General features: G+C 61.3%; 47 protein-coding genes, 2 tRNA genes and 3 pseudogenes (1 of these 52 cut by a window edge). 19 read left to right on the top strand and 33 right to left on the bottom strand.

What is annotated here, in order from left to right:
* On the top strand, positions 1-618 hold the 3' portion of the coding sequence (locus NKJ73_RS19810; RefSeq protein WP_352570754.1) for an MBL fold metallo-hydrolase. It extends 291 nt beyond the left edge of the window; 618 of the gene's 909 nt are visible here — the last part of the coding sequence; its start codon lies off the left edge, out of view; the stop codon is at positions 616-618.
* A 13-nt stretch (positions 619-631) separates the two neighbouring features.
* On the opposite strand, the gene NKJ73_RS19805 is transcribed toward NKJ73_RS19810, so the two are convergent.
* The gene (locus tag NKJ73_RS19805) at positions 632-1,417 is read right to left on the bottom strand and encodes a DUF1499 domain-containing protein (RefSeq protein WP_352570753.1); all 786 of its coding nucleotides are present in this window, start codon (positions 1,415-1,417) and stop codon (positions 632-634) included.
* Positions 1,418-1,500: 83 nt separating this feature from the next.
* A complete protein-coding gene (locus tag NKJ73_RS19800; protein ID WP_352570752.1) occupies positions 1,501-3,129 on the bottom strand; it encodes a fatty-acid--CoA ligase in 1,629 nt (542 codons plus the stop codon).
* A 174-nt stretch (positions 3,130-3,303) separates the two neighbouring features.
* Here NKJ73_RS19800 and NKJ73_RS19795 point away from each other — a divergent pair, with 174 nt between their 5' ends.
* Positions 3,304-3,690, top strand: a complete 387-nt coding sequence (locus tag NKJ73_RS19795) for a hypothetical protein (RefSeq protein WP_352570751.1) — start codon at positions 3,304-3,306, stop codon at positions 3,688-3,690.
* A gap of 124 nt (positions 3,691-3,814) precedes the next feature.
* Positions 3,815-4,204: a DUF427 domain-containing protein gene (locus tag NKJ73_RS19790; RefSeq protein WP_352570750.1), complete on the top strand. Its 390-nt coding sequence runs from the start codon at positions 3,815-3,817 to the stop codon at positions 4,202-4,204.
* Here the strand turns inward: NKJ73_RS19790 and NKJ73_RS19785 are convergent, their stop codons facing one another.
* The 4 genes from NKJ73_RS19785 to ppdK all read right to left on the bottom strand — a co-directional run bounded on the left by NKJ73_RS19785 (position 4,205) and on the right by ppdK (position 8,998).
* On the bottom strand, positions 4,205-4,942 hold the full coding sequence (locus NKJ73_RS19785) for a polysaccharide deacetylase family protein (protein ID WP_352570749.1): 738 nt from the start codon (positions 4,940-4,942) through the stop codon (positions 4,205-4,207). It lies immediately after the preceding gene.
* A gap of 55 nt (positions 4,943-4,997) precedes the next feature.
* Positions 4,998-5,699 carry a glycosyltransferase family 9 protein gene (locus tag NKJ73_RS19780; protein ID WP_352570748.1) on the bottom strand — a complete coding sequence of 234 codons (702 nt, stop codon included), beginning with the start codon at positions 5,697-5,699 and terminating at the stop codon, positions 4,998-5,000.
* A 68-nt stretch (positions 5,700-5,767) separates the two neighbouring features.
* The gene (locus tag NKJ73_RS19775) at positions 5,768-6,184 is read right to left on the bottom strand and encodes a glycosyltransferase family 9 protein (RefSeq protein WP_352570747.1); all 417 of its coding nucleotides are present in this window, start codon (positions 6,182-6,184) and stop codon (positions 5,768-5,770) included.
* A gap of 135 nt (positions 6,185-6,319) precedes the next feature.
* Positions 6,320-8,998, bottom strand: coding sequence for a pyruvate, phosphate dikinase (gene ppdK, locus NKJ73_RS19770; RefSeq protein WP_352570746.1), 2,679 nt, complete (start codon positions 8,996-8,998; stop codon positions 6,320-6,322).
* Positions 8,999-9,184: 186 nt separating this feature from the next.
* On the opposite strand from ppdK, the gene NKJ73_RS19765 reads away from it, so the two are divergent.
* From NKJ73_RS19765 to NKJ73_RS19750, 4 genes are all read left to right on the top strand, one after another.
* Positions 9,185-9,529, top strand: coding sequence for a VOC family protein (locus tag NKJ73_RS19765; RefSeq protein WP_352570745.1), 345 nt, complete (start codon positions 9,185-9,187; stop codon positions 9,527-9,529).
* Between the two features lie 114 nt (positions 9,530-9,643).
* Positions 9,644-9,718, top strand: a tRNA-Gln gene (locus NKJ73_RS19760).
* A 637-nt stretch (positions 9,719-10,355) separates the two neighbouring features.
* Positions 10,356-12,545 carry a calcium-binding protein gene (locus tag NKJ73_RS19755; RefSeq protein ID WP_352570743.1) on the top strand — a complete coding sequence of 730 codons (2,190 nt, stop codon included), beginning with the start codon at positions 10,356-10,358 and terminating at the stop codon, positions 12,543-12,545.
* A gap of 510 nt (positions 12,546-13,055) precedes the next feature.
* Positions 13,056-15,002 (top strand): acyltransferase family protein, encoded by a 1,947-nt coding sequence (locus NKJ73_RS19750; RefSeq protein WP_352570741.1) that lies wholly within the window; start codon positions 13,056-13,058, stop codon positions 15,000-15,002.
* A 30-nt stretch (positions 15,003-15,032) separates the two neighbouring features.
* Here the strand turns inward: NKJ73_RS19750 and NKJ73_RS19745 are convergent, their stop codons facing one another.
* Positions 15,033-15,407 (bottom strand): hypothetical protein, encoded by a 375-nt coding sequence (locus NKJ73_RS19745; RefSeq protein WP_352570739.1) that lies wholly within the window; start codon positions 15,405-15,407, stop codon positions 15,033-15,035.
* A 977-nt stretch (positions 15,408-16,384) separates the two neighbouring features.
* Here NKJ73_RS19745 and NKJ73_RS19740 point away from each other — a divergent pair.
* Positions 16,385-17,272: a LysR family transcriptional regulator gene (locus NKJ73_RS19740; protein ID WP_352570737.1), complete on the top strand. Its 888-nt coding sequence runs from the start codon at positions 16,385-16,387 to the stop codon at positions 17,270-17,272.
* Between the two features lie 154 nt (positions 17,273-17,426).
* On the opposite strand, the gene NKJ73_RS34295 is transcribed toward NKJ73_RS19740, so the two are convergent.
* Both NKJ73_RS34295 and NKJ73_RS19730 read right to left on the bottom strand, forming a co-directional pair.
* On the bottom strand, positions 17,427-17,528 hold the full coding sequence (locus NKJ73_RS34295) for a DUF2274 domain-containing protein (protein WP_502905392.1): 102 nt from the start codon (positions 17,526-17,528) through the stop codon (positions 17,427-17,429).
* Positions 17,494-18,201, bottom strand: a complete 708-nt coding sequence (locus tag NKJ73_RS19730) for a hypothetical protein (protein ID WP_352570735.1) — start codon at positions 18,199-18,201, stop codon at positions 17,494-17,496. The genes NKJ73_RS34295 and NKJ73_RS19730 overlap by 35 nt, the downstream gene beginning before the upstream one ends.
* A 140-nt stretch (positions 18,202-18,341) precedes the next feature.
* Here NKJ73_RS19730 and NKJ73_RS19725 point away from each other — a divergent pair, with 140 nt between their 5' ends.
* Positions 18,342-18,596, top strand: a complete 255-nt coding sequence (locus NKJ73_RS19725; RefSeq protein ID WP_352456073.1) for a helix-turn-helix domain-containing protein — start codon at positions 18,342-18,344, stop codon at positions 18,594-18,596.
* Positions 18,597-18,821: 225 nt separating this feature from the next.
* Here the strand turns inward: NKJ73_RS19725 and NKJ73_RS19720 are convergent.
* A pseudogene (locus NKJ73_RS19720) lies at positions 18,822-19,710 on the bottom strand (TIM barrel protein); the annotation flags it as partial.
* Between the two features lie 689 nt (positions 19,711-20,399).
* Here NKJ73_RS19720 and NKJ73_RS19715 point away from each other — a divergent pair.
* From NKJ73_RS19715 to NKJ73_RS19700, 4 genes are all read left to right on the top strand, one after another.
* The gene (locus NKJ73_RS19715) at positions 20,400-21,587 is read left to right on the top strand and encodes a magnesium transporter (RefSeq protein ID WP_352570733.1); all 1,188 of its coding nucleotides are present in this window, start codon (positions 20,400-20,402) and stop codon (positions 21,585-21,587) included.
* Positions 21,588-22,076: 489 nt separating this feature from the next.
* A complete protein-coding gene (locus NKJ73_RS19710) occupies positions 22,077-23,351 on the top strand; it encodes a tetratricopeptide repeat protein (RefSeq protein WP_352570731.1) in 1,275 nt (424 codons plus the stop codon).
* A complete protein-coding gene (locus tag NKJ73_RS19705) occupies positions 23,348-24,172 on the top strand; it encodes a FecR family protein (protein ID WP_023678725.1) in 825 nt (274 codons plus the stop codon). The genes NKJ73_RS19710 and NKJ73_RS19705 overlap by 4 nt, the downstream gene beginning before the upstream one ends.
* 90 nt (positions 24,173-24,262) lie before the next feature.
* Positions 24,263-26,233: a CHASE2 domain-containing protein gene (locus NKJ73_RS19700; RefSeq protein ID WP_352570728.1), complete on the top strand. Its 1,971-nt coding sequence runs from the start codon at positions 24,263-24,265 to the stop codon at positions 26,231-26,233.
* Positions 26,234-26,325: 92 nt separating this feature from the next.
* Here NKJ73_RS19700 and NKJ73_RS19695 read toward each other — a convergent pair whose 3' ends face one another.
* The 3 genes from NKJ73_RS19695 to NKJ73_RS19685 are packed head-to-tail and all read right to left on the bottom strand — an operon-like array spanning position 26,326 to position 28,797.
* Complete coding sequence (locus NKJ73_RS19695; RefSeq protein ID WP_352570726.1) at positions 26,326-27,117, bottom strand: sugar isomerase domain-containing protein; 792 nt, start codon at positions 27,115-27,117, stop codon at positions 26,326-26,328.
* 37 nt (positions 27,118-27,154) lie between these two features.
* Positions 27,155-27,925: a GntR family transcriptional regulator gene (locus NKJ73_RS19690; RefSeq protein ID WP_352570724.1), complete on the bottom strand. Its 771-nt coding sequence runs from the start codon at positions 27,923-27,925 to the stop codon at positions 27,155-27,157.
* Entirely contained in the window at positions 27,922-28,797 is an 876-nt protein-coding gene (locus NKJ73_RS19685) for an ROK family protein (protein WP_352570722.1), read from the bottom strand. The genes NKJ73_RS19690 and NKJ73_RS19685 overlap by 4 nt, the downstream gene beginning before the upstream one ends.
* A 446-nt stretch (positions 28,798-29,243) precedes the next feature.
* Between NKJ73_RS19685 and NKJ73_RS19680 the strand changes: the two genes are divergently transcribed.
* Genes NKJ73_RS19680 through NKJ73_RS19670 form a run of 3 tightly spaced genes read left to right on the top strand, consistent with a single transcriptional unit; the run spans position 29,244 to position 32,339 of the window.
* Entirely contained in the window at positions 29,244-30,536 is a 1,293-nt protein-coding gene (locus NKJ73_RS19680; protein WP_352570720.1) for an ABC transporter substrate-binding protein, read from the top strand.
* Between the two features lie 43 nt (positions 30,537-30,579).
* Positions 30,580-31,470 carry a carbohydrate ABC transporter permease gene (locus NKJ73_RS19675; protein ID WP_352570718.1) on the top strand — a complete coding sequence of 297 codons (891 nt, stop codon included), beginning with the start codon at positions 30,580-30,582 and terminating at the stop codon, positions 31,468-31,470.
* The gene (locus NKJ73_RS19670; protein WP_352570716.1) at positions 31,467-32,339 is read left to right on the top strand and encodes a carbohydrate ABC transporter permease; all 873 of its coding nucleotides are present in this window, start codon (positions 31,467-31,469) and stop codon (positions 32,337-32,339) included. The genes NKJ73_RS19675 and NKJ73_RS19670 overlap by 4 nt, the downstream gene beginning before the upstream one ends.
* A gap of 63 nt (positions 32,340-32,402) precedes the next feature.
* On the opposite strand, the gene NKJ73_RS19665 is transcribed toward NKJ73_RS19670, so the two are convergent.
* Positions 32,403-32,723, bottom strand: coding sequence for a hypothetical protein (locus tag NKJ73_RS19665; RefSeq protein ID WP_352570714.1), 321 nt, complete (start codon positions 32,721-32,723; stop codon positions 32,403-32,405).
* Between the two features lie 312 nt (positions 32,724-33,035).
* Complete coding sequence (locus NKJ73_RS19660; RefSeq protein ID WP_352570836.1) at positions 33,036-33,938, bottom strand: LysR family transcriptional regulator; 903 nt, start codon at positions 33,936-33,938, stop codon at positions 33,036-33,038.
* A gap of 98 nt (positions 33,939-34,036) precedes the next feature.
* Here NKJ73_RS19660 and NKJ73_RS19655 point away from each other — a divergent pair, with 98 nt between their 5' ends.
* Positions 34,037-34,885, top strand: coding sequence for an SDR family oxidoreductase (locus NKJ73_RS19655; RefSeq protein ID WP_352570712.1), 849 nt, complete (start codon positions 34,037-34,039; stop codon positions 34,883-34,885).
* Positions 34,886-34,944: 59 nt separating this feature from the next.
* Positions 34,945-35,367, top strand: a complete 423-nt coding sequence (locus NKJ73_RS19650) for a RidA family protein (protein ID WP_352570834.1) — start codon at positions 34,945-34,947, stop codon at positions 35,365-35,367.
* A 186-nt stretch (positions 35,368-35,553) separates the two neighbouring features.
* On the opposite strand, the gene NKJ73_RS34290 is transcribed toward NKJ73_RS19650, so the two are convergent.
* From NKJ73_RS34290 to fdnG, 18 genes and pseudogenes are all read right to left on the bottom strand, one after another.
* Positions 35,554-35,754 carry a hypothetical protein gene (locus tag NKJ73_RS34290; RefSeq protein WP_502905391.1) on the bottom strand — a complete coding sequence of 67 codons (201 nt, stop codon included), beginning with the start codon at positions 35,752-35,754 and terminating at the stop codon, positions 35,554-35,556.
* A gap of 84 nt (positions 35,755-35,838) precedes the next feature.
* Positions 35,839-36,296 (bottom strand): annotated as a pseudogene (locus tag NKJ73_RS34285) (aspartate/glutamate racemase family protein).
* A 134-nt stretch (positions 36,297-36,430) separates the two neighbouring features.
* Positions 36,431-37,663 (bottom strand): MalY/PatB family protein, encoded by a 1,233-nt coding sequence (locus NKJ73_RS19640; RefSeq protein ID WP_352570710.1) that lies wholly within the window; start codon positions 37,661-37,663, stop codon positions 36,431-36,433.
* 61 nt (positions 37,664-37,724) lie between these two features.
* Positions 37,725-38,453: an amino acid ABC transporter ATP-binding protein gene (locus NKJ73_RS19635; RefSeq protein ID WP_502905393.1), complete on the bottom strand. Its 729-nt coding sequence runs from the start codon at positions 38,451-38,453 to the stop codon at positions 37,725-37,727.
* A gap of 63 nt (positions 38,454-38,516) precedes the next feature.
* Positions 38,517-39,656, bottom strand: a complete 1,140-nt coding sequence (locus tag NKJ73_RS19630; protein WP_352570706.1) for an amino acid ABC transporter permease — start codon at positions 39,654-39,656, stop codon at positions 38,517-38,519.
* A 3-nt stretch (positions 39,657-39,659) separates the two neighbouring features.
* Positions 39,660-40,847 (bottom strand): amino acid ABC transporter permease, encoded by a 1,188-nt coding sequence (locus NKJ73_RS19625; RefSeq protein WP_352570704.1) that lies wholly within the window; start codon positions 40,845-40,847, stop codon positions 39,660-39,662.
* A gap of 70 nt (positions 40,848-40,917) precedes the next feature.
* Positions 40,918-41,931: an amino acid ABC transporter substrate-binding protein gene (locus NKJ73_RS19620; RefSeq protein ID WP_352570702.1), complete on the bottom strand. Its 1,014-nt coding sequence runs from the start codon at positions 41,929-41,931 to the stop codon at positions 40,918-40,920.
* 196 nt (positions 41,932-42,127) lie between these two features.
* Positions 42,128-43,090: a LysR family transcriptional regulator gene (locus NKJ73_RS19615; RefSeq protein WP_352570700.1), complete on the bottom strand. Its 963-nt coding sequence runs from the start codon at positions 43,088-43,090 to the stop codon at positions 42,128-42,130.
* Between the two features lie 828 nt (positions 43,091-43,918).
* Positions 43,919-44,386, bottom strand: a complete 468-nt coding sequence (locus NKJ73_RS19610) for a Ros/MucR family transcriptional regulator (RefSeq protein WP_352570698.1) — start codon at positions 44,384-44,386, stop codon at positions 43,919-43,921.
* Between the two features lie 715 nt (positions 44,387-45,101).
* A complete protein-coding gene (locus NKJ73_RS19605) occupies positions 45,102-45,410 on the bottom strand; it encodes a hypothetical protein (protein ID WP_352456088.1) in 309 nt (102 codons plus the stop codon).
* 162 nt (positions 45,411-45,572) lie between these two features.
* Positions 45,573-45,668: transfer RNA gene (locus NKJ73_RS19600), tRNA-Sec, on the bottom strand.
* Between the two features lie 123 nt (positions 45,669-45,791).
* Positions 45,792-47,627, bottom strand: a pseudogene (selB, locus tag NKJ73_RS19595) (selenocysteine-specific translation elongation factor); the annotation flags it as partial.
* Positions 47,624-48,412, bottom strand: coding sequence for a tetratricopeptide repeat protein (locus NKJ73_RS19590; RefSeq protein ID WP_352456089.1), 789 nt, complete (start codon positions 48,410-48,412; stop codon positions 47,624-47,626). The gene NKJ73_RS19590 and the pseudogene selB, both read right to left, overlap by 4 nt.
* Entirely contained in the window at positions 48,399-49,820 is a 1,422-nt protein-coding gene (selA, locus tag NKJ73_RS19585) for an L-seryl-tRNA(Sec) selenium transferase (protein WP_352456090.1), read from the bottom strand. The genes NKJ73_RS19590 and selA overlap by 14 nt, the downstream gene beginning before the upstream one ends.
* 7 nt (positions 49,821-49,827) lie before the next feature.
* Complete coding sequence (gene fdhE / locus NKJ73_RS19580) at positions 49,828-50,748, bottom strand: formate dehydrogenase accessory protein FdhE (RefSeq protein ID WP_023678707.1); 921 nt, start codon at positions 50,746-50,748, stop codon at positions 49,828-49,830.
* Positions 50,749-50,862: 114 nt separating this feature from the next.
* Positions 50,863-51,561, bottom strand: coding sequence for a formate dehydrogenase subunit gamma (locus tag NKJ73_RS19575; protein WP_023678706.1), 699 nt, complete (start codon positions 51,559-51,561; stop codon positions 50,863-50,865).
* Positions 51,548-52,498 (bottom strand): formate dehydrogenase subunit beta, encoded by a 951-nt coding sequence (gene fdxH, locus NKJ73_RS19570; RefSeq protein WP_352456093.1) that lies wholly within the window; start codon positions 52,496-52,498, stop codon positions 51,548-51,550. Before fdxH ends, NKJ73_RS19575 begins: the two co-directional genes overlap by 14 nt.
* A gap of 12 nt (positions 52,499-52,510) precedes the next feature.
* Positions 52,511-55,597, bottom strand: coding sequence for a formate dehydrogenase-N subunit alpha (gene fdnG, locus NKJ73_RS19565; RefSeq protein ID WP_352570696.1), 3,087 nt, complete (start codon positions 55,595-55,597; stop codon positions 52,511-52,513).
* A 479-nt stretch (positions 55,598-56,076) separates the two neighbouring features.
* Here fdnG and selD point away from each other — a divergent pair, with 479 nt between their 5' ends.
* A complete protein-coding gene (gene selD, locus NKJ73_RS19560) occupies positions 56,077-57,153 on the top strand; it encodes a selenide, water dikinase SelD (RefSeq protein ID WP_352570694.1) in 1,077 nt (358 codons plus the stop codon).
* Positions 57,154-57,671: the final 518 nt, after the last annotated feature.

Raw genomic sequence — 57,671 nt, 5'->3', positions numbered from 1 at the left:
GGTGCGGTGGTTCTGGCGGAGGGCCGGCATCGCCCGGCGCGGCCGTTGCGCACCGGCGAGGTCAATCCACTCGATGCCAGCGCCGACACCGACTTTGTTCCTGATATCGCGCTGCCGGACGATATGGTGATCGACGGCGACGGCTGGGCGATGCGGACGGTGCTGACGCCCGGCCATACCGCCAATCACGCGGCCTTCGCGCTGGAGGGAACCGGCATCCTTTTCTCGGCCGATCACGTCATGGCGTGGGCAACCACGATCGTCGCACCGCCGGATGGCGCGATGGCGGACTACATGACATCGCTCGATCGGCTGATCGAACGCGATGACCGGCTGCTGCTGCCCGGCCATGGCGGGCCGGTGACCGAGTCGCGCAGCTTCATGCGCGGATTGAAAACGCATCGCAAAATGCGCGAACGGGCAATTCTGGAGCGGATCAACCGCGGCGACCGGACAATCAAGGACATGGTGGACGCGATCTATCGAGACACCGACCCGCGCCTGCATGGCGCGGCCGGCCTGTCGGTGCTTGCCCATCTGGAAGACCTGGTGGCGCGCGGCCTGGTCCACACCGATGGCGCGCCGGCTATCGATGGCGTCTATTCGCCGGCAACGTAGCACACTTCGGATATCATTCCGCCGGCGCCACGCCCACCTGGCCGGCGACTTCCTGGTCGAGTTCGGAAAGGAAATCGGTGATGCGCGCTGCATTGTCGCCAAGGTCGTAGCGGCCGTAACGCGAGGCCGATCGCATATCGACGATGACCGCATCGCCGTCGTCGGTCACGCGGATGGCGACATCGGCGGGAAGACCAAGCAGCAAGCTCTTGGCCAGCGCATCGACCCTCACGTCGCTTTGCCCTGCTGCGTCTGGAAACGGCGCCGTGAGCTGCCAGCCGCGCCGATCGAGCACCGTTTTGACCGCCTCCAGAATGCGATCGAAAGGCAAGGTGTAGCTGCGTCCGGTAACAAGCGGATAAGCTTCGATTTGCAGGCGCTGCTCGCCGGGTGTCGGCGGCAAAAGCTCGTTCATATCCTTTGTCCGGGTAGAAATATCGAGCGCCGGCGGGTCGTCGAAATCCGTCGAGATGTCGCGCAGCGGCGGATAGGTCGCCGCCCAATAGGCCCCGACAGCGTAAGGGATGAGCACCAGAAACGCCAGCAAGGCGCCGGCGGTCAGGTCTTGGCCGCCACGATCACCGAAGTTCCACAATCGCGCGAAGGCAAACCCGGCAAACAAAAGCGCAAACGCGGCCAGCAAGGCGACAATGCCAAGCACCCATAGGAAAGCTTGGGTCTCGACGAGGTCATAGCGATGGCCGATGAGAGCGGTCAGCAGCAGGACTGCCGAAAACGCACCAGCGCGCCGCGACCAACCGGCAGCCCTCGACGTTTGTCGCTCGGGAATTCCCGTCATTGGTTTCCGCGCTGCCCCAACCCGAACACAGGCATAGTGCCTTTCAGCGGCGGCTTGAAGACGCAAAGACGCCGCATCTCCGGTCAATCCGTCGGCAGGTGATAATCCCGGAACTGCTGGCGCAAGGTAATCTTCTGGATCTTGCCGGCAGCGGTGTGTGGGATTTCGCCGACAAAAGCGACGTCGTCCGGCATCCACCACTTCGCCACCTTGCCGTCCATGAAAGCGAGAATATCCGTCTTGGTCGGCTCCCTGCCCGGCTTGCGCACGACCACGAGTAAAGGCCGCTCGCCCCATTTCGAATGCGGAATGCCGATGGCGGCGGCCTCCGCCACATCGGGATGGCCGACCGCGAGGTTCTCGAGCTCGATGGTCGAGATCCATTCGCCGCCCGACTTGATCACGTCCTTGGCGCGGTCGGTGATCTGCATATAGCCTCCGGGGTCGATATGCGCGACGTCACCGGTATCGAACCAGCCGTCTTGATCGAACTGTTCGGATCCGATGCCGCCATAATAGGCGCGCGCGATGGCCGGCCCGCGGACCTTGAGCCGGCCGAAGGTCTTGCCGTCCCATGGCAGTTCGTTGCCGGCGTCGTCCGTCACCTTCATTTCGATGCCGAACGGTGTAAAGCCTTGTTTCTGCTGGACGCCGAGGCGGGCCTCGCCCTTCAGCCCGGCGTAATCCGGCTTCAGGGTGCACAGCGTGCCGAGCGGCGACATCTCGGTCATGCCCCAGGCGTGGACGACTTGGACATCGTAACTGTCCTGGAACTTCGTCGTGAGCGCGCGTGGACAGGACGAGCCGCCGATGACGACTTTCTGCAGATAGGGCAGTTTCTTGCCGGTCTCTTCCAGATACTGGAGGAGCATCATCCACACCGTCGGCACGGCGGCGCTGAAGGTCACCTGCTCGGTGTCGAGCAGCTCGTAGAGCGAAGCGCCATCCATCTTGCAACCGGGCATGACCAGCTTGGCGCCGACCATCGGCGCGCTCTGGGCAAGGCCCCAGGCATTGGCGTGGAACATCGGCACGACCGGCAATATGGTATCGCGCGACGACAGGCCCATGGCGTCGGGCATGGCGGCGATCATGGCGTGCAGCACGTTCGAACGATGGCTGTAGAGGACGCCTTTCGGGTCGCCCGTGGTGCCCGAGGTGTAGCACATACCGGCGGCGGTGTTTTCGTCGTATGTCTTCCAGGCGAAGTTGCCGTCGGCTTCTGCAAGCCATTCTTCGTACGCAACCACATTGGGCAGCGCAGTCTCCGGCATATGCGCGTTGTCGGTCAGCACGATAACCTGCTTCAGCGACTTGACCGCGCCGGCGATCTTTTCGAGCAGCGGCAGGAAGGTCAGGTCGACGAAGATCGCCTTGTCCCCGGCATTGTTCATGATCCAGGTGATCTGCTCGGGAAAGAGCCGCGGGTTGAGCGTGTGATAGATGGCGCCGACACCCATGATGCCGTACCAGGCCTCGACGTGGCGCGCGGTGTTCCAGGCCAGGGTCGCGATGCGGTCGCCAAGCCCGAAACCGTCACGCTCGAGCCGCTCGGCGACCTTCAGGGCACGATCATGGATTTCGGCATATGTGCTGCGCACGATCGGCCCCTCGATCGAACGCGACACGATTTCGCGGCTGCCGTGCTGCCGCTCGGCGTTGTCAATCAGCTTATGGCAAAGCAGCGGCCATTCCTGCATCAGCCCGAGCATCTTGTTCCTCCCGTTATTTTTCGCCATTGTGGGACGAACCGGCGGATTGTCCAGCCAGGATCGGGCTGGAGCGGGGCATGGAGCCAATTGAGGCCGAATTCGCCACAATCCGGCCATGCTCGGCGTTAACGTTGATTAACGGCGGGGCGCGATTGGCGAATGAAAGAGGTTCGCATGGACGCGCAGCTCGACGACAAAGCCCTCGAAAATACGCTTGCCGAAAGTCTGGCCGATCTGGTGGCGGCCGACGTCGCGCAGGCCGATCTGGTGCCTGACGCCAAAGCCGTTTCCGAAGATGAATTCGTCGAGGTCGTCGGTGGCGCCCTCGAGGCGGTCGGCGGCACGCTCTTGTTCAAGATGTGCGTCGAGAACGAGGGCGAAAGTCAGCACGTCGCTGCCGCCTGCGTCGGCGACGGCGGCAATCGCCAGTTCCTGCTGCTCACCTTGCCGACCAGCGGTGGTGCGCTGAAGGTCGAGACCACCTCGAAAAGCACCAATCCGGTGGCCGGCATTGCCGCCGCCTATGCCGGGCTGATGGACGCTTTCCAGGCCGCCGCCTGATTTTAGGCGGGATACCGGAGGAAAGCGCAAGACTGCCACCCGCGGGCGATGCCCGCCGGTGGCTGGCAGGTCTTGCGCAGCGCGCTTGGCAGACACATCTTGGGTTGAGGCAAGGAGACCCGACATGGACCAGATCGCAAACCCGGCACCCGGCTTTCAACACAATCCGGACAAGGTCATCACCGTCGAGCCTTATAAGGGCATCGTGACGGTGCGCGCCGGCGATACCGTCATCGCCTCGTCCAGCAAGGTCAAGGTGCTGACCGAACCTCCCTATCCGCCTGTTTTCTACATTCCGTTCGACGACATCGACTTCAACCAGCTTGGCAAAACCGAACACTCGACCCATTGCCCCTACAAGGGCGATGCCAGCTATTGGAGCGTGCTGCCCGCCGGCGATGCAGGCAAGGATGCGATGTGGGCCTATGAGCGGCCGTTCGACGAGACGGCCGATATCCGCGACCACGGCGCGTTCTATCCGAACAAGGTGACCATCGAGGCCACGCCCGGCTGATCAGTCGGTGGTGCCTTCATCGCCGACGCCGTCGGCATCGTCGAGACGCACGAAGGTGAGGCCCTTGGCCTTCAGCGCCAGAAGTCCCTGCACCACGCCTTCGCCGGCCGCATGGGTCGGCTGGTTGATGTGAGCGATGATGACGTCGCCGTCCTTCGCCGCGGCAATGCGCCGGGCGGTCTCTTTTGCGCCGAGCAATGAGCCGCCATCGCCGTTGATTGAGAATCCTGCGATCTTGAAACCAAGCTTGCGTATCATCGCGATTGCCGACGGGCTGTATTCGGCGGTTGCGCCGCGAAACCATTTCGGCGCCGGTTCGCCGGTCACGGCAAGAGCGGCAGCACCCAATTCGACCTCGGCCAGCACGGCCTCCGGGCTGCCGGCACTGCGAATGCCGTAGATCTTTTGCGGCGTGTCGACAGCCGGGACATGGCGGCCGCCATGGTTTTCCAATTCAAACAGTTCGGGATGCGCCCGCATGATCTCGACGGCGGCGGCGTTGTGCTTCAGCCAGATGCCGGTGACGAAAATGGTGGCAGGAATCTTGTTTTCCACCAGCGCCGAGAGAATCCGTGTGTCGGTCCTTCCGCCGCACGCATCGAGCGTCAGCGCGACGCGGCCGCCGCCCGCCTCGGCCTTGATGTGCAGCGTCGGTGCGACGAGCAACTGGGCGTTGCCAGGAGAAATAACCCACAGCGATATCGCAATGGCGCAAAAATACTTTTGGAACGGGCGCATCGATTATTTCCAGGTCGGCCAGATCAAAGTTGAAGCGGCGACCCCAAGACCGCCATCAAGGCGGAAATCGGGACGATGCCCCTGCAAAAGCGTCGGCAGCGGCAATTTGACCGCCGGCCTGACCTTTGGCAAGCGCGAGGTCAAATGCGTGCTCCACGTCCTTAACCTTACGTGAAAGGATCGCGAGCACCGCCTCGACCACCGCTTTGACCTCAAGTCGCCAGACGCAGCAAGCCTTGCTCGGATCGGGTCGGCGGCACAGGTCCCTGGCTATGCACTCGCAAGGCATGGGGGGCCGCGGCGTAACACTGGCCACGCCGACAGGCCCCCAGACGGCCGGGTCGGTCAGGCCGAACAGGCCGACAACCGGCGTTCCGGCGGCGGCAGCCATGTGCATCGGGCCACTCTCGTTTCCCAGAAACAGGCGTGCCTGGCCGAGGACCGCCAGCAGCGTTGCCAGCGACAGCGCCCCGACCACGTTGACGACCGGCGAAGCGGCCTTGGCGACGATGCGCTCGGCAGATGCCCGTTCATCGGGGCCGCCGACAAGCAGGAAGTCCAACCCGGTCTGCCGCGAGATCTCGTCGATCGCCAGCGCAAAACGTTCCGGCTGCCATTGCCGCCCCCGGAAGCTCGCTCCTGCATGAACGGCTATGAAGGCGTTGCGCCGGAGATGATGCCGGTCGAGGAGCGCCAATGCCCTGGCGGTCTCCAGCGGCAGCGGCTCAATCGTTGGGACCGGCGCACGCAACTCCACGCCAAGCGCCTCAAGCGGCGAAAGTTAGCGGTAGAGATAATGCTGGCCACCAAAGCCAAACGGCTTGGCTAGGACGTTAGCGGGCTGGCGTGCAGCCAGCGCAACGGTTTTTCGGGAGGATCATATCCGACGCGGGTCTTGGCGTTGACGAGCCTGACGATGATGCGTGAGGTTTTGGAATCGGCCAGGTCGATGGTCAGGTCAAACCGGAACCGGCGCAGAGCGCGCACCATCGCGTAAAGCTCGCGACCACGCTGCACAGGGGTGCCACGCATCCGTACGCGCCGGAACGCCACCACGTCCGAGGCGATGCCATGAGCCAACAGGAAACTGGCAAAGTTCGCCTCGCAAAGGAACACTATCCTGGCCTTTGGATATTGGAGGCGCAGGTTTCTGGCGAGCGCGGAAGCGAGGACAAGATCGCCGATGAATTTCGTCTGGAGGATGAGAATCGAGCGGACGTGCGCGGGCGGGTTCTGCAACATGTGTTTCTGGCACCGGGGCGGGTTCGGGGGCCGGAAACTGGGCAGAAACGATGTCGGGATTTGGAGCCGACAGACGCACGTTCGCGTGAATTCGGTTACAAATCGGTAAGGTCAGATGCCGGTGGACTCCAACTCCTATCCGCGGCCGTTCTTTGCAGCCTGCACCGCCGCTTGCGCGGCGGCCAGCCTGGCGATCGGCACCCGGTATGGCGAGCACGAGACGTAGTCGAGGCCGACCTTTTCGCAGAAATGGATCGAGGCCGGGTCGCCGCCATGCTCGCCGCAAATACCGAGCTTGATGTCGGGCCGCGTCGCCCTGCCCTTTTCGGCCGCCATCCGCACCAGCTCGCCGACACCCTCTATGTCGAGCGACACGAAGGGATCCTGCTCGATGATGCCTTTTTTCCGGTAGGTCTCGAGGAACGAGGCGGCATCGTCGCGCGAGATGCCGAAGGTGGTTTGGGTCAGATCGTTGGTGCCGAAGGAGAAAAATTCGGCCGCCTCGGCGATGACGTGAGCGCGAATTGCGGCGCGCGGCAATTCAATCATCGTGCCGGTCAGGTAATCGACCTTGACGCCGGTCTCTTCCATCACGCTTTTGGCGACGGCGTCGATGCGTGCCTTGACGAAGTCGAGCTCCTTCACCAGCCCGACCAGCGGTACCATGATTTCGGGGACCACCAGCGCGCCGGCCTTCCTGCCGGCCTCCACGGCTGCCTCGAAGATGGCTCGTGCCTGCATCTCTGCGATTTCGGGATATGAGACGGCAAGCCGGCAGCCGCGATGGCCGAGCATCGGATTAAACTCGTGCAGCGCTTCGGTGCGCCGCCTGAGCTTGTCCGGCGACACGTTCATGGCAGCGGCGACCTCGGCCACCTCCTCCTCGGTCTTCGGCAGGAATTCGTGCAGCGGCGGATCGAGCAGGCGGATCGTCACCGGCAGCCCGGCCATGATCTCGAACAGCTCGAGGAAATCGGAGCGCTGCATCGGCAACAGCTTGGCCAGCGCCGTTCGGCGGTCCTTTTCGGTATCGGCCAGGATCATCTCGCGCATGGCAACGATGCGGTCGCCGTCGAAGAACATGTGCTCGGTGCGGCAAAGCCCGATGCCTTCGGCGCCGAAGGACCGCGCCATGCGCGCATCGAGCGGGGTCTCGGCATTGGTGCGCACCTTCATGCGGCGCGCGCCGTCGGCCCACTCCATGATGGCGGCGAAATCGCCCGAGAGTTCCGGCTGCAGCATCGGTACGGCACCCTTCAGCACCTGGCCGTTGCCGCCGTCAATGGTAATGATGTCGCCCTTGCGGAAGGTCGCGCCCATCGCCATCAGCGTGCCGGCCTTGTAGTCGACGCGCAGCGAGCCGGCTCCCGAAACGCAAGGCTTGCCCATGCCGCGCGCAACAACGGCGGCGTGGCTGGTCATGCCGCCGCGCGTCGTCAGGATGCCTTCGGCCGCATGCATGCCGTGGATGTCTTCGGGGCTGGTCTCAATGCGCACCAGGATCGCCTTTCGGCCTTGTGTCTTGGCCTCCTCGGCGTCGTTCGAGGAAAACACGACTTCGCCGGTGGCAGCACCCGGCGAGGCCGGCAGGCCGACGCCGATAATGTCGCGCGCCGCTTTTGGATCGATTGTCGGATGCAGCAACTGGTCGAGCGAGGCCGGATCAATGCGGGCGACGGCCTCTTCCTTCGAAATCAGTCCATCCCTGGCCATGTCGACCGCAATCTTCAGCGCCGCCTTGGCGGTGCGCTTGCCGGACCTGGTCTGCAGCATCCATAATTTGCCGCGTTCGATGGTGAATTCGAGATCCTGCATGTCGCGGTAATGTTTTTCCAGGCGGTCGGAGATGATGACGAAAGCCTGGAAGGCGTCCGGCATCAGCTTCTGCAGCGACGGCTTGTCGGAGCCGGCGGCAATGCGCGCCGCCTCGGTGATGTTCTGCGGCGTGCGGATGCCGGCGACGACATCCTCGCCCTGCGCGTTGACCAGGAACTCGCCATAGAGCTGCTTTTCGCCGGTCGACGGATTGCGGGTGAAGGCGACGCCGGTGGCCGAGGTGTCGCCCATATTGCCGAAGACCATGGCCTGGACGTTGACCGCCGTGCCCCAGCTTTCGGGAATGTCGTGCAGACGCCGGTAGGTGATGGCGCGGTTGTTCATCCAACTGGAAAACACCGCGCCGATGGCGCCCCAGAGCTGCTCGTTCGGATCCTGCGGAAACGGTTTGCCGAGCTCCTCCTCGACCTTGGCCTTGTAGAGCGCGATCACGCCTTGCCATTCGATGGCCGTCAGCTCGGTGTCGAGCTCATGGCCGAGCCCACCCTTCTGGTCTTCGAGGATCTCCTCGAAGACCTCATGGTCGAGGCCCATGACGACGTCGGAATACATCTGGATGAAACGGCGATAGCTGTCATAGGCAAAGCGCGGATCGCCTGAATCGGCGGCAAGTGCCTCGACCGTCTCATCGTTGAGGCCGAGATTGAGCACGGTGTCCATCATGCCGGGCATGGAGGCGCGGGCACCGGAGCGAACCGACACCAAAAGCAGGTTCGAGGGATCGCCGAAACGGCGCCCGGTCAGCCGGCCGATGTGATCGAGGGCGACCGCCACATCCGCTTCCAGCGAGGCCGGATAGGCGTGGCCGTTGGCGTAATAAGCGTTGCAGACCTCGGTGGTGATGGTGAAGCCTGGCGGCACCGGCAGGCCCAGGCTGCACATTTCGGCAAGGTTGGCGCCCTTGCCGCCGAGCAGATTGCGGTCGCCGGCACGGCCTTCCGCGGCGCCGTCGCCAAAGGTGTACACCCATTTGGTCATGCTTGCTCCCCGGTTGCAGGAGATTGGAAATATTGGCAAATCGAGCGATATGATGCTGCAGTGCGAAAGGCAAGGCATCGACCAAGCCGGCCGGCCTCTACAATCGATTAAGGAAAAGCGGCGCCGAAAAGACTTGCTTTTTGGAAAGCTTTGTTGTAGAACATAACGAGAACAAAAAGTAGAGCGATGAGAATGACCGGAAAGCTCGATTATCTGGAAATGCCGGCGACGGGCGGAACACTGGACAGCGTGAAGGCTTTCTACAGCGCGGCCTTCTCATGGTCGTTCACCGATTACGGGCCGACCTATTCAGCTTTTGCCGAAGGGCTGGACGGCGGTTTTCAGGCGGATGGCCAAGATGCGCCGGCCAAGCCGCTGCCCGTGCTTTATTCCGAAAGGCTGGAGGAAACATTGAGCGCCGTCGAAAATGCCGGCGGCACCATCGTCAAGCCGATCTTTTCATTCCCCGGCGGCAGGCGGTTCCATTTCGTCGATCCGGCCGGCAATGAAATGGCGGTATGGGGTGAATAGATCCGTTCAAAGTAGCGACTGCAAAACTGGTGGATCGGTCGCGCATAGTCGGCATTGAGCTTTCTCCCGGCTCGTCCTATAAGGCCGCGCGCACAGCGGGCAGGCTCCGGCTGTTGGGGCGTCGCCAAGTGGTAAGGCATCGGTTTTTGGTACCGACATTCCCAGGTTCGAATCCTGGCGCCCCAGCCAGTTCTCCAATTCTGACGATCTCCCGAGTCGTAATCCCAGTTGCAGACACCTTGGTCGAGGACTGGTATCTGCGGTATCTGTCCACAACAAATTGGTGTCTCCGGCAGAGAGCGCGATGCGGCTGGCATCTTAGTTTAATGTCGGCTCAATTGGCCGGGCAGTCAAATGCATCTTGTGGAGAAAAGCAGTTTTTCTGCCACGGCTTGGCGTTCGATCTTATAGTTTGAGACTTTTATAATCCAAAACATCGGATTTTTTTTCGCTATTCTTCAGATAAGTCAGCGCCTCCAACGCCTCTCTAGTAGCAACCGGCGCAACTATCAAACTAATTTTAATAAAATTCAATTTCTTTTTAACGACTGCGATCATGTTATCTTGTGCTGTCAGCAACAAGTAGAATGTCGCAGAAATATCAATAAGCATCTCTCGGAAAACAACGTGGGCATCTCTGAAGAGAAATTTTCTTTTATCGCACAATGTCGACTATCCGTAAGTATATTTTTCGCCGCAACGTGAGAATCCCGCCGCCGATCAACCATTCTATCAGGGCGTGCAGGTATGTGATTTGGCGCTAATATACACCCTCTAGTAGGCAGGCATCCGCGGGGCGCTATCGAATCAAAATGAGGGATTATGGATGGCGACTCTCCATTACACGTCGGGCGGATCCGGCACGGACATTGCAAAAGCCGGATTCAATCTGGCTAGCGTGCAATATGTTGACCAGGTCAACGAGCTGCCAGAGGGCATGAAAGGCTTGGTCTACCTCGACGAGGCCAACGGAGTAACCCAATCCTTTATCGACAAGGTTACTCCTTTCCTCGGCAATCCGAACGTATTTGGGTTCTTCCTGGTTGACGAGCCGGATCCCACCGGCCAATGGGGTACCTACGCCTCTGCCGCAAATCTGAAGGCAGAATCCGACTGGATCCATGAGCATTTTCCAGGCGCCAAGACCTACATCACAATGATGAGCTTGGGGACATCGGCGAATCCGGATTTCAGGGGCACGTACAATCCCGCCAATACGGGTATCGATTACTACGGCATAGATGTCTATCCCGTCCGCACGGATGGCCCGGTCGACTACAACATGATCGATAAATTCGTCGCCGCCGCTCAGGCATCGGGCATCCCGACGAGCCAGATCGTTCCGGGTTACCAGGCGTTTGGAGGTGGCGAGTATAACACCGATATGGGTGGCAAATATGTGGTGCCCACCGCCGCCCAGATGGAAATCATGATGGAGCACTGGGCCAAGCTGGTTCCGTCACCCGCCTTCGACTACGCATACGCCTGGGGTTCGCAGCGAGGCGACACAGCGTTGGAGAGCTCTTCGGAACTGCAGGCCGTTTTCCGGGAACACAACCTTGCAACGACGGGGACCACTCCGCCTCCCGTCGACACAAGCGACACCTTGTATGGCACCAGCGGCGACGATGTGTTTCACGGGGCCGGCGGCCACACGATGATCGGCTATGGTGGCAATGACACCTATTATGTCGATGACATCCGCGACAAGGAGATCGAGGCTGCGGGCGGCGGTACCGATAAAGCATTCGCCTCCGTAAGTCATGCGCTTGCGGCCGGCTCCGAGATCGAGCTTCTCGCCACCAACAATGCATCAGGCACGGCGGCAATCAACCTCACTGGCAATGAATTCGCCCAGACCATCCAGGGCAATGCCGGCGCCAATGTCATCAACGGCCTCGGCGGCGCCGACACTATGGCCGGCTATGGCGGCAACGACACTTATTATGTCGACAATGCTGCCGACAAAGTGATCGAGGCCGCTGGCGGCGGCTCCGACAAGGTGATCACTTCAGTGAGCCATGCGCTTTCGGCCGGCTCGCAGATTGAGCTCCTCGCCACCACGAACCCGTCTGGCACGACGACGATCAATCTGACGGGCAACGAGTTCGCTCAGACCATCCAAGGCAATGGCGGCACTAACATCATCAATGGCGGCGGCGGCGCCGACACCATGATCGGATATGGCGGCAACGACACCTATTATGTCGACAACGCTGGCGACAAAACGATCGAAGCGGTAGGCGGCGGCACCGACAAGGTGATCACTTCGGTGAGCCATGCGCTTACCGCCGGCTCGCAGATCGAGCTTCTCGCCACCAGCAACTCGTCCGGCACGGCGCCGATCCACCTCAACGGCAACGAGTTCGCCCAGACCATCCAGGGCAATGCCGGTAGCAATGTCTTCAATGGCCTCGGTGGTGCCGATACGATGGTCGGCTATGGGGGCAACGACGGCTACTATGTCGACAATGTCGGCGACAGAGTGATCGAAGCGGTAGGCGGCGGTCGCGACAACATAGCCACCACGGTGAGCTATGCGCTTGCGGCCGGCTCGGAGGTCGAGCTTCTCGCCACGAGGTATCCCTCCGCCACCACTGCAATCAACCTGACCGGCAACGCCTTTGCCCAGACCATCCAAGGCAATGCCGGCGCGAACATCATCAACGGTGGCGGCGGTGCCGACATCTTGACCGGTAACGGAGGCAATGATGCTTTCGTGTTCAACAGCGCTCTTGGAGCCGGCAATATCGACAAGGTCACCGACTTCAACAAGCTCCAGGACAAGATCCAGCTCGACGATGCCGTTTTTGCCGGGCTTAAGTTGGGCGGCCTTTCATCCGATGCTTTCTTTGCCGGTACGGCTGCGCATGACAGCTCCGACCACATCATCTACAACAGCTCAACCGGAGCGCTCTCTTTCGACAGCGACGGGATCGGTGGCACAGCTCAAATACAGTTCGCCACTCTCTCTCCAGGTCTGTCGCTTGCAGCAGGTTCATTCCTTGTAATCTGAACGACCCGGGACGGCGGACCTTGACTTCGAGACGGTCCGCCGCTTTAACTTTGTTCAAGCACCGGCTTTTTCGAAAGCAGGGTGCCCATTTCGGGCTGACGTTTACGCCCAGGAATTACATTCCGGCGTGCCGGTTTGGTGCGGACATGCTGGCCTTCCTGGCGAAGGACTGGAAGCAGTGTGGCGTACCGTCGAAGTCCGGCCCAGCTTCAAGCCATTCATGGTTTTGAGTCGCGAACCATTTTTCGTGGTGCCACGGGGGTTGTTTGTGACCCCACACTTTTGAAAAAAAGCCCCGCATAAGCGAGGCGTTCCGGCTTTGTGTTCAATGCGCAGTGGCGGGAGGCCTAAAAGTGACGCTGCCGTTGCCGATGTTGGTCACCCGCCGGCCTCTATCCGGCCGCGGTGCGACCGGGGACGAGACACGCAATATCGCGGCGCCTGAGGCTGGCACCTGGCCTCTGCTTCTTCTATAGACGGGGACCAGCCTCGGGGACCCGAATCTTCAACATGCACACCAGCGTCGGAAGCGCGGATTCGCACCTCATCGGCTATCGGGCCGACGTCGACGGGCTGCGCGCGATCGCCGTCGTCTCGGTGATAGCATTTCACCTGTCGAGATCATGGCTGCCCGGAGGATATCTGGGCGTCGATATCTTTTTCGTGCTCTCGGGCTATCTGATCACGCTGATTTTGTGGCGCGAGGCACTCAAAGAGCAGTTCTCGATCATACGCTTCTATGAACGTCGCGTCCGCAGGATCATGCCGGCCCTGCTGCTGCTGCTGTTGTTTACCACCTTGGCTGCTATCGCCCTGCTGCTGCCCGCGGATTTGATCGGCTACGCCAAGAGCATGCTCGCCTCGCTCGGTTTTGTGGCAAACATCTATTTTTGGCGCGATACGGATTATTTTTCGAGGGCTGCCGAAGCAAAGCCGCTGTTGCATGTCTGGTCGCTGGGCGTCGAGGAACAGTTCTACATTATCTTTCCCCTGTTGATTGCGGCGTTTGCCCGCTTTTGGCTGCGCGCCACCTTTCCGGCGATCGCACTGCTCACGCTCGTGTCACTGGCGTCCAATTGCCTGGCTCTCAAGGTGGGCGGCGGATCGCCGGCCTTTTTCCTGCTGCCGACCCGGGCCTGGGAGCTTGGAGCAGGCGCCCTGGTTGCTCTTCTGCCGCCCAGCCTGACGCTGCGAGGGATCGCAGCCGGCCTGGTGGGATCGATCGGAGCGCTGGCAATCGTCGTTGGCATTGTCAGCTCTGCCCAATCCTATGCTTTCATTCCCGTCGCATTGCCCGTGGTGGCCGGGACGGCGTTGGTGATAGCTGCCGGCCAAGGCAAGCAATCGCCAGTCAGCTGGGTGTTGGCGGCCGGCCCGATCACCTTTGTCGGCTTGATTTCCTACTCGCTCTATCTCTGGCACTGGCCCTTCATCGTCTTCTCGCAATATTACCTGGTCCGTGATCTCAACCTTGGCGAGATGGTCGTTGCCGTCGCCGGCATGATGATCTGCGCTATCCTGTCGTGGCGATATGTCGAGCGCCCCTTCCGCAGCCGAACTATCGCGGCACGAGCCGTATTTCTGTCCGCCGCCGCCGGCGCCACAACGCTCGCGGTGGCAGCATCAGTACTGATCTGGTCGAACGGGCTGCCCGGCCGCATGAGCGGCGAAGCTGCGGCAGTCAACGCTGCCGTCGGCACCAATTATCGTTGCCCCATCTCGAATTTCCTCCGCATGGGCCAGTCGCGCGCTTGCGTGCTCAATCTCCCGTCGCGCAATCCTGCCGATGCGAGAATTGTTCTATTGGGAAATTCGCATGCACAAATGTATGCGCCTGTCTGGGAGTCCATCTTCGCCGAGGAGGGCCTGCCCGGCCTGCTGGTCCCGGCGAACGGCTGTCTGCCGACGGTGTCCGTCAACATCTCGCAGGAGTGCATCGATGTCGCCGCAGGCAATCTCGCCGAGCTCGGCAAGCTGGCAAACACCGGGACAGTCATCCTTGGCTTGACGTGGGAACATGCCGCGGACGCGCTGGTCGATGCAAACGGCAAAGTTATCGACAGCAGCGATAACCAGGCACTCGTCGGTGGACTTGACGATCTGATCGATCGCTTGCAGGGATTTGGCAAGAAGGTCGTTCTGGTCGGCCCGATCGCCTATCCTGGATGGGATCTTCCTTCCGAAATGAGCCGCGACCTGGCCTTCGGCCGGCCACTGGACAAGCCGGCCTATCTGCCGGCCGACGAATTCCAGCGGCAATACGGGGCAATCATTCAACACTTCGAGAGCCGGCACGACATCGCCTTCGCGCGGCCGGACACGGCCCTGTGCGACGCAAGCCGATGCAACTATGTTCTGGATGGACGATCCGTGTTCGCCGACGCCAGCCACATCGCACAGGCGGAATTGTTCCGCTTCCGCTCGATCTTCAGCGATGCGCTGGCCACGCAGCGCTGAGCTTTATAGCAACGCAATCCAATGCCGGAGCTATAGCAATCCGCCAACAATCCTTCTTGTGCCGCCCATGGCCGCCAGCCCGCAGGCCATGCCGGCGCAGTCGGCGACCCAGTCGAGGATATCCATATCGCGCGCGATCAGCTGCGCGCCCTGAAGCAGCTCGATCGCCGCGCCGGTGATGGCGAGGAGCACGACCAGTCTCGTCTTGTGTTCCGGCCAGCCGAGGCTTCCGAGTGCCGCCAACACCGCGAACGCCGCGGCGTGGTTGAGCTTGTCGTGCTGGAAGGTGAAGCCCATGTCCAACTCCTGCAGGAACCGCACCGGCGAAAGCGCGAGCAGGAGAACACCGGCCAAGGTGAGCAGAAAGACGATCCTTGCCATGGTCGGAAAAGAGTCTGTGCGCAACGGTTGATCCCTTCATCTGGAACAAGGCACCCCGACTGGGACCGCTCTGCGGTGAACAGAGGCCATAAGGCAGCATCGTGACCACAATCGACCGCTGGCTAGTTGCCATCGCCGGTGTGGCGCACTCATCGGTGATCGCGCCAGTGCTGATCCGGTCGAACCGGCTGCTCGGTCGGCGTCAGCGACCAGTCCGCGCCCCTCGGTGAGGAAATCTAGCCATGTGCCAAGAGACCCGACAGGAAGAGCGCTGGGTTGGGAAGTTACAGTGTCGCCTGTCAAGGCTAAGGGAATCGTTTCCATTTGGAATGGCCGCATTATCCCGAGGAATACTGTTCCGTGCTCAGATCACTGGGCCGCTGGGCAGCTGCCGTCGCGGCGCATTTGCGATGGTAAGCCCAAATAGACTAATACTTGCCGGGGCTCGCTCTTCGAACTTGTACCGCCGCGCCTGCTTGAAGGTCTCAAAGTAATAAACGCTGGCTTTGGCGAGGCGACCGCGGGTCGCCGAAAGGACTATTGCGATTTATTCATTGTTTTCGGATAATCGGCACCGAGTCCACCGTCTTCGCGATCCCGCCGACCGAGGAGAAAAAGACTGCCTTCAGATTGGCTTTTATGGCCGTCGCGATCAACGAATCCACGCGTCAGGCGGCGCTTCGAAGCGGCGTTTCTTTTGTAGACCCGCCGTAAAGACCGGAGACGAGGTTGCCGCCGGCCTTGAAGATCGAGGCACCCACAGCCTGCTTGCCGCCGTGTCAAGCAACTAGAAATTCCAGAGCTGCTCTGCCCCTTTCGCTTCCCGGTTAGTTGTTCTCGCGGTCGAACGCCTAAATCGCGTCCGCAGCAACTCTTGGGTTTGCTAAAGGGAAAGGATTGGACTGCGCGTCCGATGTCAATACTGAGATCTGGGGATAGCCCGCCGGCGTCGGAAGCGCTCAAATGTCTGCAATTTGTCGCAGCCTTGACCCTAAGCAGAGATGCGGAGCTCCATTCAACTCGCGACACTCAATTATGCGATTGTGATCGCAGAAGAGGGCAGCTTTCTGCGCGCGGCGCGGCGCGCCGGGATCGATCACACTGCGCTCAGCCGGCGCATACGTGATCTCGAATACGCGATGGGAACGAGGATATTTCATCGCCATGCTCGAGGCGTTGAGCCAACCCCGGCCGGCGAGCGTTTCCTCGATCGTCTGCGCTCCGTGCTGCTCGAACTGGACAATACTCTGACGCTGGCCAGGACCGGCATTAAAGACGAACTACAAAGGCTTTCCATCGGCTCCAACGGACTCATCCTCGCCGGGCGAGCGCTGGATGCGATTATCGAGTTCGGGAAATGTCATCCAAATGTGACCGTCAGCTTGATGGAGGGGTCTCACCCCGAGCCCAGGGCCGCTCTGGGCGGCACCGAGGTCGACGTCACCGTGACGCCCTCCTCGCGCTCCAGTGGCGGCCAGTTCGAACTAATGTTGTGGAAGGATACTCTGGCCGTCGTTGTTGCTTCAAATCATTCTCTCGCAAGCCGCCCCGTGATCGATTGGTTGGAACTGGGCCAAGAGACGCTGCTCGTGCGCAGGGGCGAAGCATTTCTGCTCGCCGACGCTGTTGGAAATGGCGTGCAGCTTCCCGCGGTCGTTGAACATCACGTCAGCGCGGGCATCCTTCTGCGCCTCGTCGGAAATGGTCTGGGAGTCGCTCTGATCCACCACGGAGATGCCAACAGTGTTCCTGAAGGTGCGGTCTGCCGCAAGCTGCGGATCGGGGGCAAGCCGATCCAGATCTGCAATTTTGCCCGTTGGCGCCCGGACAATGCCAATCCTGCCCTGCCGGTCTTCATCGCGTTCCTGCGTGATCGGTATTCGTCCTGATGGCCGTCCGACCACAATGACCCGAAAAGTCATCCCGGCTTCAGGGTTCGTCGGACTCGGGGAAAGGCTCTGTCTTGTAGTGAACAAGGTCAGCATCGGCACTATCAGCTTTGCCGGACCGGCAACTATCTGTCCGGTCTCGCTGCCGAGCAATTCAGCATAGGTGACGAGATCGCGGACGAACGGAGTCGCACAGCTCGACCGTGATCTTGACCGGACGGTCATCGGGAATGGCGGAGAGTTTCAGCTTGGTCATGACCGATCCTTTGGCGCCGCAGCCGGTCAGCACCAAAGCTTTCGGCGATGCGCACCAGGTCGCTGAGCGCTGAACGGATTTGCGGCCAAGGAAATTCGGAGCATTCCTCCCATGCCTCGCCCTCGCGCACTACGGCATCGAGCTTGCCTGCCACACCGGCGACAGTGGTGGCGGGAGTCGCTGAGAACGCTTGCAGCAGATCTTGCATTTTCTCGCCAGCCTCGCGCTCGGCCCTGAAGGCGGCGGTGTAGCCAGTTTTCTCCGCAGCCGCATCCCAGCGTGCCTGATGCGCCGCGAAATCAGCTTCGGCCTTATTTCGGAGAGTCGCCTTATCTGGCGCTTTGCCGAGCACTTCATCGAGCATCTCGATCGAATGGACCGTCACCTGCTCACCCTCAGCCAGGCGAACGGTCACACAGGGAAAGCCGATGCTCTCGACAAGCATTGTCTCCAGGCGCTGCTGCCTGCGGCAAAGCCGCTCGGTCTGTTTGTGGACTGTCTCCCATTCCCGCCAAAGCACCAGTGCAGGATCAGAACGCACATTCGTGCTTCCGGCGCCGCTTGCGGACGCGTTGCCTTCGAGCGTCCACGCGGTGGTGGCCACGACTGTTCCCGCAAGCACTCGCCTGCGGGTGACGTAAGGCAGAGTCGTGGTATTGTCGGAATCAGCCATGATCCGAGCTCCAATCAGCTTGGGTTGCGGTCAGGCCGGGCGGGATGGTGCAAACATCCTGTTCGGCCGCGAATTTGCCGCCGTATAACCGGGACAATTTGACAAGTTACCGGTGAAAAGTCAACCCAAGAGACAAACGTTTGACCTATAGTAAAATTTCTGCCGCGCAGTGTCGGGGCGCTCGCGCGATGCTGGGGATAAGTCAGCGCGAGCTGGCGGACGCGGCCAAGGTATCACGCCCTACGGTGGTCGATTTCGAGCGAGGCGCCCGGGTTCCGCATCCGAACAATATGGCAGCGATTCGCCAAGCGTTGGAGGTTGCCGGTATCGAATTCATCCCAGAAAACAGCGGCGGACCCGGCGTACGACTGGTACGCCATCTCGAAAGTAAATGACCTCACGGCAGCGAGCAAACCGAAATGCGGGGGCATCCCGCGACTGTATCGTGCCGCCAGCCGCACTCTTGTTACAACCTCATCGAAAACAGGAACGACAAGACTCGTTACGGTCGATCTTACCAATGCGGAACGGCTCGCTGCCAACGAGTTCGGCGGCTCTGGCCAACATTGGCACCACCACAGTCGCGGATTCTCGACCTTACTCCGCCGCTCCGCGCTCAGCGCATTGTTCAAGGCGATGAGATTTTTTGCCCGGCCAGGCATCCGGGCTGCTCATTGCAACAGCGGGGTCCGATTTCCATAATGAGGGCGATCCCCGGCAAGAAGGCCAGCTCAATGGAGATGTCATCCCATTCGATATCGCCCCAGCCGAGCGGCACGTGCAGGTCGCCTATACCCAGAGCTGCACCCTGCGGGAGGTAGGTTCTGTGGAAGCCCCGCGGGCAACCCGAAGGAGTCATGGACATGCAGGTGCCCTGCCACCGGCGCCATGGTCCGCAGCTGCTCGCGGAAGTTCAGGCCGCGATGGGTGGATTCAATATAGGCGTGGCTGAAATCGATGAGCGCCACCAGGTTGGGATGGCCGACCGCCTTCTACCGTCTGCGCCACCTCGGCCGGGGTCTGCCGGCACTGACCCGGTTCCATGGCGAAGAGGTTCTCGAAGGCGATGCGCACACCATAGGGCTTGCTGAACTCGGCGAGCTCGAACAACGCTTCGCGTTCGCGTTGCTCGGCACCGGCACGTTCGAGGACCTGGTCGGCGCGAAAATGCCCGCTATGCCGGACAAGGAGGCGCGGATCGATCCGATCGCACAGTTCGACCAAGGCCTTGGTGGCATCAATCTGGTAGCGGCAGACCGCCGGGTCCATGAGGTTCGAAAAGACGACACCATGAACCGTGTAGCGGAAATCGAATTGGCCAGTCAGCGCGACAAGTCTCTCGGCTCTCTCAGGGATGACACGGCCACCTTGCTATGAGGTCGAGGGTCGTCAGTCCCAGTTCGACGGCTTCGACGCCATATCGGCAAAGCTGCGAAAGTCCGCCGCAAGGCTCTCCAACCCGGCATTGGCAGAAATTGAGTTAAAACCTGGGGCGATAATGTTGCTCATATGCATCCCCCGATGACGGGCGGCCAGGAATCCCAGGCCGTCCGGATCACTGCCAGGTGAGAGGGCAATTGCCGAACCGATGCCACTCTCGAAACGAGTTTCGTTCGCCCCCAGGTGCGATCGAGCGGTCTACCGCTGTGATCAGTGGGCCTACATTAACTCGGATCGGACCGCGACGAGCTCGAGTCTCATAAATCAGACTGCCTGCCCCCAAACCTGTAAGCTCTCAAGAGCACCTCTCGTTCCTGACACACTTCATACAGAGAATCCCTTTCTCAGGCTAAATTACGGTTTCACGCAGATCACCTTGTACATCCTGGCGAATTCATCCGCCTCCAGAGCTGGTGGAACTGGCAAGATGCGCCGGATGAGGCAAATCAATTCGAACGCCGGAGGCACTGCCTCTGCAGAGTTTCCGGGTTTAAGTTTCATTGGTGCGGCGTGCTCGCAGGAGCCCAACAAAAGATCGGTGAAGTTCGCAACACGGTAAATTCTCGGCGACACGCAGACGTTACAGCCCGCCTGTATGCACCCCGCAATGGCTCAGATCTGTCTGGGCTCGGTCCACTAGGCGCGCCGAGAGGCGAAGACTTCCGGAGCGAGGCGCTTGGGCCACTGCGCGCCAGACAGAGCGATCCGATCCGTGTCATACTGTCAGAGGCAAGACACTAGCAACGGGGCGGCGGCAGATGAAGGAAGAGAACGACGTTGAGAAGCTGGTGCGCACGCTGCGCGCTCGAGCACCTGATGACGCGGCTGAATTGCTTGCCCGAGAGTCTCCCGAGTTCATCCGGGACACACTAAAATTGTTGCCGGATGGGCACGCCCGCAAGGTGGCGGAGCATTTGCCAGCGCATATGAGGCCTATCAAGCCTGATACCGGTGGCAAGGATTTCGTGATCCCCGATTCGCTCATCGAACTGATGGACCCGATTCCCGCCAGCGTTCCTGTCGCGACGACGGTAGCCGCCGCAGTGGAGGCGGTCAGACGCGCCCAGCTGCCGACCGAGCTCACTTATCTCTACGTCACGGACGGGGGCGATAAATTGGTTGGCCTGGTGGTCCTGCGCGATCTGATGCTGAGCGAACCGGACGCGATGGTCGATCAGATCATGCTGCCAAAGCCGTTCGCCCTTAACGTCGGTCTCTCTTTGAGCGACGCCTGCAAGGCGGCGGTACGCCGTCACTACCCTGTCTATCCCGTGGTGGACGCGGACAACCGGCTGCTCGGGCAGGTTCGAGGTTGGCGGCTGTTCGAGCAGCAAATCATCGAGATTTCTGCCCAGTCTGGCCAGATGGTGGGTGTCCAGAAGGAGGAGCGTTCTTTTACGCCGCTGTTTTCAGCTTTCTTGAAGCGTCATCCGTGGCTGCAGCTGAACCTGCTGACGGCCTTCATGGCCGCTTTCGTGGTCAGTTCATTCACAGGCACGATCGAGAAGATCGTCGCCTTGGCAGCGTTCCTCCCGGTCTTGGCTGGGCAGAGCGGAAATACCGGCTGCCAGGCACTGGCGATGACGCTGCGTGGCCTTGCCCTGGGGGATGTGGACAAACGACCGAAGCTGCACCTGGTGATGCGGGAGGGCGCGCTCGGGATCGCCAACGGCGTGCTCGTCGGCCTTGTTGCGGCTGCGGCGATGTGGTTCTACGCCTCGCGGCAACCGGAGTCGGCGGCCCAGGCGCCCATGCTGGCACTTGTGATCCTGCTCGCCATGTCCGCATCATGCCTCATGTCCGGAATCTCCGGCGTGCTGATCCCGTTGGGCCTGCGCCGGGTCGGCGCCGATCCGGCGGTCGCTTCGGCGATCTTCCTCACCACCGTGACCGATATTGTAGGCATGGGCCTGATGCTGGGGCTGGCCACCATGCTCGTGCTGTAGCAAGACGCGTCCGGTGACGCGTTCCCTGGGAGTCGGGGGCGATAAGCTGACCTCGTCGCGTTCAATGAAATAGCAAGAGCCGTGCCGCATCGCGCACGCGTCGTGAGAAGCACCTCCCGGCAGCTCTCCAACCGCTTGCGCACTGCCACGGAAGACCTTTGGATGAGCCGTGGGTGAACTTGATGGGCTCATTTAGTGACCAGATACGCGCAGAATCGCGCAAACAATACTAATCTTGTTGGCTGTGCAATCCACGACTGCTAATGGTTTGAGTTAGTTGCCTCTGGTGCCGAATACTTCACTTTTTACTGCAACGCTGAGAATATTTTTTACAACCAGCGCAGCCGCAATACGAATAACTCCGACGGTTTGTTGCGCGGCTGCAACAGCTGTTGAAAACTCGAACGATTTCGTCAAAGTTCAGTCGCTTTTTTTCTTGTGGTCGTGCTAAGTCCTTTGCACTGGTCGGGCTTGGGGTGGGTTCTCGGCATGCAATCTTCGTTTCGAACGATCGTCGGCTGCGCCGCGGCGCTGCTTTGTACCGGCGTATTGCCGGCCGGCGCGCAGGGTCTTTTTTCGGCCTATGACGATGCGTTTTCGGCCCGCATCGCCAGTCCGGCCGACAACGGAACGCTCGCCCAGTTCGTCACAGTTGCCGTCAACGCAGGACAATACGATCAGGCGATCTCCTCAATCGAGCAGTATCTGATCAAATATCCCCGCGATGCGCGCGCCCGACTGGCGGCCAGCCGATTGTACTATCATGTCGGCTCCTATGAATTGGCCCGGCGGCAGGTGCAGTACGGCATCGAAGTCGGCGGTCTGACCGCAAGTGAGCAGCAGGAAGCCGTTCGCCTGCTCGCCCGCATCGAGCGCGCGTTGCGTGGCGTCACCTGGGAACTCGCCCTGACCGGCGGCGTGTTCAGCGCATTTACCGATTTTGAGCCCGGCGGGGCGCAGGACGACGACAGCTTCGTCTCGCCCTATGGGCGGGCGGAAGGCTTTGTCCGGTGGGACCTCGGCACGCCAAGCGCCGACGCTCTCGTCCTTTCGGGGTCGTTGACTGCGACACAGCGCTTTTTCACGGAAGACCTGTCGGTTCCGGGTAGCGAGAAGACTTTTATCCACGGCAACGCCGCAATCACCTGGGACAAGGGCTTGCCCAACAGTGGGATCGATTCGCTGCGCCTGCTGCTTTCGGCGTTCGCAGTTACGGATCGTTTCGACAGCGATATCCACGAGACCGGCATCGGCGTCAGTGGACGCTTCCTCGTTCGCCCGACGGTTGAGACGACGCTCTTCGCCGGTGGCGGCTACATCGATCTAAGCGCCTCGCAAGGCATTTTCGCCGATAGCAGGGTCTTCTATGAGGCGGGCGGCAGCTACCGCTTCCGCAATGGCCAGGCGCTCGGACTGCGCTTTGTCGGCTCGAATGACTTCGCTTCCGGATCTGGCGAAATCGGCCGCAGCTACACGGGCGAGGTCCGCTATGGCGGCCTGTTGATGAATGTGCCGGATCTTTTCGCATGGTCGCACCAGATCGCCTTCTCGGCCGGCCACAGCGACACTCCCGATCTGTCTGTCGGCATCGGCACAAATATCAAGAGCGACTTCTGGCGCATTGCGTCCGAAAGCGATTTTCAGCTGACGGAGGCGCAGAAGATCAGCGTCGATCTCGCCTATCGCGAAACCAACTTCGACATCGCCAACCGCGACCGAAAATCGTTCGAAATGCTCATGAGCTATACGTTGACGCTCAATTGAAAGAGGCCGCGATGAGGACCCCATACCGTCAGATCGCCATTTTTATCGCCTGCCTTGCCTTCGCGGCACCATCCGCCGCTGAGACGGTCGGGTCGATGACGGCCTACCAGACCAACATCGTCCGCAACAACGGCGGGACAATGAACGTTGGTGCCGGCGTCGAACTCGGCGACCAGCTGCGCAGCAATCCCACCGGTCTTGGAATGCTGGTGTTCCGGGATGAATCGAGCGCCAAGATTGGTCCGAACACCAGCCTGACGATCGATGAATTCGTCTACAATCCGGGCTCCGGATCGGGAAAGATCGACATCGGGATGAACAGCGGCCTGGCCCGTTTTTATGGCGGCCAGGTTTCGAAAGGGGGCGTCATGCAGGTTGCGACGCCGCACATGGTGCTCGGGGCGAGAGGCGGCATCATCGAAGTGCTGGTGGCAGCCGGCCAGACCGTCGGCATACTGCGCGCCGGTCGCATGACCTGCACGATCAATGGCAAACGGCTGGTCATCACAAACCCGGGCTACGCCTGCACATCGGAAGATGGCAAGCTGCTGACCGGCTACGGCGGAATCGACACCTTCCCGATATTGGACAGCATCGACCGGATAGCCGGCACCGGCCTGCCAGGCGCACCGGGTCCTGGATTGGACGTAAGCGCGATTTGTGCGTCGGCACTCGGCGGCTCGCTCAAAGTCTGCGAGTCCACGGACGGCGCATTGCCAGGAGTGGTCATGGAGTTCCCCGACAGCCTAACGCCACCTGTGGGCGGGGGCGTGGATAAGGGCGAGTGTGAGGGTGAGGGTTGCTGCTACTACTGCAATTAGGCCTGGCCGCACGACATGAGCCTCTTGGTCGGTTGGCGCTGGGCTGATTGGCGGCAAGCTGGCAGGCGCAAAATATCCGGCCTTGCGGTCGTGCTCCTGCTGCTCGCTTGCCATTTGGCTTTTGACGGGCCGTTGTCGCGCCTACGTGAGCGGACGTACGACTTCTACCAGTTTCTCGCCCCACGCCAGGCGACGAGCAATCCTGTCGTGATCGTCTCGATAGACGACGCCAGCCTCAAGGCACATGGGCGATGGCCCTGGAACCGTGGCCTCTTGGCCGATCTGGTCGATGGCATCACCGAATCCGGCGCGGCGGTGATCGGGCTTGCGCTGGTACTCCCCGAGGCCGACACCTCGCCTGAGGGCATCGCGGGAGACAAGCGCCTGGCAGCGGCGCTGGCCAAAAATCGAACGGCGCTTGCCGTCAGCCTAGGCAATGAGGCGACGGTTTCAGAAGCAGAACCCAAAGCCGGCTGGTCGATCGTCGGGCAGGTACCCGACACACTTCCCGGCTTCACCGGCCTGACCGGCTCGCTTGCCGAATTCTCTAACGCCGCCGCGGGCCTCGGCGTGATTCGCACCTTGCCCGATCCCGACGGCGTACTGCGCCATGTGCCGCTGCTGTGGCTTCGCAACACCGCTCAAGGCGTGCAGCTGTGGCCGTCCTTCGCACTCGAGCTCCTGCGCCTTTACGCCGAACAGGACGGTTACATAGCCCGGATGAATGCAGCCGGGTTCGACGCACTCAGGATGGCCGGCGCCATTGTGCCGCTCGAGCCGGAGGGGAGCATCCGCCTCTGGGAAACCGCCACCGATACGCCGCGTATATCTGCCAGCACTATCCTTTCGGGCCATGGCGATCCGCGGCTGCGGGAGGCCATCGCTATTGTCGATCTGTCGGCCGTGGGACTGACGCAGTATCTGCCCACCCCGACGCGTCCAGCGCGACCAGGCGCGGACATCCACGCCGATGCAATCGCCCAGTTGCTTGCCGGGCGCTACCTTGCAGAGCCAACGCACGCACGTACGCTTGAGCGGCTCTGGTTTGTCCTCGGCGCCATCGTTTTCATCGGGCTTTCCGGAGTGCTCGCCGGGCGTGTCGTGCTTGGTGCCCTGGCTCTGGCGCTGCTGGCCGTCACGCCGTTCGTGTTCGGCGCTCTCGAATACAGTCTGCAGGGTGCACTCTATGACCCGCTGCAGCCGGCGCTTGCAACGATCATGGTTGCGGGCTTCGAAGGCTATGTCCTCTACAGGCGCAGCGAGCAGCGCCGGTCCACCCTGGCACGGCAATTCTCGCAGTATCTGTCGCCCTCCGTGGTGCAGCGCCTCGCAAGCTCGGACACCGAAGCGATCCTGTCCGGCGAGAAGCGCGAGATCACAATTCTGCTCAGCGACATACGCGGCTTCACGACGATGAGCGAACAACTCGATACCCAGGAAATCGCCAAGGTGGTCAACCACTTCCTCGGCATTGCGACCGATGAGATCCTCAAGCGCGACGGCACCATCGACAAGTTCATGGGCGATGCGGTGCTCGCCTTCTGGAACGCGCCGCTTGATCAGCCGGACCATCGCGAGCGCGCGCTCGACGCGGGGCTTGCCCTGATCGAACGGGTGAAGCGTGAAGACGCCGCCTTCAGCGCGGACGGCCACCCCTCCATCGCAATCGGCGTCGCCATCGAGACGGGCATTTGCTCGGTAGGCAATTTCGGCTCCGAACGGCGCTTCGATTACACCGCGATCGGCTCCCCGGTGAACCGCACGGCACGGCTCGAGTCGACGACCAAGAAGCTGGGCGTCCCCCTGGTGCTTGGCCCCGGCTTTGCCGAAGGAGCATCGATGCCGGTCGTCCAGGCGGGCGCCTTTGAGCTCCAGGGTTTCAAGGGCGAGGTGCCGGTTTTCACCGTTCCGGAGATGCAAGCTGCTCACCAAAGTATGAGCCGCGAAGAAGAGAGCCAACGTGGTGAGCAATCTGGCGCCCCTGCCGTGGTGGTTGGTTCGCCGCCATCCGTGCAAATGGCACCGCCTGATCTTGCACCCCGAACCCGAAGCACACGCTGACCGGATCCAGCGGATCGCGGCGGGCCGCCCGGTATCGCGACCTGACTACCCGTTTCGGGAGGCCTCGCAATTTGGGCAGCGTCGCCTGTTTCTCATTCGCCGCGCATGGTCGCCTGGAACGTCGGCAGATGCTTCCTTTGTGCCTCGAGCATTTTCTCGCGATAGACGCCATAGATGACGTCGGTGTCGTGCAGTGTGACGCCGGCAATTGTCGGCGAGGCAAAAACCGGCAGTTCGATGCCGCGTTTCGAAAGCGCCTCGGCGGTGCGGGCGATGAGCTCATGCGCCAGGATCATGGCAAGCACGGTCGACGAACCGGAGACCGGCCGGCTCCAGCCCTCGACCGGCACGATGGCATCCTCGATCGGCGAGCAGGTGTCGATGACAAGGTCGGCGGCATCGGCAAGCCGTTTGCCGGAAGAGTGTGTCGCCGGCTTGTCGAGATTGTTCTTGCTGGTCACCGCGACGACGAAGATGCCGCGTTTTTTCGCATAGAGCGCCGTGTCGATGCCCGACGAATTGCGGCCGCTGTGGCCGAAGATGATGATCGAATCGCCTTTGTTCAGTGGCTGGTGGTCTAGGAATTTCTCGGCGTATTTCTCGGTTCGCTCCAGCCACAGAAGTTCGCGCACGCCACCGGCGCCGAGCACGTTGTGCCACATGACGCGCGGGTCGGTCAGCGGATTAAAACCGACATAGCTGCCGTAGCGCGGAAACACTTCCTGGACCGGCAACACCGAGTGGCCCGAGCCGTAAAGATGAACCAACCCGCCGCTCTCGAGCGTGTCGGCAAAGCGGCTGGCCGCCACGCCAAAGGCTTCGGCATTGGCTTTCGACGCCTGTTCGATGAGGGCGGCAAGGCGAGGTATGTAAAGATCGGACACGTGGATACTCCTGTTATGTGTCGGCTTCGGTAATGGCTCAGCTTCTTGCGTTTGGCGGGGCGCGGCCGGCGCGCAGCGTCGAGCGGATTTCATAGCGGTCGCCACGCATGACCGAGACGGTGAATTCGAACGGGCCACGCTCGTCGGTGGTGATGCGCTCGACCACGAAAGCGGGACTCCCCGCAGGCAGATCGAGCAACTCGGCATCCGCCGCCCCGACAGCGCCAACACGGTAGTTTTCGCGCGCCGCGACCGGCACGATGCCGTAATGGCGTTCCAACGCTTCGTAGAGCGAGCCCTGCAACAGGCCGGCATCGAGAAAGCCGGGCACGCGCGCGGCCGAGAGTTGCGCAGTCTGAATACCGATCGGTTCGTTGTTGCCGAGCCTGAGCCGCCGGATGCGCACCACCGGGTCGCCCTCCTCGATCTCCAGCGCTCCGGCCGCGGCCGCATTGGCGGTGGTCAGGCTGCAGTCGAGCAAGCGCGAGCCGGCGACCACGCCCATATTGCCCATTTCCTGCGTGAAGCTGGTCAATTCGCGGGTGCCGGCGACCAGCGTGGTGGAGCGCACGAAGGTGCCACGGCCATGTTCGCGCCTTAGCAGCCCGTGCTCCTCCAGATTGCGCAGCGCGTGGCGCAGCGTGATGCGGCTCACCCCGAACAGGGCGCACAGTCTGTCTTCGGCCGGAATCTGGTCGCCAGTCGCCCACTCGCCACTCTTGACGATGGCGCGGATGGCCTCTTCCACCTGATACCAGAGCGGCTCGGGCCTTCTGCGGTCGGGTTGCTGAAAGCTCGCTTGGCTCATCTAATCTGCCTCCACTGTGCTCCGGCGAGACCGGCCAGCGAGGCGCCGACGAGACCGGCGCGGGAGCCGAATTCGCCGGACCGCAGAACGACATCGCGCAGATGCGGCGGCAGATGACGCTGCAAAGCCGAAAGCAGCGGCGGCCCTACCACGTCCAGCGCATCGGCAAGGCCGCCGGAAATCAGGATCGCCTGCGGATCGAGCAACGCGACCGCACCCGCAAGGGCAGTGCCCAGCCGGCGCGCCGGCAGCTCCAAGGCGTCAAGTGCGGCCGTGTTGCCAGCCCGGGCCGCCTCGACCAGCCTGCCGCCATTGGCCAGCCCGATCTGGCGCGCCGCGGCGTCGAACGCCCGCCCGGAAGCGAAGCGCTCCAGCCAGCCGCTGCGGTCCTCGCCTTCATCCTCGATGTCGGCGCAGGCCCAGCCGAATGAGCAGGCGCCGCCCCGTGCGCCTGCAACGATGCGATTATTGGCCAGAACGGCGGAGCCGATGCCGGTGCCGATCGCCAGCAGGATGGCATCGGACAGGCCCTTTGCAGCGCCTTCGACCGCTTCGGCCAACATGGCGATCTGTGCGTCATTGCCAACGGACAAGCGCAGACGAGGAAACAATGCCGCGATGTCGATACCGTCGAGATAGGGCAGGTTCGGAACCCAACGGCAGACGGAGCCCTCTACAAGCCCCGGCACCGCCAGGCCAAGTGCCTCGACCGGACCGGCCTCGGCACGCAACGCGCCGATACGGGCGACGAAGGCATCAAGGCTTGCCGGCGCAGGCTCGCGGCTCAGCATCTCCAGCCAGCGAACATCGCCGCTATGGATTGCGGCGCGCAAATTGGTGCCGCCGAGATCAATGGCGAGAACGCGTGTCATCGAGAGCGGCTCCGACTGGCCACCGCCCGGTCCTCGGAGCGCCAGATCCACGACGCCACGGTGTCGTCGGCTCTGGTCGGCAGTGCCGTACAGACCCCGGTGCACGCGGCGCCAAAGCCGATCGGGCTGAGCGCAGCGTGTCGATGAACCATGCTCCGTCTCCCATTCGACATCGGCTTCCTTTGGGCGGCTAAGTGTCATTATAACGACATGACTTTGTTCGCAAGAGCCTTGCAGTATGTTCGGGCATGGCCGGCAGGGGAGAATCTTCTCGAACTGTATCAGATAATTACTTGTTTTTACAATATAATATCGCATGCTTTGTGGACCGCAGTGAGAAAACGTCGCAACACCGGCGGGAGCTCTCCACGAAGATAGCGCTTGCATCGTTGCTTCAAGTTGTCATAACGTCATGGACATCGCTGTGTGGCTATGCGGAGGGTCGGATGTCTTTGGCTTGGATTTCGAAACTGGCACTGGCTGCAGGGTTGGTGGCCTCGCCCACCATTGGTTGGGCCCAATCGGTCAACATCTCCTATCTGACCCACTGGTCGCCCGAAACGGTCGCTTTGCTGGACGCCGCGGCCAAGGACTACACCAAGAGCAATCCGGATGTGACCGTCACCGTGCGCGCCGTCCCCTTCGGCGATCTCCTGACGACACTGCGTTCCCAGGGCGGCAGCTCGGACGGGCCGACGATCGGCGGCATCTATGATTTGTGGCTGCCCGAACTGGCGCGAGACAAGCTGGTCGCGCCGGCCCCCGATGCGGTTGCCGGCGAGGTCAAGAGTGCGTGGCCGGCCGGTGTCGTCAGTGCGGCCTCTGTTGGCGCCACGCTTTACGGCATTCCAAACGAGATCGACGTCTATGCGCTGAACTACAACAAGGAGCTGTTCAAACGGGCAGGCATCACAGCCGCGCCGAAGACCTGGTCCGAATTGAAGGATGCGGCCCAGAAGCTGACCAGGAAAGATGCCGGCCAGCAAGGCTTCGGCATGATCAATTCCTGGGCGGCGGGCGTCGTCCATCCCTTCGCCTCGCTGCTGGTCTCCAATGGCGGCGAGCTGGTCAAGGACGGCAAACCGATGCTCGACAGTCCTCAAGCCGGCGAGACTTTCCAGCTTTACGAGGACCTGATCAAGTCCGGCGCCAGCGATCCGGCGATGGCCACGGCCGACGCCAATACAACCGGCCCCTTCCTAGACAATTTCGTCTCCGGCAAGACCGGCATGATCATCATGGCCAACTGGTGGGAAAGCGCATTGAAGGGAGGCATGGGCGACAAGTTCTCCAATATCGCCACCGCACCCATCCCGGTCGGTCCGAGCGGCGACAAGCCGCACTCGATCTCCTATTCATGGATGACCGTCGTCAACGCCAATGCCGGTCAGGCCGAACAAAAAGCGGCATGGGATTTCCTGGTATGGCTGAACAGTCCGAAGTCCGGCAAGAACGGCGCATCGGCAATGTCGGATATTCTGATGTCGATGGGCATCTTGCCGACGCGGACCTCCGACATCGAAGCCCATGAGGACAAGCTCGGTTCCGAGTTCCTGTCCGGCTATGTCAGCGTGCTTGCCGACGCCAAGCCCTTCCCTGTCGTCCCGGGCGGCCAGGAGTTCAGCGAATCGCTGCAGCAGACGCTCGAGGCGTTGCAGTATGGGCAGCTCTCGGCCAAGGATGCGCAGGCGAACGCGCAGGCCGATGCCGTCTCGATCCTGGAGCGTGCCGCCAAATAGCGAAGGCGCTGTTTCGAGAGCCCGACGCTTTGGAAGCAGAGCGATGATCAAGACCTATCGTGCCTCGGCGGGCATCATGCTGGCGCCCGCCGTGACACTGATCGGCGTTTTCATTCTGCTGCCGATGCTGCTCACCATCTGGCTGTCATTCCAGGACTGGTCGACGCAGACGCCTTTTTCCAATGCGAGCTTCATCGGCTTCGACAATTTTCGCCAAATATTCGGGCCGACCTCGGTCGGGCGGGATTTCAAGCGAGCGCTGCTCAACACCGCCATCTACACGGTATTGTCGGTGATGCTCATCCTGCCCCTTTCGGTAGTGTTCGGCTTGATGGTCCACCAGCGCGATGTCGCAGGCGGCACGGCGCTGCGGACCGTGTTGTTTTCCACCTACATGGTGCCGATGATCGCCGTGACGCTGGTCTGGTCGAAGCTCTATTCGCCGAGCGAGGGGCCGCTCAACCAGGTGCTCGGTGTCGCCGGCATCGGCCCGCAACTCTGGTTGTCCTCGCCAAGATCGGCGTTGATCTCGATCGTCGTCCTCAATGTCTGGCAGCAGATCGGCTATTTTACGGTGCTGGCCGTTGCCGGGCTGACCCAGATCCCAGGCAGTCTTTACGAGGCGGCGACGCTTGACGGCGCCAACCGGCGCGAACAGTTCCGCTTCATCACCTTGCCGCTATTGAGCCGCACGCTCTTGTTCAGCGCCGTCATTGCCATCATCAATGCCGTGCAGGTGTTCGAGCCGGTGGCGCTGATCACCCAAGGCGGGCCGGTCGGCTCGACCAACGTGCTGACCTACCATATCCGCCGAGTCGGCATCGAGCGGGCACAAGGCGGGCTGGGCTCGGCCATGGCAGTGATGCTGATGCTGGCGCTGATCGTCATTGTGTGTGCGCTGTTTGCATTCGCCAACCGGAAGGATGACGAATGAGCGCGCCGGGCCGCTCAGCATCGAGCCGGTTGGCGCGCAAACGCCTGGCGGGCCGCGGAGCGCTGCTCGCCACGCTGATGCTGCTGGTTGCCGTGGCCTCCGCCTTCCCGCTGTTGTGGATGGTGCTCTCCAGCCTGAAAACGCCGGCCGAAACCATGCAGGTGCCGCCGGTGTGGATACCGCGCACGCCGACCCTCGAAGCGTACGAGAAAGTGTCCGGCGTCATCAATGTCGGCCGCTCGATGTGGAATTCGCTCGTGATCGCCACGATCACCACCGCCGGCATTCTGGTCACCAGCATGATGGCTGGCTACGCCTTCGCCAAGCATCACTTTCCCGGCCGCTCACTGCTGTTTTCGGTGCTGATCGCCACCATGTTCCTGCCGCCGATCGTCACGCTGATCCCGCTTTACCGTCTCGTCGGATCAATCGGCCTGAACGCCAGCCTTGCCGGTATTATCGTGCCCAATCTCGCCAATGCGTTCGGCATTTTCCTGATGCGCCAGTTTATAGCCGGCGTGCCCGACGATCTGATCGACGCAGCGCGGATGGATGGGGCGTCGGAACTCCTGATCCTGTTCAAGATCGTCGCGCCGAGCGTGGCGCCGGCAATCGCGGCACTGGCGCTGTTTGCCTTCGTCTATCACTGGAATAGCTATCTCTGGCCGCTGACCGTTCTACAGGGCAATGCACACGAATATCCGATCGTCATCAGCCTTAGTCGCCTGCTCAGCTACAATCGAGGCGCTCTCAACACGGGACTGGTGATGGCTGGCGCGACGCTTGCCGTGCTCCCGCCACTGGTGCTCTTCGTCTTCCTGCAGCGCTTCTTTGTGGATTCGATCGTCGGCCCGGCGGTCAAGGGATAGCGTCGGCGGCACTGCCGGCATCCGTCTGGCTGTCATCGGGACGCGCTGGTGCGCTGAACGGAGCTAAGCAGATGATCGCGTTCTGAGAGCCATCAGTTCATCAGTACAACTGGCCGCGAATGCCTCCACCACGTTAGCTGCAACTAGTGAATCGCACGCTTGGTACTTGCCCCAGGCCGTTTTCACAGCTTCCAGAAAAGCGGCGCGGCCCTGCTCGTTTGCAGACGTTCGGAAGGTCACGGGAAGGTAGTGATTGGACGCTGCGTTTAACGGGAGTCGGACCGTCTCGTCGATCTGGCGAATATTTTCGTACCGCACCTTTTCGACGGAGCGCGTCCTGCTTGCCGAGCAGGCGGTAAGGGAGGCGCTGTTCCAGGTGAGCAAGAAAGTGATCCCCCACCCTTCGACGACTATCGCGGGAAGGACGTGCTGACCCCAGCCAATGGTCGAGCTCTAACGCATCATCGCCGGCATCTACACCGATCTGGCGGCATCGCCCGATGCGGGCGGTGACCTGCCTCATCTCGGGAAACTAGCCCCGATCGAGGAATTTGCGCCCCCGCGAGAAGCTCTCGCTCGAATAGTTGCTCGAACTCATGCGACGCGAGCTGGGTCAGAGCAGGACCGCGATCTTCAGCTGTTCGCTTCGCCCCGCTGCGGCTGTTCCGCGCGAGGGCGTCGGCTTCGTTGATCTGGTTAGGGTTCTTTCTTCCGCAGGTCCTTTACAACATCGAGAAAAGCCCGCAGGGCGGGCGGCACGGCTCGATGTCCGGGGTAGTAGACCGCAACTTCTTCCGGTGCTGGCGTCCACGCGGTCAGGACCTTGCGTAGCCGGCCATCGGACAACGCCGCTTCGGCGGCCCAATCCGCCACATAGGCGATGCCCAGACCCTCTATTGCGGCTTCGACCATCAGTTCCTCGTCATCAAGGACGATGGGGCCGTTTGCCCCGATCACCAGTTCCTGGCCTGCGCGTTCGAACTCCCATCGATAGAGCTTGCCGCTGGGCATACGGTGGCCGATGCAATGGTGGCGTTGCAATTCCTCGGGCGTTCCCGGCTCCCCGAAGCGATCGAGATAGGCGGGCGACGCGATACAGATGAACGTCAACGCGCGTGCAAACGGCACGGCGATCATGTCTTTGGGAATTGATGTGATGAGGCGCACGCCGGCATCGAACCCGCTGGACACGATATCGATGAGCCGTCCCTCGACGACGATGTCCACGGTCACGTTCGGATGGCGCTCCGCCATCCGCGGAAGAACCGCGCGAACGAGAAGCCCGGCCACCAATCGCGGTGCGTTGAGGCGGACCGTTCCTGCGACATTGCCCCGGAACCCCGCGACGCTGTCGAGCGCCTCGTCCAGCGAGGCGAGCGCCGGCTGAAGACGGTCGAGCAACCGGAACCCGGCTTCTGTCGGCGAGACGCTGCGTGTGGTGCGGTTCAGAAGTCGCACGCCCATGCGTTCCTCGAGCGCACGCATCGCATGGCTCAATGTGGAAGGTGCCGTGCCGATCTCGTCCGCTGCGCGGAGGAAGCTACGGTGTGTGGCAACGGCGACGAAGGCGGTGAGATCGTTGAGCGACGGGCGGGGCATTGATGGGGATTTTGCATTATCCCATGCCGACTTCAACGGCTAATGCGCGCAATGCGATTGCCCTATCTCCTGCCTGGATCAATTGGAGAAATGAGAAAATGGAAAAGACCTGGCTCATAACGGGTGTGTCTTCCGGTCTAGGCCGGCTGCTGGCGGAGAAGGCCCTGATCAGGGGAGACCGCGTCGTCGGTGCCAGCCGCAGCGAGGACGCACTTCCCGACCTGCGTGCAAGTTACCCCGATCGGCTCCGCATCGTCGCAATGGACCTCAAGGACCAGAGCTCGGTCCGCGCCGCGGTCGACCGGGCCTTCGCGGCATCCGCTCGGATCGACATCGTCGTCAGCAATGCTGGCTATGGCCTGCTCGGCGCGGCGGAAGAGGCTGGCGATGTGCAGGTTCGGGACATCGTCGACACCAATCTCATCGGCTCGATCACGCTCATCCAGGCGGCGTTGCCGCATCTGCGCAGCCAGGGTGGCGGCCGGATTCTACAGGTGTCGAGCGAGGGGGGCCAGATCGCCTATCCGGCTTTCAGCCTCTATCACGCGACCAAGTGGGGTATCGAGGGGTTCGTCGAATCCGTGGCGCAGGAGGCTGCTCCCTTCGGCATCGAATTCAGCCTTGTGGAACCCGGGCCGGCGCGGACCGGGTTCGGCGGCCATCTCGCGCGGACCAAGCCGCTCGCGGCCTATGATGGAACACCCGCCGGTCAGATCCGCGACGCGCTGGGTGTCTCATGGGTGATCAAGGGCGACCCCGACCGCATGACGGACGCAATGATCAGGCTTGCCGATCAGGATGGTCCGCTCCCGAAACGGCTGGTGCTCGGTGCCGAGGCCTATGCCGGCATCCGCAAGGCACTCGGCGGACGCATCGAGGAGCTCGACCGGCAGAATGACATCGCGGTTGCGGCGGATTTCACAGACGAGGAGTTGGCGCGGCTGTGACCCCCGGCTCTGGCCCGCTGCTCGTGCCCACCTCTTATCAAGTCAGAAAGGAACATGAGATGCCTACACGTGACGCCGTCTACCCGGCCAACCGGCACGCGTTATACGATATCCACCGCTATTCCGCAGCCATTCGGTCCGGCGATCTTCTCTTCGTGTCGGGTCAGGTCGGGAGCCGTGAGGACGGCTCGCCCGAGCCCGTATTCGAGGATCAGGTTCGACGGGCCTTCGCCAATCTGCGCGCGGTCTTGGCGGCCGCCGGGTGCAGCTTCGACGACGTCGTCGACGTCACAACGTTCCACACTAACCCGGACGAACAGATCGAGACAGTTCTGGCCGTCCGAGCGGAAGAAATCGGTGCACCTCCCTACCCGAACTGGGCCGCAGTGGGCGTCAATTGGCTTGCGGGCTTCGATTTCGAGATCAAGGTCATCGCCCGCATCCCTTCGACGACGAGCAGCCAGCCGGCGGACAAGCGCTGATCGCTCGCCCTGCAGTTCTGTATTGGCTATTTGGGGCCGAAGGCAGCCTGTCAGCTTTTGTGTCCGGAGCGGAGATAGCTGACCTCCACCTGCGAGAACCGAGATCGTGAACTGACCAAACAGATTAGGTTCGTTTGGTCAGCGTACCGCAAGGGAATCTCGCAGCCTGTTGTGTATCTTGGCTTTCTAAAATTCGAGAGCGGTGCTGAAGGTCGAGAACTCTTCATCTGTGATCGGGACCACGTGCTGCGGCTCGGGATAAGCGCCCGTCTGCACGTCGGATATGAGCTCGCGATAGGCGGCAATACGCTCGCGTTGCAGCCGCTCATATTCGGCGGCGAAGTTGCGGTAGGTCTTGGCGCGGCCTGTGGCCAGCGGTGTGGCCAAGCATGTCCTCGCTGAACAAATACTGCGCGTCGGCATTTGGGCCGGCGCTCATGCCGAGCATGATCATCGGTGTATTCCGGGTGATCAGTTCGGCGATCGGTCGGAGACCACCTCCAGCTCGGCGCCAAAGCAGCCTATGCCTCCACCTTCGCGTATGAGCTCCGAAATTCGTTCGGAGGCACCACTTTCAGATCTCTCCAACTCGAGGACCGGGATGTCGGAGGCAAGCACGCGCCGGAAGCGATGGGAGAACCCGTAACGGCGAATGTTGTCTTCAATCAGTGGCGCGGAACGCGACAGAGTGGTCACGAGACAGAAGCTGTGAGCGACAAGGCTGACGGATGAAGCGAAGCCTTGCCTATACCAATGACGGGCTTGGTAGCGATGGCCCTTGCCGCGTCGAGACCCGTATCGTCTAAGCAGGCAATGATATGGGCGTCGACATTGTCCATTTCCGCCGCGACCACCTGCTTGAGCAGGCCCGGTACGGAGAGTGCACCGTCAAATGGCCCTTCGATCGCTTCAGGTCCAGCCGTTGGCATGCATGCCCACTATCTCGTCCCTGGGCCTGCCACCGCCATGGCGGCTGCGACGATCCCCCTGGTCATCGAAGCGGTCGTGTTGGGATTGATGATGGCAATTCGCATTCGGGGCATCCTGGCTTGGTTCCGCTCAGTCACAAGGATACCAGCGCGCTGGACATCCGCTCCAGCCCTCGGCGCAGCAGAGGACGCGGGCAGCCGACATTCAGGCGGATGAAACCTTCGCCGCCAGGCCCATAGACGCGGCCGTCATACAGATTGACCCCGGCCTGATCGACAAAGAACTTCTGAATTCCACCCACTCTACGATCGAGCGCGCACGCGTCCAACCACACCAGAAACGATGCGTCGGGCCGCATGGGCGTAATGCCTGGAAGGTATTCGCCGGCGAAGTCACAAACCAGATCAATGTTGCTGGCGATGTAGGGTGTGAGTTGATCGAGCCAGGGCGCGCCGGTGCTGTAGGCAACCTCCAGGGCCAGGCGGCCGAAAAAGTTTGCATTCACCATGAAGGAGGCCTGCATCGCGGCAAGAAGCTGCTCGCGGCGCTTTTTGCTCGCCACCGCAATGGTTGCCGAAGGCACCCCGGCGAGGTTGAAAGTCTTCGTTGGAGCGGTGCAGATGAACGACTTCTCTGCGGCATCGTCCGAGATGGAGGAGAAGACGATGTGGGGACGATCCGACAGCCTTATGTCGCAGTGAATGTCGTCGGATATGACCAAGATCCCATGGCGCTCACAAATGTCGTTCAGCGCCGACAATTCTTCTCGTGTCCAGGCCATTCCGGCAGGGTTGTGAGGATTGCACAGCAGGAACGCCTTGGCGCCGCCGGCCGCCAGTTTCTCGAAGTCCTCCAGATCGAGCTCATACCTGTTGTTCTGCAGCCTCAGCTGGTTCGTGAGCAGAGCCCGCCCGTTTCCCTGGACCACTTCGAAATAGGGCGAGTACACGGGCGACTGCACAATGACGCCGTCACCGGGCTTCGTGAAGGTTCGCAATATCGCAGCCACAGACGGCATGATCGCCGGCGCGGGAAGGAGGGTCTCCAGTTTCGGTGACCAATTGTGCCGGCGTGTGAACCACGATTGCACGATCTCATAGTGGCGCGGATCGCGTCGTGTGTAGCCGTAGATGCCATGGTCCGCGGCCTCGCGCAGCCGCGCGATGACGGTTTCCGGGGCCCGGAAATCCATATCCGCCGTCCATAGGGACAGCAGGTCCTGGCCTTCGACCCGAGGAGAGAACTCGTCCCACTGGTTGGCCCATTTGACGGATCCGAATTGCTGGCGGTCGTGGATTTGGTCGAAATCTATTCCCGCAATATTTCGTTGCCCAACCGCCGATGCGGGCGTGTCTGCACAAGCCATGTGATAATCACCTGAAAAATCTATTGCCACGGCCAGGGCCGCTTTGCCTCTGCGGACGGCCCTACTTGAGGATTTGCGCCAGAAACTGCCGCGCCCGTTCCGACCTAGAGTTGGTGAAGAACTGATGGGGCGTGTTGGTCTCGACGATCTCCCCGCGGTCCATGAACACCACGCGATCGGCCACCTCCCGCGCGAAGCCCATCTCATGCGTCACGCACAGCATCGTCATGCCCTCGCTGGCGAGCGACACCATCGTGTCCAGCACTTCCTTGACCATCTCCGGATCGAGGGCAGAGGTTGGCTCGTCGAAGAGCACGATCTTTGGGTTCATGCAGAGAGCCCGGGCTATCGCGGCGCGTTGCTGCTGGCCGCCTGACAGCTGCCCTGGGTAGCTGTCCGCCTTCTCCGCAATTTTGACTCGCTCCAGATAGTGGCGCGCCAATTCCTCGGCCGCCATCCGCGGCATGTTTCTCACCCACACCGGCGCAAGGGTGCAATTCTCAAGCACCGTAAGATGGGGAAACAGATTGAAGTGCTGGAAAACCATCCCGACGTTGCTGCGAACTTCGTCGATCTTGCGCAGATCCCCGGTTACCGCTTTGCCGTCGACGATGATCTCGCCCGACTGATGCTCCTCGAGATGGTTGACGCACCGGATCATCGTCGATTTGCCCGACCCCGAGGGGCCGCAGATCACAATGCGCTGCCCCTGTGGCACCGACAGGTTGATGTTCCTGAGCGCATGGTATGAACCGAACCATTTGTTGACGTCACGCAGTTCAATGGCCATCGCCTTGTTGAAGGGCTGTCCCTTCGTCGATGCGTACATTGCTTGTGGCATCATCGTCGCGTCCTAAGATTTATGGCCGCGCGCCAACTGGCGCTCCATCGATTGCGAGTAACGGGACATGCCGAAGCAAAATCCCCAGTAGACCAGTCCCGCAAAGAGGTAGCCGGTTGAGGAGATCGTCGGGCCTGCCCAGTTCGGATCGACGCGCGCCGTTTCGACGGCCCTCAGGAAATCGGCGATGCCGACGATGGCGACCAGAGTCGTGTCTTTGAACAGACCGATTAAGGTCGAGACGATGCTCGGTATGACGATCGTCAACGCCTGGGGAAGGACGATCAGGCGCATCATGTTGAAGTAGCTGATCCCGAGCGCGTTCGCTGCTTCGTATTGGCCTTTCGGGATCGCCTGAAGGCCGGCCCTCACAACTTCGGCCATATAGGCGGACGAGAACAGCGCTATCGCCATGAGCGGGCGCAGGAGACGATCAGGCGTCAGATAGTCCGGGACGAAGAGCGGCATCATGAAGTTCGCCATGAACAATACCGTGATAAACGGCACGCCCCGGACGACTTCGATGAATGTGACGCAAACCGCCTTGACGAAAGGCAGTTCGGACCTGCGTCCAAGCGCCAGGATAACCCCGATCGGAAGCGAGAAGACGATGCCCACAATCGACATCAGCAGCGTGATCAGGAGACCGCCCCAGAGCGTCGTATCGATGACAGACAAATGGAGCCAGGCGACCCCGCGCACGAGAACGAACGCGGCAACGGGGTAGACAACGAAGAATAGCAACGCCGCCACTTTGCGCCGCGGAGCCTTCGTCCACAGGAGCCAAACGATGAGGATGGTGCCGATAGCCTGTGCGAGATCAACGCGCCACCGCTCGGAAGCCGGGTACGCGCCGTATCGCAGGTAATCGAACTTCTCGGCAATGAAAGGCCAGCAAGCTCCTTGGCTGTTCGTGCGGCAAGCCTCGCGACCGCCGCTCCAGACCGCGTCGAAGATCGCAAAGCTCAGAAAGTGACGCAGCAGCCACACGGCGAAGAGGATAAAGCATATTGTCAGCGCGCCTGAAGACGGCGTCGAAAACAGATTCTTTTTCATCCAGGTCACTGGACCCGGCCAAACGTCAGCGGGGGGCGCCATCGCTGGTATGAGCGCGCTGCTGACAACTGGCGAATGCATGGACTGATCGCTCATGCGTCACCTCTCGACGATCGCAAAATGTCGGTTACACGCGTTCATGGCCAACGACGTGGCAAGGGAGATAACGAGATAGACGGACAAGGTGATCGCCATGACCTGGACGGCGGCGCCGGTCTGGTTGAGTACCGTCCCGGCAAAGATCTGAACGAGGTCGGGATAGCCGATGAACACCGCAAGCGACGAGTTCTTGATGAGATTGAGATACTGGCTTGTCAAAGGCGGGATGATGATACGCAGCGCCTGGGGAACGACGACCAGGCGAAGTGTCTTGCCCGGCGCCAGCCCCAGCGCATAGGCCGCCTCGCTCTGGCCCTTTGGCACTGCCTGGATGCCACCTCGGACGATCTCGGCAATGTATGAACCGGTGTAGACCGACAGAGCGATCAGGAGAGCGGCAAACTCCGGATAGAGCTGATGCCCGCCTTGAAAATTGAAGCCGCGCAACTGCGGCGCGACGAACGAGACCGGCTCGCCAGCCACCAGGAACACGATCAGCGGAAAACCTATCAAGGTCGCCAGACTGAGCAAAAGCACCGGCAACTGCTTGCCTGTCCGTCTCTGGACGCTCCTGGCGCGAAACCAGAATGCAACACAGCAGGAAATGGCCGCCACGAATGCCAGGCCCACCAGCCCCGCTCCCGGATGCAACTGGATCTCCGGAATGATGAGACCGCGATTGTTTAGGTAGATGCCGCCGGGGATGGCGATGGACGCCTTCGGGGAAGGCAGCGGCTTGAGGACGGCGTTGTACCAGAACAGCAGCTGCAGCAATAACGGGACATTGCGCACAAGCTCGACATAGGCGGTCGCCACCTTCGAAACGATCCAGTTCGGCGAGAGGCGGGCAACGCCGATGACGAAGCCAAGCAAGGTGGCCAGCAAGATTGCGAGGAAGCTGACGTAGAGGGTGTTGACCACTCCCACCCAGAACGCCTGACCGTAGGTGGATAGTGCATCGTACGGTATCAGGGTTTGATTGATGTCGAAGCCGGCAGCCTCACCCCAAAAATCGAATGAGAGCCGAATCCCCCGGACCCGCATATTCGATGCGGTCTGCATGCCGATGCCCAGGGCCAAAGCCAACAGGCAACCTGCGAGCAAGAGCTGGTAGAAAACGCCGCGCACTTTCGTATCGTGCAGCGATAGGCTCCTGCGCGAGGGCGCTGGAAGCGACAAATCGGACATGGCGTGTTCCTATCGGGATCTGTGCAAGGCGCTGGCGGTAACGCGCCAGCGCCTTGCAACCATGCTTTGCCTAGCGAATCGGCGGAGCGTACTGAACGCCGCCTTTGTTCCAGAGCGCGTTCATGCCGCGCTCCATTTTCAGCGGTGAATCCTTGCCGATGTTGCGATCGAAGACTTCACCATAGTTGCCAACCTGCTTGATCACCTCGACCGGCCAGTTGTCGGCGAGCCCGATGTCTTTGCCTATGGTACCTTCAACGCCGAGCAAACGGCGGATGCTGGGATTGTCCGACGATTTCATTGCATCGACGTTTTTGGAGGCGATCCCGTATTCTTCGGCGGCCACCATGACGTAAAGCGTCCATTTCGCCACATTGAACCACTGGTCGTCTCCCTGCCGCACTGCCGGGCCAAGCGGCTCCTTGGAGATCCGTTCGGGAAGAACGATGCTGTCGTCCGGCTTGGCCATGCGAAGCCGCGATGCGTTCAAGGTGGAGGTGTCTGCCGACAGGACGTCGCAACGCCCTTCCTCGTAAGCCTTAACGACGGCTTCCTCGTCGGCGAAACCAACCGTGGTGTACTTGATCGACTGCGAGCGAAAATAGTCGGCAAGGTTCAACTCGGTCGTGGTGCCCTGGGTGACGCAAATCGATGCGCCCTCGAGCCCCTTGGCTGATGTGATGTTGTCCGCCTTGCGCACCATAAATCCCTGACCGTCATAGAAGTACGTCCCCGCAAAAAGTATGCCGAGAGACGTATCGCGCGACGATGTCCATGTTGCGTTGTGTGCAAGAATGTCGATCTCCCCCGACTGCAAGGCGGTGAAGCGATCTTTTGGCGTCAATGGGATGAACTTAACCTTTTGCGCGTCCCCGAGCACGGCAGCGGCCAGGGCGCGACAATAGTCGACCACAAATCCGGTCCATTTGCCTTCATTGTCGGGAAGGCTGAAGCCGGCCGTCGCCGAGTTCGTGCCGCATGTGAGCACTCCATTCTTTTTGACATTGTCGAGGGTTGCGGACCACGCCGAGGAGGCAGTGCACGCGATAGCGAGGGCAAGAAAGCCCTTGAACATCGATCTCATTTCGGTATTCCCCTGTTTTTGTTGAAGGGACTGTGCTCTCAAGCCTAAGTATTCGTCAAATTGACTGTTCTCATTGCGAAAATGAGCGTCATTCATAATTGAGGAGGCACTCGCTCTCGGGTGAAAGGGAGCTTGAGTGCTGATCGGGCTAGTTTGCTTGGGGCGGGCTAATCGAATGAGCGACGGCGCGCGCGACCTATGGTGCAGCCAACCCCGGTGCTCCGACGGTTGACCCTTGGTCTCTCTCGGTCCGCGACTCGTTGTAGATGCTCATGATTATTTCCCGGAGCCATTTGGTACCCGGGTCATTCGCCATCTGGCGGTGAACAATGAGCCAGGCATTCACATTCGATACGGGAAGGGGCGGCGGGACCAACGTCACCTCACTCCTCTCGTCCAGCATTTGCAGGATTGCATCGCCGCAATGAGTAATCAGTTCAGTGCCGCGAAGCGCCCAGGGCAGCACCAGATAATTCGAGATGGTCGCAACGACATTGCGCCGGAGACCATGCTGCTTGAGGGCGGCATCCGCGAGGCCTTCTGCCAGACCATCTGCGGAAATCTGCAGGTGAGAACTGGCCAAATATGTTTCCAGTGTCATTGCGTTCCTGGCGATCTTGCTTCCACTCCACACCGCGCAAAACAATCGATCCTGGCCAAGCTCCACCTTCAAGAGACCTGGGTCGTCGCGTATTGCCGCTCCCGTCAGTGCACAGTCGACTTGTCTCAAATAGACCGATGAACCGATTTCGGGTCCGTTTGCGGGAATGACGTTCAGCGTCGCGCCAGGCGCTTGCCTCGAAAATTCTCGAATGAGCCCTGGGATGAATATCATGGCGTGATAGTCAGTGAGTCCCACGCGAAAGTTGCGTCGCGTCGTTGCTGGATTGAAGATCTGATGCCGGTCGATCGACGCGCGGATCGTAGCCAGCGCAGCAGAAATATCTGACAGCAACTCCACTGCCCGAGGGGTTGGTCGCATTTCGCCCCCGTCTCTCGTGAACAATTCGTCCTGCAATAAATACCGAAGTTTTGATAGGGAATGACTTACAGCTGATTGTGTTCTTCCCAATTCGGCAGCTGCGCGCGTTACGTTCCTTTCACGCATCATCACGTCGAACACTCTCAGCAAATTGAGATCGATATCATCGAAACTCATGAGACCTTCCCCGTTTTCATCATGCCTCGCCCGCATGCTAACATCGTTTTCAGCGCGCCGGAGGAACGATGCCATGGCGAACAAATGCGACCCTTCGACCTGCAGGGTCAACGTTCCCTATTGGGAAATCAATACGTTAGCGGAGGGTTCGCCAACCCATTTCCTTCGCATTCTCTCGTATGGTCTGGCGAACCTAAGGACCAGGGACGTCTACGACTCGCTGCCCCTTAGGCTGAGGCCAGACTGACCTGTTGGCGCTTCGGCTGCCGTGCCGAAACCAGGGTGGCGAACTGGTCCACCGCCTGCCCGGCCCGCGCCAGAACCTGCGGGTCCGTGAGCTTCCCGTCGGAAAAGTCGCTGTCACTGCCATAAACGGGGGGCAGCTTTTGATCCGTTCGCCGATGTGTCGAAGTCGCGTCTTACTCCCGGTACGTGAATTCGATGAGGACAGTGAATGGACGGGAGCGCTTCGCTCTGGTCTCTCCAGATAACCCGTCGTTCCCATCTGATTTCGACCAAGCGTCGGAAACGAATTACCAATTCCTGCCCCCCCCCCCGGGATCGCGTTGTTTCGAGCCACTCGCACAAGATGACCTGAAGTAGGTCTGATCCGCCGACTCTCATTTCAGCAGCAATGGACTTCAGAGCCGTCATCAGTTGCCGGTTCCAGCGGCACGCCTGTCATATTTTTGAGCATCAATGCAGCGCGACGTAGAATGATCTGCAGATCCGCGCGCGAAATGTCTGCGATGCGATCGGCCGCGCTTTCAAGCTCTTCGGCAATGATTGGCGTGTCATCGCATTGGTCCGCTTGCCTGAGGCTGGGTCTTAGGCCTTCACCCGCTTGGCTGCTACCTTCTTGGCCGGGGGCTTCTTGGCGGGCATTTTTGCGCCTGCCTTGCGACCAAGTCCGATCGACTTCGCCAGCTCCGATCGCTGTGCTGCGTAGCTTGGTGCCACCATAGGATAGTCCCGCGCCAACCCCCACTTGGCTCGATACTCGTCAGGCGTCATGCCAAGCAAGCCCAAGTGCCGTTTCATCGACTTGAACTTGCGCCCGTTTTCCAACGAAATGATGTGGTCGGGAAACACAGACTTTTTGGGATTGACCGCAGGGTTCTGTGTTGGCTGCTCAACTTCAGCTGGCTTGACTAAGCTAACGAGAGCGGAGTTTACCGAAGAAATCAGATCGGGCAGGCCTGCTACGGGCACTGCGTTATTTTGGACAAACGCCGCGACAATATCCGCGGTCAATTCCATCAATTCCGCGTTCTGGCGATTCTTCTCTTCGGTCATTCATCAACTCCTATTGCAAGTCCGCTTTCGTATGGGGGAAACTCGGATCGCGCAAGAAGCAGGTCCACAGAACGAAATAATCGGGATCATCGGCCGGCCGCCAGGGCTGCCCGACCTATACGAAGCTCCCCGGGGACAAAGGCTGCCTCCCTAAATGGCGTGAGTACGAGAAGACGATCCCGCGGGAAGCAGAGTCCGCCTTCAAAGAACTCTGCAACAAGAACCATGCGGCCTATACGAATTGCGCGATACCTGACAATGAGCACCTTGATTGCTCCTGCCATTATCAAAGAGCCATGATGAAGCCTCGGAGCGGAACAATGCCCAGACGTGGTGGGCCTTTCGCTTCGTCGCAGTTCTGCACCAGCTTTGGTGGGGTGACACCCATGCCCTTCCATTGAGTCGCGCGCTCCGCGGGCCACCTGCTAATTGCTCTCTGTCTTCTTGCGCGCCGTTCCTGGCGCCGAGCGCCTTTCGTTCTGTCACATATCCCCTGGCTTGAGAGCGCGCGCGATCTCTAGGTAACCGGCCAACCTCGACGACATAAGGCTCGAATATGGCTCCCATGTCATGGGAGTGAACGCCTTCCGGCGTCCGCGCCCAAGCAGCTGCTTGCGGCGGTAACCGAGGCGCCGGTTACCGCATCGTGTCGTCGGTAATAAAGCGACGTTGCGCTCTCTGCTTTCACATCCGGGTATGCCGAAAAGTCCGTCGGTCAAAAGTCGACCAGCGGCGTGTCCACGATCTGGTGCTCGAATAGCAACCAGAACGGCGATCCCCGGGATTCGGAGTACCAATGCTCAAAAATCGCAAGGGCCTCGCCGATATTGGTGGCGGGTTCGTCCTCGGGCAGCCTCGCAGCCTGGAACAACGCAAGCGCAACGGGGCCAAAATGCGTGATCGCTTCCGTGCGCGCCTCGCTGTCCGCATTCCAGCCGAGCCGCAAGCGCAGGACGGCCAAAGCGCTGGCCACGGCGATCTCCTCACTTTCGGCTGAGGCCACGGCGTCCGAGATCGCCTGCATGAGGTTGAGCCGCCTGAAGGCGAAAGCGCGCTCCTGTTCCAGAACCGCGATCTGATTGGCCGCTTGTCGCCTGAAGCTTGCCTCGGTTGTCCTGGCGGTCTCAGCCGTCGTTTTCAGGTCATTCAGAAAGGAAGCCGTCGGGTTCATCTTGGCTCACTAGGATGGCGGAAGAGAGTGGGAGTCGAACCCACCAGAGACCGACTCGCGGCCCCTCCCGGATTTGAAGTCCGGACGCCCCACCGGGGACGATGCTCCTCCGGAAATTTGCGCCATCGGCGGCTCACCCTCGCCTGTCAGGCGGAACAGGTCCAGCCTGCGCCTGTTCAGACGGCGCAAGTCTCCCCGCCGCAGCGTCACGCCGTGCCGATCGAGAAATTCGAGGATATGGATGGCGACCTTGCGTCCGCTGCCCACGCGATCGCGAAATTGAGCAGCGGTGAACTGCTCTGTGGGCATCGACGCAGCGAGGTCGCGCGCGATCTCCACGATCTGCGCCAACGCCTCGCGCTGGAAGAAGTGGTCATGAGCGACCTCGTGGACCTTCCCCATACGGCCGGCAAGCTTCAGAAGCCGCCGGATTTCCGTCGCCGGCGCGGCCAGCACCTCGGCAATATCCCACACTCTCGGCGGATGGAACCGTTCGGGTCCGCCGATGAGAGGCTGGACTTGCAGCCAGAGAGTTTCATCCTTTGCCATCAGGTGCGCCTCATGACCGGGCAGCCGCACCCAGGCGCCGTCCAAGGCAACTTCTCCAGCGTGCGAAAGGCTCCGCAGAACTGCCGTGAAAGCGGGCGCCGGCAGACGTGGATCAAGCCCAATACGCAGTCTCTCCATTCCTACGCCCGGCAAATCGGGATTGTCGGCATGGAAGGTCCCCAGGGTCGCGGCCAAGTCGCGCTTGATTCGCAACCAGCGCTCCGGCGACAGCACGAGGAGCATTTCTCCGACGGCAAAACGGACAAGCCCGAGTTGATCGATCAGGCCTTCCGTCTCGCAGTCACTAAGCGCCCTGTCGCGCGCGAAAGCCTTCAGGTCGAAATAGTGGGGCGGCGCATCAAGGAGTGCGGCGGCGGCCAGTTCGGGCGCCAATAGCGCATGGGCATCAAGTTGGACCAGCCGTTCCGGCGCGCGGCGTTTGCGGCTGGGCGCCCGCAGATCGAGAAAATGTCCGCCGCCGATGGTTCGCTGCGCGGAGGTGTCGCGCACCACGTAAACGTCGCCGGCAGCGGCCGCGATCGGACTGTCCAGCACCAATTGAACATTGGCCGTGCCGCCAGGCTCGATCGGTTCGTCTCCGAGGAGTACGATGCGTGCCCCGACCTCCGTCGCGGCATGGTGGAGCCGCACCGGAAACCATTGGCCGATCGGCTTGCGTTCACCCGGCAGAACGCGAAGGCTTGCATCGATCCGGTCCGACGGCGCGTGAAGCTTCGGATCGACAATTACGTCGCCGCGCCGGATCGCCTCCTTGAAAACCCTTTCGCCGGTCAGATTGAGCGCGCAACGGTCTCCCGACCGACCACCTTCAGTCGGCCGGTTCTGGGCGTGGATCGATCGAACCCGCGCAAGCAATCCCGACGGGCTTACGACCACGTTGTCCCCAATACCGAGAGAACCCGAAAGCACGGTGCCCGTCACGACGGTGCCCACGCCGCGCAGCGTGAAAGAGCGGTCCACCGCTAATCGAAAACGGCCCGAAACTGCACGCCGGGCAAGATGCGACGCCTCCTCGAACAAGAGATACCTGAGTTCATCGATACCTTCGCCCGTAACGACCGAGACGGGAATCAGGGGGGCCTCGGCAAGCATCGTCCCGGCAATTACTGCGCGGATCTCGCTCGCAACCGCGGTGCGGCGCTCGGGACCGCCCAGATCGCATTTGGTGAGCAGGACGGCGCCGCGCTTGACACCGAGCAGATCGACGATGGCGAGATGCTCCCGGGTTTGCGGCATGACGCCGTCGTCGGCGGCCACCACGAGCAACACGAAGTCGATGCCGCTGGCGCCGGCGAGCATCGTGTGTACGAAACGCTCGTGCCCGGGAACATCGACGAAACCGATGCTATCCCCACCCGGCACCGGCAAATAGGCGAAGCCGAGATCGATGGTCATGCCGCGTGTCTTTTCCTCCTGCAAACGATCGGTGTTTATACCGGTCAGCGCATGCACCAGCGCAGTTTTGCCATGATCGACATGTCCCGCCGTGCCGACGATCATGATGCGGTCTCCGGCAACGGCGCGGCGGCGCGACGCTCGGCCTCGGCGGCATCGCCCGCGCTCAATTCGGCCCGCACCGCAGCCAGATAGCGGCGGGCAAGGGCGCTGCCGCCTGCCTCGGCACGCAGGAGCCAAACCAGCGCCTCGACCGCGTCAGCCGGCACGCCCGTACCAAGATGGCAGGCGGCGCCGAGCATTGCCTGCCCTTCGGCGTCTCCTCGCATGGCAGCACGGCGCCACCAGCGGACAGCCTCGTCCGGATCGCGCGGCACGCCGAGCGCATTGTGATAAAGCATGCCGATCCGGGTCATAGCGGATGCGATGCCCTGATCGGCCGCGGCAAGCGCCCAGCGTCGCGCCTCGCCGGCATCGGGAGCCATCACTTCGCCCTCCAGCAGCATCCAGCTCAGCATATCCTGCGCCGGTCCGTCGCCAGTTTCCGCTGCGGCCCGATAGAGCTGGGCCGCCCGGCGAAAGTCCTGCTGAACGCCTTCGCCGCGGAAATAGAGGGACGCCAGGTTCCTTTGCCCGACAGGATCTCCTGCCTCGGCGGCGAGCGCCAGCCAGCGAAAGGCCATATCCGCATCACGCTCGACGCCGAGCCCTTCGGCGAAGCAGGCGCCGATATTGTTCTGAGCGCGGGCAACGCCCTGGTGAGCCAGCGGCTCCCATATGGAGAGAGCCACGGCATGATCGCCTCGCCGCGCGGCTTCGAGGGCCTCGGTCATGCGTGCGGCCACAGGCGTCTCGGCTGGGCGGCGCGCAAGGCGGTCAAGCCAGCGCATCGGTTCCTCCCAGATTTAAGCCGGCTAGATTGGCGATGAAGTTCGCCTCGTCTTCCAGGCAGCGGAAATCGAGCACGAGCGCCTGGTTTTCGATGCGCCCGATCACGGGGACGCCCAGCCCACGCAGCGAAGCCGCAAGCGCTTCGAGCGCCCGGCCGCTCCCTGAGCGCGGCTTGAGAGCAAGCCCGGCGCTTGGCACAGTTTCGAGCGGCAGCGCGCCGGATCCGACTTGGCTCCGGCACTCCACCGTGTCGACCGCAAAGGCTTCGCCCACGGCGTCAGCAACCAGGGGAGCAAGGCGCTTTGCCTGCGCTGCAATCTCCCTCACCGAGCGCGAGAGCAGCCTTAGCGTCGGCAGGCGCTCGGCCAGGCGGTCGGGGTCGCGGTAGAGCTTCAACGTCGCCTCGAGCGCGGCCAGACGAAGCTTGTCGACCCTGAGCGCCCGCTTCATCGGGTTGCGGCTGATCGCTGCGAGCAGGTCCCTGCGGCCGACAATGAAACCCGCCTGCGGACCGCCAAGCAGCTTGTCGCCGGAGAATGTGACGAGATCGGCGCCGTCGGCGACCGCCTCGCGCACGGTCGGCTCGCGCCCAAGGCCGTAGCGGGCTAGATCGACCAGCGTGCCCGAACCGAGATCATGGACCAGCGGTACCCCATGCGCCTTTGCGATTGAAGCGAGCTCGGGTGCCCGGATCTCGGCCGTGAATCCTTCGACCCGGTAGTTCGACGTGTGCACCTTGAGGATGAGCCCGGTCTCCGGGCCGATCGCCGCGACATAGTCTTTGCGATGCGTGCGGTTGGTGGTGCCGACCTCGACAAGCCTGGCGCCGGCGCGCGTCATGATCTCGGGCATCCGGAAAGAGCCGCCGATCTCGATCAACTCGCCTCGCGAAACGATCGCTTCGCGACCGAGCGCCAGCGTGTTGAGCACGAGAAGGACGGCAGCCGCGTTGTTGTTGACGACGGTTGCATCCTCGGCTCCGGTCAGCTCGCAAACGAGCGATCGAAGATGATCGTCCCGTTCGCCGCGCTCGCCTTTCTCGACATCGAATTCGAGAGCCACCGCTTCGCGCATCGCCAGCCGAACAGCCTCGACCGCCTCTTTCGCGAGGAGGGCTCGTCCGAGATTGGTATGCAGCACCGTTCCGGTCAGGTTGAAAACGGGACGCAGGGAAGAGCGTTCGCCGTCCCTGAGCTGCACGAGCGCGTCGCCGGCAAGATCGTTTGCCTCCGGCACGACGGCTGCGGCATTGCGGGAGGCCATTCGTGCATCGGCGACGGCTCGGCGAATGGCCTCCGTCGCGGCCTGCCGTCCGAAGCGCTCGATTGCGGCCGCCGCCAGCGGGGTCCTCAGCACTTGGTCGACCGACGGAAGATTGCGCAAAGGGTTTGCGGATGAAGCGGTCATCGTATCCTCAATAGCCAACAAGGAACGGATTGAACGATCCGCGGCGATGGCCACCCTCGCGGACGAGCAGGTCGAGGCCGAGCGTCGCCACGTCGTCGGCGACCGGATCGAGAGCCGGATCCTTGTGCTGGTACAGGATCTTTACATAGCAGCCGCATGCATCGCAGGTCTCGGCCTTGACCGTGCCAGGGCCTCCCTCGATTTCCTGATAGCCTATCCCCTTGGTCGAGCCGCACAGCGTACATTTGACACGGACGTGGTTCCACAATGTTCCACACAGCGCGCAGACGCAGAACCGCGCCCCGTGTGCGCCGTGCCAACCGACGATGATCGAGGATACGGGCGGCCCACCGCAGGCCGGACAGGCGCCGTCGGCAACCGGAACCAGCTTCGAGCTGTCGAGACATGCCGCGAGGCGGGCAAAGTGAACCTGCAGCGCGGCCGCGACATAGACATGCTCGGCAAGCGCGTTCATTGGGATCGCATCGGTGAGCACATTGCGCACCATGGAGTCGACCCCGGACGCATCGATATTCGCCAGCCTGTCCAAGGCGGCTGCGGCCGCCTTGGGTTTTTCGATCGTGGCTGCCACTTCGAACAGGCGGCCGAGCGTCATTCCAAGGGCGGCATCCGAAGTGGATTGGTTGCGATCGAGCGGCGGCATACCGAAGGTTCGTGCGCGCTCGCGCGCCTCCGCGGTCGGCAATTCGATCTCCGGCAAGCCGTCCTGGATGCGGTGCTGCGCATCCGTCAGTGCAGAGAGGAAGCGGAGATAGGGGCCGAGCTGGTGGTCATCCGCCAACACATCCAATCGCTCGGAGCGGCGAATGAACAAGGTCCGCGGATCAGGCAGGCGCGCAAAGGGTGGGGCCGAGACCTCGCCGATTACAGTCGGGTCAGGGCGTGACGGATCTTGTTGCTTTGGCATTTCAACCTCACGAACCTCACGGGCCACGTGGTCGGCTTGATACTGCTCCGGAGCAATTCCACGAAAAGTGTATAACGGTTTTCCGTCCGGAATTGCGTAAAAACAAATACCCGCTCATTCGGCGGGATTCGATCCCGAACGTCCGTCCGGTTTGCCTGCGATCAGTTCACGCAGCCATTTGCGATGATGCCGCCAAGCCCAGCCGCCGGTCACCCGTCCGCGCGTCATGGCGGGAATGGTGCCGCGTACCCAGATGGCCGAATAGAAATGGATAATCCAGACGCCGATGATCGCCACGGCAGCGATCGAATGAACAAGCAGCGCCACCCGCTGCTGACCGATCGTGGTGTAAGCGGCGAAATATTGTTGCCAGATGACGATGCCGCTCGAAATCAGGATGACGATGAGGATCGACATTGACCAGAAGACGAGCTTCTGGCCGGCATTGTACTTGCCGACTTCGGGGACGTTGTCCTCGTGATTGGACAATACGTCACGGAAACGGGCGAGCCACGTTCCGTCCTCGGGCCTCCACAAATTGGCCTTCCAGAACCGAAGGAAAAGCCCAAGGAAGCTGAAGAACAGCAAGACGCCGATCCATGGATGAATGAAGCGCGTGAACTGGCCGCCGCCAAACAGCCCCGACAGGAAGAACAGGCTCGGGTGAAACATGGCAAGGCCGGACAAGGCGAGCAGGATCAGGCTGGCCGCCGTGATCCAATGGTTGATCCGCGCGCTCACCGTGTAGCGGTCCACGATGACTGGCTTGCCGGGATGTACCTGCTCGTTCGGCTTCACGTCATACGCGGCCATCGTTGTCGCCTTCCGTCAGCTCTTCGGCATGCTCCTCATCCGTCTCGGAGACCCTGTTCGGTCCCATCACCAGATGGTGAAGCAGGCCGACGCCGGCCGCCACGCCGAGAATGGTGAGGCCGGCATATTTGGTCACGCCCTTCCACGCCTCCACGAGCGGACTGATCTTCGGCTCCTTCGGCAGACCAGAATAGAGTTCCGGCTGGTCGGCATGGTGCAGCACATACATCACATGCGTCCCTCCGACGCCGGGCGGATCGTAGAGGCCGGCATTCGAATAGCCGCGCGATTTCAGGTCCTTGATGCGGCCGTCGGCGTGCTGTTTCATCTCGTCTTTCGTGCCGAACACGATCGCCTGGGTCGGGCAGGCCTTGGCGCAGGCTGGTCCCTGGCCGACAGCCACGCGGTCGGAGCAGAGCGTGCATTTGTAGGCCGTGTGATCGACTTTGGAGATGCGCGGAATGTTGAACGGGCAACCCTTGATGCAATAGCCGCAGCCGATGCAGTTCTCATGGACGAAATCGACGATGCCGTTCGAATACTGCACTATGGCGCCTGGTGCCGGACAAGCCTTGAGGCAGCCCGGGTCAGCGCAGTGCATACAGCCATCCTTGCGGATCAGCCATTCGAGTTCGTTTGTCTCGGGATTGTCCCATTCGCTGAAGCGCATCAGCGTGAACATGTCCGGCGTCAGATCGGCAGGATTCTCATAGACGCCGGCATTGAAGCCGATCTCCGGATGCGTGTCGTTCCACTCGATGCAGGCCGTCTGGCACGCCTTGCAGCCGATGCATTTCGAAACATCGATGAGCTTGGCGACTTCCGTCAATTGCTGCTCGGGCGCGGGAACCGTCGAGGCAGAGCGGCGGATGAGGTCCTTGTCGGAAAAACGCGGTGCGGTATCCGTCGTCGAAGGATTTGGAAGTGGAGGAAACATCGCTTACTCCTCCTACGCTACCGGCCCGGCGATGGGCTCGATGTTGACAAGGAACGCCTTGTATTCCGGCGTCTCGATGTTGGCGTCGCCGACAAACGGGGTGAGCATGTTCGGGCCAAAGCCTTTCTTCGCCGCTCCCGTGAAACCCCAGTGCAGCGGTATTCCGACGATGTGGACGGTCTTGCCATCGCAGGTGAGCGGCCTGATCCGCTTGGTCACCATGGCCTTCGCCACAACGGAACCGCGCTTCGACCAGACGCGCACCCAGCCGCCTTTGGTGATGCCCTTCTCGGCCGCAAGCTGTTCGGAAATTTCCACGAAAAACTCCGGCTGCATCACCGCATTGGTGATGACGTGCTTGGTCCAGAAGTGGAAATGCTCGGTCAGTCGGTAGGAGGTCGCCGCGTAGGGGAACTCCTGCGAAGCCGATTCGGCGAACTGGGCCATATCGCCTTCGAACACCCGCGCTGCGGGGTTGCCGCGGACTTTGGGAGCTATCGGGTTCGCGATGGGCGACTCGAATGGCTCGTAATGCGCCGGGAATGGTCCGTCGCGCATCATGCCCCGGGTAAAGAGGCGCGAGACGCCTTCCGGATTCATGATGAACGGGCCTACTTGATCGGGCTTTGCCGTTGGCAAGATGTCGGGGACATCGTAGCCCGACCATTTCGTGCCGTCCCATTCAATCACCTTGCGGCTTGGATCCCAAGCCTTTCCGGTGAGGTCAGCCGACGCCCTGTTGTAGAGAATGCGGCGGTTGGCAGGCCATGAGAACGCCCATTTGGAATAGGCGCCGGTTTCGTCAGGATCGGTCGTGTCCCGCCTGGCCATGTTGTTGCCGTTTTCATTGAAGCAGCCGGAATAGATCCAGCAGCCGCAGGAGGTGGAGCCGTCGTCGCGCAGCGCGGCGAAGCCCGGCAAGAGCTTTCCGGCCTCGGCCAGCACCTTTGTCGGGTCGGCCGTGTCGGTTACCCTGGCGAGCGCCCTACCATTGATCTCCTGGGCAAGCTCCTCGGCCGTCGGATCGCCGGGATCGGCATAAGGCCAGTTGAGCTTGACGATCGGCTCGGCGAAGGCGCCGCCTTCCTTGGTGTAGAGCTCCTTCAGGCGCAGATAGAGCTGCGCCATAATCCAGGTATCGCGTTTGGCCTCGCCGGGGGGCGTGCCGCCGGCCCAATGCCACTGCAGCCAGCGCCCCGAATTGACCAGCGAACCGTCGTCCTCGGCGAAGCAGGTGGAGGGAAGCTGGTAGACTTCCGTCTGAATCTGCGACGGATCGACATCGTTGTACGGCCCGTGGTTCTCCCAGAACCGGCCCGTCTCCGTGTCCAACGGATCCATGATGACGAGGTATTTGAGCTTCGAGAGGGACTCGATCACCTTCTTCTTGTTCGGAGCTGCCTGTAGCGGGTTGAAGCCCTGGCAGAAATAGCCGTTCATCTTGCCCTGGTGCATCAGCTCGAAAGCCCGCAGCAGATCGTACCCCGGCAGGTCGAGCTTCGGCAGGTAGTCATAGGCGAAGCCGTTCTCCGGCGTTGCCGCGTTGCCCCACATTGACTTTTGGAAGCTTACGAAGAACTTCCTGTAGTTCTGCCAGTAGCTCATCTGGTTCGGCCGGAGCGGCTTGAAGCCTCGGGTCGACATGTAGGCTGCCAGATCGACCTCCTTCTCGGTCGGCAGCGTCAGATAACCGGGCAGCAGGTTCGACATCAGCCCGAGGTCGGTCAGCCCCTGGATGTTGGAGTGACCGCGAAGCGCGTTCATGCCGCCGCCGCGTATACCAATATTGCCGAGAACAAGCTGCAGCATCGCCATGGCGCGGATGTTCTGCGAGCCCTTCGAGTGCTGGGTCCAGCCGAGCGCGTACATCGAGGTCATCGCCTTGGTCGGAGACGACGTCTCGGCGACCATCGCGGCCACCTTCAGGAACCGGTCCTTGGGTGTGCCGCAGATGCGCTCGACCATCTCCGGCGTGTAGACCGCGACATGCTTCTTGAGCAGATTCCAGACGCAGCGGGGATTGGCCAATGTTGCGTCGACAACGGCAAAGCCGTCCGTGCCTATGTCATAATCCCAACTGGACTTGTCATAGTCTCGCTTCGCCTCGTTATAGCCGGAGAAGAGGCCGTCCTGATAGGTGAAGCCTTCCTTGACGACATACGTCGCGTTGGTGAAGGTCTTCAGATAGTCCCATTGCACCTTATCGTTCTGGATGCAGTAGTTGATCAGCCCGAGCAGGAAGGCGATGTCCGTTCCCTGGCGGATCGGCGCGTAAAGATCCGACACCGAAGCCGAGCGCGTAAAGCGCGGGTCGATGACGATGAGCTTGGCGCCGCGGTTGGCCTTCGCCTCTGTGACCCATTTGAAGCCGCAAGGATGCGCTTCCGCGGCATTGCCGCCCATGATGACGACGAGATCCGTGTTCTTGATGTCGGTCCAGGAATTGGTCATTGCGCCGCGGCCGAATGTTGGGGCGAGACTCGCCACCGTCGGGCCGTGTCAGACACGTGCCTGGTTGTCGAACACCAGCATGCCCGCGCTGCGGACCACCTTGTAGGTCGCGAACGCGGTTTCATTGGTCGAAGCCGAGGCGGCGAGGAAGCCGGTGGTGATCCACCGGTTGACCGTCACGCCGTCATTGTTCGTCGCGACGAAGTTCTTGTCGCGATCGTCCTTCATCAGGCGGGCGATGCGGCCGAGCGCGTCTTCCCAGCTTATCGGCTCGAACTTGTCCGAGCCCGGTTTGCGGATCATCGGATGTTGCAGACGGGTCGGCGACTTGACAAATCCGAGCAGCGCCGACCCTTTGGGGCACAAGGTGCCGCGATTGGTCGGATGATCAGTATCACCCTCGATATGGGTGATCTCGGCCGGCTCGCCCTTTCTGAGATCGCCCTTCGAATACAAGATTATGCCGCAAGCCACCGAGCAGTATGGACAGGTGTTGCGTGTTTCGGTGGTGTTCGCGAGCTTGAAGGGCCGTATAGCCGCCGCGTGTGCGGCCTCGCTATCGCCGAAGCCGAGGGCTCCAAGCGTAGTACCGGCGAGACCCGCGCCTGCTGTTTGCAGGAACGCGCGTCGAGAAAGATCGATGTTCATGGGTTCCTCCCGAAGCCGATGCCCCACAAGGCAACTCGAACCAACGGTTCAATCCGAGTAACTAGTCTCGGGCCAAATAAAATCAATGCCATAGAACGAGGTGCGTACGGTGCAGCAAAAGTGCCCCTCCGAACTGCCTTCCTGCAACAGGTTTGTGCCCGCAAATCGGCATTGTGTATTATTGTTGAATATTCTTGTCATCTTTTCGTGACCGCGACTGCGATTGACGAAAACGAACGCATTACCATACAGTAAAGCGTGGTGATGAAACAGCTCCCGCGGGTCGGGGCGCCTTTCGATCGATACCCAATGACGGCGATGCCTCGCACGCCGGATACGGTGCTTGCCTTTCCTAACTTAATGAAATCCGCTGAGAGCAAGCGTGCTCCAAACGCGCCGTGCGTTGGCGCGATCGTATTTTCCATTCCGGTTGACCTTGATCCCTACTAAAGCGTGCCAGCAGAGGAGGCTCGACGACTATGGCAATCGCCCTCTCGCCCGAAATCACCGATGCGCCCGTTGTGCGCCTGACCAGCCTCGCCCATGGCGGCGGTTGCGGTTGCAAGCTGGCACCGTCAGTGCTGCAGCAGCTTCTCGCTAATCCGGCGGCTGCCAGTCCCTATCATCAGCTTCTCGTCGGCACGGAGACCGGCGACGATGCGGCAGTCTGGCAACTCGACGGCGCCACTTGCGTCATCGCGACCACCGACTTCTTCATGCCTATGGTAGATGACCCCTACGATTTCGGCCGGATTGCCGCAACCAACGCCCTGTCCGATATCTATGCGATGGGTGGCCGGCCGATCATGGCGCTGGCGATCCTCGGGATGCCTCTCGACAAGATCCCGATGCTCATGGTCCGCGAAATCCTGAAAGGTGGCGAAGCTGTCTGCGCCGACGCCGGAATCCCGGTTGCAGGTGGCCACTCGATCGACTCGCCGGAGCCGATTTATGGCCTCGCAGTCATCGGCACATGCCGACCGGGAGATATCCGACGCAATTCTGACACCAGGCCGGGTGACGCCTTGATCCTGACGAAAGGGCTCGGCGTCGGCATCTACTCCGCCGCCATCAAGAAGCAGGCGCTTTCCGAGAGCGGCTATCGCGAAATGATCGCCTCCACCACCCTTCTCAACAGGATCGGATCGGAGCTGGCGCAGGACGCGAGCGTCCACGCCGTCACCGACGTGACCGGATTTGGCTTGCTCGGACATGGCCTCGAGATGGCACGCGGTTCCGGGTGCACGCTGATAATTTGCAGCCACGACGTGCCGCTCTTTTCCGAAGCTGCCTCGCTCGCGGTCGACGGGCACGTCACCGGCGCATCGCGGCGCAACTGGGCGAGCTATGGCGACGCGGTAAGCTTACCTCCCGGCATGCCCGAGTGGCGACGCCATCTTCTCACGGATCCACAGACTTCGGGCGGGTTGCTGGTTGCTTGCGAGACCGACCACGCAGCGGCGCTCGTCGAGAGGATCGTCGCGGACGGCTATCCTTCGGCTCGCATCATCGGCCATGCCAGGCCCGGCGCGCCGACAATAGTAGTAGAGGCCTGAACGGCCGCTCCGCTTCCCGCCAGATGACGGGGTGCGCCCTCCAGTTCGCGGCACTCCACCTCCTGCCACCACTGGATCGGCAGGCAAAGACGCCCGCCCCACCCGTTGCGCTGCAGTTCCTATTAAGCCGTGACGAAAAGAGCATGTTTCAATGCGGCCTCGGCGCGTGGTGAACGTAAGAAAGGTACCTCTTCCAGCCTGCAAATCGGACCTCGCCCTCCCTACGCTCTCATATGACGCTGGCGTACAAGTATATTTGCTATTTCGAGCATCAGCTTTGGAATATCAAGAGTAATATTCATGGTTTCCACGTCATAATAGCGGCTCTTGGAAAGCATGCCTTGCCGGTCTTAGCCTTAAATCGCCGATGTCTGGCTACGAATTTCCGTTGCCGCGCTCGCCGTGGTTGACGGGAAGGTTCTCGCTTGGCGCTCTTTGAAAGCATGCTCACGCTGATGATGCATTAGCCGGGTGACGCGCGCGCTGATGTCCGCGCTTCATAAGATCGGAAGCTGCTT

Origin of the sequence: Mesorhizobium sp. M0074, assembly GCF_040322975.1 — a bacterium.
GTDB lineage: Bacteria > Pseudomonadota > Alphaproteobacteria > Rhizobiales > Rhizobiaceae > Mesorhizobium.
The sequence above is the reverse complement of the archived record's forward strand: the minus strand, read 5'-3'. Positions and strand labels throughout refer to the sequence as shown.

Bases quoted from the DNA above. Each gene is read 5' to 3' on its own strand.
- NKJ73_RS19805 (WP_352570753.1), bottom strand. From the start codon at position 1,417: ATGACGGGAATTCCCGAGCGACAAACGTCGAGGGCTGCCGGTTGGTCG.
- NKJ73_RS19800 (WP_352570752.1), bottom strand. From the start codon at position 3,129: ATGCTCGGGCTGATGCAGGAATGGCCGCTGCTTTGCCATAAGCTGATT.
- NKJ73_RS19795 (WP_352570751.1), top strand. From the start codon at position 3,304: ATGGACGCGCAGCTCGACGACAAAGCCCTCGAAAATACGCTTGCCGAA.
- NKJ73_RS19790 (WP_352570750.1), top strand. From the start codon at position 3,815: ATGGACCAGATCGCAAACCCGGCACCCGGCTTTCAACACAATCCGGAC.
- NKJ73_RS19785 (WP_352570749.1), bottom strand. From the start codon at position 4,942: ATGCGCCCGTTCCAAAAGTATTTTTGCGCCATTGCGATATCGCTGTGG.
- NKJ73_RS19775 (WP_352570747.1), bottom strand. From the start codon at position 6,184: ATGTTGCAGAACCCGCCCGCGCACGTCCGCTCGATTCTCATCCTCCAG.
- ppdK (WP_352570746.1), bottom strand. From the start codon at position 8,998: ATGACCAAATGGGTGTACACCTTTGGCGACGGCGCCGCGGAAGGCCGT.
- NKJ73_RS19765 (WP_352570745.1), top strand. From the start codon at position 9,185: ATGAGAATGACCGGAAAGCTCGATTATCTGGAAATGCCGGCGACGGGC.
- NKJ73_RS19755 (WP_352570743.1), top strand. From the start codon at position 10,356: ATGGCGACTCTCCATTACACGTCGGGCGGATCCGGCACGGACATTGCA.
- NKJ73_RS19750 (WP_352570741.1), top strand. From the start codon at position 13,056: ATGCACACCAGCGTCGGAAGCGCGGATTCGCACCTCATCGGCTATCGG.
- NKJ73_RS19740 (WP_352570737.1), top strand. From the start codon at position 16,385: ATGCGGAGCTCCATTCAACTCGCGACACTCAATTATGCGATTGTGATC.
- NKJ73_RS34295 (WP_502905392.1), bottom strand. From the start codon at position 17,528: ATGACCAAGCTGAAACTCTCCGCCATTCCCGATGACCGTCCGGTCAAG.
- NKJ73_RS19730 (WP_352570735.1), bottom strand. From the start codon at position 18,201: ATGGCTGATTCCGACAATACCACGACTCTGCCTTACGTCACCCGCAGG.
- NKJ73_RS19715 (WP_352570733.1), top strand. From the start codon at position 20,400: ATGAAGGAAGAGAACGACGTTGAGAAGCTGGTGCGCACGCTGCGCGCT.
- NKJ73_RS19710 (WP_352570731.1), top strand. From the start codon at position 22,077: ATGCAATCTTCGTTTCGAACGATCGTCGGCTGCGCCGCGGCGCTGCTT.
- NKJ73_RS19690 (WP_352570724.1), bottom strand. From the start codon at position 27,925: ATGAGCCAAGCGAGCTTTCAGCAACCCGACCGCAGAAGGCCCGAGCCG.
- NKJ73_RS19685 (WP_352570722.1), bottom strand. From the start codon at position 28,797: ATGACACGCGTTCTCGCCATTGATCTCGGCGGCACCAATTTGCGCGCC.
- NKJ73_RS19680 (WP_352570720.1), top strand. From the start codon at position 29,244: ATGTCTTTGGCTTGGATTTCGAAACTGGCACTGGCTGCAGGGTTGGTG.
- NKJ73_RS19675 (WP_352570718.1), top strand. From the start codon at position 30,580: ATGATCAAGACCTATCGTGCCTCGGCGGGCATCATGCTGGCGCCCGCC.
- NKJ73_RS19670 (WP_352570716.1), top strand. From the start codon at position 31,467: ATGAGCGCGCCGGGCCGCTCAGCATCGAGCCGGTTGGCGCGCAAACGC.
- NKJ73_RS19660 (WP_352570836.1), bottom strand. From the start codon at position 33,938: ATGCCCCGCCCGTCGCTCAACGATCTCACCGCCTTCGTCGCCGTTGCC.
- NKJ73_RS19655 (WP_352570712.1), top strand. From the start codon at position 34,037: ATGGAAAAGACCTGGCTCATAACGGGTGTGTCTTCCGGTCTAGGCCGG.
- NKJ73_RS19650 (WP_352570834.1), top strand. From the start codon at position 34,945: ATGCCTACACGTGACGCCGTCTACCCGGCCAACCGGCACGCGTTATAC.
- NKJ73_RS19640 (WP_352570710.1), bottom strand. From the start codon at position 37,663: ATGGCTTGTGCAGACACGCCCGCATCGGCGGTTGGGCAACGAAATATT.
- NKJ73_RS19635 (WP_502905393.1), bottom strand. From the start codon at position 38,453: ATGGCCATTGAACTGCGTGACGTCAACAAATGGTTCGGTTCATACCAT.
- NKJ73_RS19630 (WP_352570706.1), bottom strand. From the start codon at position 39,656: ATGAGCGATCAGTCCATGCATTCGCCAGTTGTCAGCAGCGCGCTCATA.
- NKJ73_RS19625 (WP_352570704.1), bottom strand. From the start codon at position 40,847: ATGTCCGATTTGTCGCTTCCAGCGCCCTCGCGCAGGAGCCTATCGCTG.
- NKJ73_RS19620 (WP_352570702.1), bottom strand. From the start codon at position 41,931: ATGAGATCGATGTTCAAGGGCTTTCTTGCCCTCGCTATCGCGTGCACT.
- NKJ73_RS19615 (WP_352570700.1), bottom strand. From the start codon at position 43,090: ATGAGTTTCGATGATATCGATCTCAATTTGCTGAGAGTGTTCGACGTG.
- NKJ73_RS19610 (WP_352570698.1), bottom strand. From the start codon at position 44,386: ATGACCGAAGAGAAGAATCGCCAGAACGCGGAATTGATGGAATTGACC.
- NKJ73_RS19605 (WP_352456088.1), bottom strand. From the start codon at position 45,410: ATGCAGGCGATCTCGGACGCCGTGGCCTCAGCCGAAAGTGAGGAGATC.
- NKJ73_RS19590 (WP_352456089.1), bottom strand. From the start codon at position 48,412: ATGCGCTGGCTTGACCGCCTTGCGCGCCGCCCAGCCGAGACGCCTGTG.
- selA (WP_352456090.1), bottom strand. From the start codon at position 49,820: ATGACCGCTTCATCCGCAAACCCTTTGCGCAATCTTCCGTCGGTCGAC.
- fdhE (WP_023678707.1), bottom strand. From the start codon at position 50,748: ATGCCAAAGCAACAAGATCCGTCACGCCCTGACCCGACTGTAATCGGC.
- NKJ73_RS19575 (WP_023678706.1), bottom strand. From the start codon at position 51,561: ATGGCCGCGTATGACGTGAAGCCGAACGAGCAGGTACATCCCGGCAAG.
- fdxH (WP_352456093.1), bottom strand. From the start codon at position 52,498: ATGTTTCCTCCACTTCCAAATCCTTCGACGACGGATACCGCACCGCGT.
- selD (WP_352570694.1), top strand. From the start codon at position 56,077: ATGGCAATCGCCCTCTCGCCCGAAATCACCGATGCGCCCGTTGTGCGC.